Annotated in this window: 51 protein-coding genes and 1 pseudogene (2 of these 52 cut by a window edge); 29 read left to right on the forward strand and 23 right to left on the reverse strand. The window is 59.4% G+C overall.

The window, feature by feature from the left end:
• The 9 genes from JQ567_RS04710 to JQ567_RS04750 form a co-directional block, all read left to right on the forward strand.
• Positions 1 to 201 carry the 3' end of an SDR family oxidoreductase gene (locus tag JQ567_RS04710; RefSeq protein ID WP_212437712.1) on the forward strand. 600 nt of this gene lie to the left of the window's left edge, so only the last 201 of its 801 coding nucleotides appear in the window; its start codon lies beyond the left edge, outside the window; it ends in the stop codon at positions 199 to 201.
• A 15-nt stretch (positions 202 to 216) separates the two neighbouring features.
• Positions 217 to 1,419, forward strand: a complete 1,203-nt coding sequence (locus JQ567_RS04715; protein WP_212437713.1) for a pyridoxal phosphate-dependent aminotransferase — start codon at positions 217 to 219, stop codon at positions 1,417 to 1,419.
• 238 nt (positions 1,420 to 1,657) lie between these two features.
• On the forward strand, positions 1,658 to 2,578 hold the full coding sequence (locus JQ567_RS04720) for an ABC transporter permease (RefSeq protein ID WP_212437714.1): 921 nt from the start codon (positions 1,658 to 1,660) through the stop codon (positions 2,576 to 2,578).
• Positions 2,578 to 3,381 (forward strand): ABC transporter permease, encoded by an 804-nt coding sequence (locus JQ567_RS04725; protein WP_212437715.1) that lies wholly within the window; start codon positions 2,578 to 2,580, stop codon positions 3,379 to 3,381. The genes JQ567_RS04720 and JQ567_RS04725 overlap by 1 nt, the downstream gene beginning before the upstream one ends.
• A gap of 28 nt (positions 3,382 to 3,409) precedes the next feature.
• The gene (locus JQ567_RS04730; protein ID WP_249165246.1) at positions 3,410 to 4,474 is read left to right on the forward strand and encodes an extracellular solute-binding protein; all 1,065 of its coding nucleotides are present in this window, start codon (positions 3,410 to 3,412) and stop codon (positions 4,472 to 4,474) included.
• 16 nt (positions 4,475 to 4,490) lie between these two features.
• On the forward strand, positions 4,491 to 5,585 hold the full coding sequence (locus tag JQ567_RS04735) for an ABC transporter ATP-binding protein (RefSeq protein WP_212437716.1): 1,095 nt from the start codon (positions 4,491 to 4,493) through the stop codon (positions 5,583 to 5,585).
• 141 nt (positions 5,586 to 5,726) lie between these two features.
• On the forward strand, positions 5,727 to 6,422 hold the full coding sequence (gene pxpB, locus JQ567_RS04740; RefSeq protein ID WP_212437717.1) for a 5-oxoprolinase subunit PxpB: 696 nt from the start codon (positions 5,727 to 5,729) through the stop codon (positions 6,420 to 6,422).
• Complete coding sequence (locus JQ567_RS04745; RefSeq protein ID WP_212437718.1) at positions 6,419 to 7,396, forward strand: biotin-dependent carboxyltransferase family protein; 978 nt, start codon at positions 6,419 to 6,421, stop codon at positions 7,394 to 7,396. Before pxpB (JQ567_RS04740) ends, JQ567_RS04745 begins: the two co-directional genes overlap by 4 nt.
• 34 nt (positions 7,397 to 7,430) lie before the next feature.
• Complete coding sequence (locus JQ567_RS04750; RefSeq protein ID WP_212437719.1) at positions 7,431 to 8,198, forward strand: LamB/YcsF family protein; 768 nt, start codon at positions 7,431 to 7,433, stop codon at positions 8,196 to 8,198.
• A 71-nt stretch (positions 8,199 to 8,269) separates the two neighbouring features.
• Here JQ567_RS04750 and JQ567_RS04755 read toward each other — a convergent pair whose 3' ends face one another.
• Genes JQ567_RS04755 through JQ567_RS04780 form a run of 6 tightly spaced genes read right to left on the reverse strand, consistent with a single transcriptional unit; the run spans position 8,270 to position 12,960 of the window.
• Positions 8,270 to 8,686: an acetyl-CoA carboxylase biotin carboxyl carrier protein subunit gene (locus JQ567_RS04755; protein WP_212437720.1), complete on the reverse strand. Its 417-nt coding sequence runs from the start codon at positions 8,684 to 8,686 to the stop codon at positions 8,270 to 8,272.
• A complete protein-coding gene (locus JQ567_RS04760) occupies positions 8,677 to 9,660 on the reverse strand; it encodes a biotin-dependent carboxyltransferase family protein (RefSeq protein ID WP_212437721.1) in 984 nt (327 codons plus the stop codon). Before JQ567_RS04760 ends, JQ567_RS04755 begins: the two co-directional genes overlap by 10 nt.
• Positions 9,657 to 10,319, reverse strand: a complete 663-nt coding sequence (pxpB, locus tag JQ567_RS04765; RefSeq protein ID WP_212437722.1) for a 5-oxoprolinase subunit PxpB — start codon at positions 10,317 to 10,319, stop codon at positions 9,657 to 9,659. Before pxpB (JQ567_RS04765) ends, JQ567_RS04760 begins: the two co-directional genes overlap by 4 nt.
• Entirely contained in the window at positions 10,316 to 11,671 is a 1,356-nt protein-coding gene (gene accC / locus JQ567_RS04770) for an acetyl-CoA carboxylase biotin carboxylase subunit (RefSeq protein ID WP_212437723.1), read from the reverse strand. The genes pxpB (JQ567_RS04765) and accC overlap by 4 nt, the downstream gene beginning before the upstream one ends.
• Positions 11,671 to 12,153, reverse strand: a complete 483-nt coding sequence (locus JQ567_RS04775; protein WP_212437724.1) for an acetyl-CoA carboxylase biotin carboxyl carrier protein subunit — start codon at positions 12,151 to 12,153, stop codon at positions 11,671 to 11,673. The genes accC and JQ567_RS04775 overlap by 1 nt, the downstream gene beginning before the upstream one ends.
• Positions 12,154 to 12,201: 48 nt before the next feature.
• Positions 12,202 to 12,960 carry an SDR family oxidoreductase gene (locus JQ567_RS04780; protein ID WP_212437914.1) on the reverse strand — a complete coding sequence of 253 codons (759 nt, stop codon included), beginning with the start codon at positions 12,958 to 12,960 and terminating at the stop codon, positions 12,202 to 12,204.
• 184 nt (positions 12,961 to 13,144) lie between these two features.
• Here JQ567_RS04780 and JQ567_RS04785 point away from each other — a divergent pair, with 184 nt between their 5' ends.
• Both JQ567_RS04785 and JQ567_RS04790 read left to right on the forward strand, forming a co-directional pair.
• Positions 13,145 to 14,098, forward strand: a complete 954-nt coding sequence (locus tag JQ567_RS04785) for a LysR substrate-binding domain-containing protein (RefSeq protein ID WP_212437725.1) — start codon at positions 13,145 to 13,147, stop codon at positions 14,096 to 14,098.
• Positions 14,099 to 14,232: 134 nt separating this feature from the next.
• Positions 14,233 to 14,904, forward strand: coding sequence for a 4-carboxy-4-hydroxy-2-oxoadipate aldolase/oxaloacetate decarboxylase (locus tag JQ567_RS04790; RefSeq protein ID WP_212437726.1), 672 nt, complete (start codon positions 14,233 to 14,235; stop codon positions 14,902 to 14,904).
• 89 nt (positions 14,905 to 14,993) lie between these two features.
• Here JQ567_RS04790 and hydA read toward each other — a convergent pair whose 3' ends face one another.
• The 7 genes from hydA to JQ567_RS04825 form a co-directional block, all read right to left on the reverse strand.
• A complete protein-coding gene (gene hydA, locus JQ567_RS04795) occupies positions 14,994 to 16,403 on the reverse strand; it encodes a dihydropyrimidinase (protein ID WP_212437727.1) in 1,410 nt (469 codons plus the stop codon).
• A 74-nt stretch (positions 16,404 to 16,477) separates the two neighbouring features.
• Entirely contained in the window at positions 16,478 to 17,314 is an 837-nt protein-coding gene (locus JQ567_RS04800; RefSeq protein WP_212437728.1) for a transporter substrate-binding domain-containing protein, read from the reverse strand.
• 72 nt (positions 17,315 to 17,386) lie between these two features.
• The gene (locus JQ567_RS04805; RefSeq protein ID WP_212437729.1) at positions 17,387 to 17,887 is read right to left on the reverse strand and encodes a MaoC/PaaZ C-terminal domain-containing protein; all 501 of its coding nucleotides are present in this window, start codon (positions 17,885 to 17,887) and stop codon (positions 17,387 to 17,389) included.
• A 9-nt stretch (positions 17,888 to 17,896) separates the two neighbouring features.
• Positions 17,897 to 19,480 (reverse strand): CoA-transferase, encoded by a 1,584-nt coding sequence (locus JQ567_RS04810; RefSeq protein WP_212437730.1) that lies wholly within the window; start codon positions 19,478 to 19,480, stop codon positions 17,897 to 17,899.
• A gap of 16 nt (positions 19,481 to 19,496) precedes the next feature.
• Positions 19,497 to 20,639, reverse strand: coding sequence for an acyl-CoA dehydrogenase family protein (locus JQ567_RS04815; RefSeq protein WP_212437731.1), 1,143 nt, complete (start codon positions 20,637 to 20,639; stop codon positions 19,497 to 19,499).
• A gap of 15 nt (positions 20,640 to 20,654) precedes the next feature.
• Positions 20,655 to 21,023 (reverse strand): tautomerase family protein, encoded by a 369-nt coding sequence (locus JQ567_RS04820; protein WP_212437732.1) that lies wholly within the window; start codon positions 21,021 to 21,023, stop codon positions 20,655 to 20,657.
• A 3-nt stretch (positions 21,024 to 21,026) separates the two neighbouring features.
• Entirely contained in the window at positions 21,027 to 22,244 is a 1,218-nt protein-coding gene (locus JQ567_RS04825) for a LacI family DNA-binding transcriptional regulator (RefSeq protein WP_312017353.1), read from the reverse strand.
• 22 nt (positions 22,245 to 22,266) lie between these two features.
• On the opposite strand from JQ567_RS04825, the gene dapA reads away from it, so the two are divergent.
• The 7 genes and pseudogenes from dapA to JQ567_RS38045 all read left to right on the forward strand — a co-directional run.
• Positions 22,267 to 23,184, forward strand: a complete 918-nt coding sequence (dapA, locus tag JQ567_RS04830) for a 4-hydroxy-tetrahydrodipicolinate synthase (protein WP_212437733.1) — start codon at positions 22,267 to 22,269, stop codon at positions 23,182 to 23,184.
• An 80-nt stretch (positions 23,185 to 23,264) separates the two neighbouring features.
• A complete protein-coding gene (locus tag JQ567_RS04835) occupies positions 23,265 to 24,206 on the forward strand; it encodes a dihydrodipicolinate synthase family protein (RefSeq protein ID WP_249165248.1) in 942 nt (313 codons plus the stop codon).
• Positions 24,207 to 24,216: 10 nt separating this feature from the next.
• Positions 24,217 to 24,390 carry a hypothetical protein gene (locus tag JQ567_RS04840; RefSeq protein WP_212437735.1) on the forward strand — a complete coding sequence of 58 codons (174 nt, stop codon included), beginning with the start codon at positions 24,217 to 24,219 and terminating at the stop codon, positions 24,388 to 24,390.
• Positions 24,391 to 24,407: 17 nt separating this feature from the next.
• Positions 24,408 to 25,139, forward strand: a complete 732-nt coding sequence (locus JQ567_RS04845) for an amino acid ABC transporter permease (RefSeq protein ID WP_212437736.1) — start codon at positions 24,408 to 24,410, stop codon at positions 25,137 to 25,139.
• 90 nt (positions 25,140 to 25,229) lie between these two features.
• Complete coding sequence (locus tag JQ567_RS04850) at positions 25,230 to 26,009, forward strand: amino acid ABC transporter ATP-binding protein (protein WP_212437737.1); 780 nt, start codon at positions 25,230 to 25,232, stop codon at positions 26,007 to 26,009.
• Positions 26,010 to 26,587: 578 nt separating this feature from the next.
• A complete protein-coding gene (locus JQ567_RS04855; RefSeq protein WP_212437738.1) occupies positions 26,588 to 26,854 on the forward strand; it encodes a hypothetical protein in 267 nt (88 codons plus the stop codon).
• Positions 26,855 to 27,122: 268 nt separating this feature from the next.
• A pseudogene (locus tag JQ567_RS38045) lies at positions 27,123 to 27,452 on the forward strand (hypothetical protein); the annotation flags it as partial.
• An 18-nt stretch (positions 27,453 to 27,470) separates the two neighbouring features.
• On the opposite strand, the gene JQ567_RS04860 reads toward JQ567_RS38045, so the two are convergent.
• The 3 genes from JQ567_RS04860 to JQ567_RS04870 form a co-directional block, all read right to left on the reverse strand.
• Positions 27,471 to 27,932 (reverse strand): hypothetical protein, encoded by a 462-nt coding sequence (locus JQ567_RS04860; RefSeq protein ID WP_212437739.1) that lies wholly within the window; start codon positions 27,930 to 27,932, stop codon positions 27,471 to 27,473.
• A 166-nt stretch (positions 27,933 to 28,098) separates the two neighbouring features.
• Positions 28,099 to 30,039, reverse strand: coding sequence for an Ig-like domain-containing protein (locus JQ567_RS04865; protein WP_212437740.1), 1,941 nt, complete (start codon positions 30,037 to 30,039; stop codon positions 28,099 to 28,101).
• A 1,586-nt stretch (positions 30,040 to 31,625) separates the two neighbouring features.
• The gene (locus JQ567_RS04870; protein ID WP_212437741.1) at positions 31,626 to 32,561 is read right to left on the reverse strand and encodes a hypothetical protein; all 936 of its coding nucleotides are present in this window, start codon (positions 32,559 to 32,561) and stop codon (positions 31,626 to 31,628) included.
• A 396-nt stretch (positions 32,562 to 32,957) separates the two neighbouring features.
• On the opposite strand from JQ567_RS04870, the gene JQ567_RS04875 reads away from it, so the two are divergent.
• The gene (locus tag JQ567_RS04875; protein ID WP_212437742.1) at positions 32,958 to 33,608 is read left to right on the forward strand and encodes a class I SAM-dependent methyltransferase; all 651 of its coding nucleotides are present in this window, start codon (positions 32,958 to 32,960) and stop codon (positions 33,606 to 33,608) included.
• 33 nt (positions 33,609 to 33,641) lie between these two features.
• Positions 33,642 to 34,694, forward strand: coding sequence for a glycosyltransferase family A protein (locus JQ567_RS04880; RefSeq protein WP_212437743.1), 1,053 nt, complete (start codon positions 33,642 to 33,644; stop codon positions 34,692 to 34,694).
• A 115-nt stretch (positions 34,695 to 34,809) separates the two neighbouring features.
• On the opposite strand, the gene JQ567_RS04885 is transcribed toward JQ567_RS04880, so the two are convergent.
• Positions 34,810 to 36,042, reverse strand: a complete 1,233-nt coding sequence (locus tag JQ567_RS04885; protein WP_212437744.1) for an O-antigen ligase family protein — start codon at positions 36,040 to 36,042, stop codon at positions 34,810 to 34,812.
• Positions 36,043 to 36,078: 36 nt separating this feature from the next.
• Positions 36,079 to 37,524 carry a hypothetical protein gene (locus JQ567_RS04890; protein WP_212437745.1) on the reverse strand — a complete coding sequence of 482 codons (1,446 nt, stop codon included), beginning with the start codon at positions 37,522 to 37,524 and terminating at the stop codon, positions 36,079 to 36,081.
• A 536-nt stretch (positions 37,525 to 38,060) separates the two neighbouring features.
• Here JQ567_RS04890 and rfbF point away from each other — a divergent pair.
• From rfbF to JQ567_RS38825, 3 genes are all read left to right on the forward strand, one after another.
• Complete coding sequence (rfbF, locus tag JQ567_RS04895) at positions 38,061 to 38,909, forward strand: glucose-1-phosphate cytidylyltransferase (RefSeq protein ID WP_212437746.1); 849 nt, start codon at positions 38,061 to 38,063, stop codon at positions 38,907 to 38,909.
• Between the two features lie 9 nt (positions 38,910 to 38,918).
• Positions 38,919 to 39,995 carry an NAD(P)-dependent oxidoreductase gene (locus JQ567_RS04900; protein ID WP_212437747.1) on the forward strand — a complete coding sequence of 359 codons (1,077 nt, stop codon included), beginning with the start codon at positions 38,919 to 38,921 and terminating at the stop codon, positions 39,993 to 39,995.
• Positions 39,996 to 40,569: 574 nt separating this feature from the next.
• Positions 40,570 to 41,289, forward strand: a complete 720-nt coding sequence (locus JQ567_RS38825; protein ID WP_212437748.1) for a response regulator transcription factor — start codon at positions 40,570 to 40,572, stop codon at positions 41,287 to 41,289.
• Between the two features lie 30 nt (positions 41,290 to 41,319).
• Here the strand turns inward: JQ567_RS38825 and JQ567_RS04910 are convergent, their stop codons facing one another.
• The gene (locus JQ567_RS04910) at positions 41,320 to 42,525 is read right to left on the reverse strand and encodes a lipopolysaccharide biosynthesis protein (protein ID WP_212437749.1); all 1,206 of its coding nucleotides are present in this window, start codon (positions 42,523 to 42,525) and stop codon (positions 41,320 to 41,322) included.
• A gap of 550 nt (positions 42,526 to 43,075) precedes the next feature.
• On the opposite strand from JQ567_RS04910, the gene JQ567_RS04915 reads away from it, so the two are divergent.
• The 5 genes from JQ567_RS04915 to JQ567_RS04935 all read left to right on the forward strand — a co-directional run bounded on the left by JQ567_RS04915 (position 43,076) and on the right by JQ567_RS04935 (position 50,207).
• A complete protein-coding gene (locus JQ567_RS04915) occupies positions 43,076 to 43,732 on the forward strand; it encodes a Crp/Fnr family transcriptional regulator (RefSeq protein WP_212038002.1) in 657 nt (218 codons plus the stop codon).
• A gap of 45 nt (positions 43,733 to 43,777) precedes the next feature.
• Entirely contained in the window at positions 43,778 to 45,244 is a 1,467-nt protein-coding gene (locus JQ567_RS04920; RefSeq protein ID WP_212437750.1) for an undecaprenyl-phosphate glucose phosphotransferase, read from the forward strand.
• A 1,486-nt stretch (positions 45,245 to 46,730) separates the two neighbouring features.
• Entirely contained in the window at positions 46,731 to 47,306 is a 576-nt protein-coding gene (locus JQ567_RS04925) for a dTDP-4-dehydrorhamnose 3,5-epimerase family protein (protein WP_212437751.1), read from the forward strand.
• Positions 47,307 to 47,502: 196 nt separating this feature from the next.
• A complete protein-coding gene (locus JQ567_RS04930; RefSeq protein ID WP_212437752.1) occupies positions 47,503 to 48,795 on the forward strand; it encodes a class I SAM-dependent methyltransferase in 1,293 nt (430 codons plus the stop codon).
• Positions 48,796 to 48,932: 137 nt separating this feature from the next.
• Positions 48,933 to 50,207, forward strand: a complete 1,275-nt coding sequence (locus JQ567_RS04935) for a DUF4910 domain-containing protein (RefSeq protein WP_249165249.1) — start codon at positions 48,933 to 48,935, stop codon at positions 50,205 to 50,207.
• A 25-nt stretch (positions 50,208 to 50,232) separates the two neighbouring features.
• Here the strand turns inward: JQ567_RS04935 and JQ567_RS04940 are convergent, their stop codons facing one another.
• The 4 genes from JQ567_RS04940 to JQ567_RS04955 form a co-directional block, all read right to left on the reverse strand.
• Positions 50,233 to 52,233 carry an HlyD family type I secretion periplasmic adaptor subunit gene (locus JQ567_RS04940; protein ID WP_212437754.1) on the reverse strand — a complete coding sequence of 667 codons (2,001 nt, stop codon included), beginning with the start codon at positions 52,231 to 52,233 and terminating at the stop codon, positions 50,233 to 50,235.
• 54 nt (positions 52,234 to 52,287) lie between these two features.
• Positions 52,288 to 54,474 (reverse strand): type I secretion system permease/ATPase, encoded by a 2,187-nt coding sequence (locus JQ567_RS04945; protein WP_212437755.1) that lies wholly within the window; start codon positions 54,472 to 54,474, stop codon positions 52,288 to 52,290.
• A gap of 279 nt (positions 54,475 to 54,753) precedes the next feature.
• The gene (locus tag JQ567_RS04950) at positions 54,754 to 55,887 is read right to left on the reverse strand and encodes a radical SAM protein (RefSeq protein ID WP_212437756.1); all 1,134 of its coding nucleotides are present in this window, start codon (positions 55,885 to 55,887) and stop codon (positions 54,754 to 54,756) included.
• Position 55,888: 1 nt separating this feature from the next.
• Entirely contained in the window at positions 55,889 to 57,262 is a 1,374-nt protein-coding gene (locus JQ567_RS04955) for a glycosyltransferase family 4 protein (protein WP_212437757.1), read from the reverse strand.
• A gap of 309 nt (positions 57,263 to 57,571) precedes the next feature.
• Here JQ567_RS04955 and JQ567_RS04960 point away from each other — a divergent pair, with 309 nt between their 5' ends.
• Positions 57,572 to 57,671: the 5' end (the start) of a glycosyltransferase family 4 protein gene (locus JQ567_RS04960; RefSeq protein ID WP_212437758.1), read on the forward strand. 1,160 nt of this gene lie beyond the right edge of the window; 100 of the gene's 1,260 nt are visible here — the first part of the coding sequence; it begins with the start codon at positions 57,572 to 57,574; the stop codon falls past the right edge of the window.

Consider the following 57,671-nt stretch of genomic DNA (forward strand, 5'->3'; position numbering starts at 1 on the left):
GCGCGTTTCGTCGGACAATTCGAGACGCTCCAATCGGAAGACATCGTCGACGCCATCACCTTCGTGATCGGATCGCCGCTGCGCATGAACGTGGCGATGCTTGAGGTTGTGCCGACCTTTCAGGTCGTGGGCGAATTGAGATTTGCAAGCCGATCGGGAACTAGGCCGGGCCGAGGCGCCCACGACGGGCGGCACAGATGAGGAATGGAGCGAACGATGCTTGAACTTGCAACCCGTCTCAAGAACGTCAAGGTTTCCGCTTCGGCGGCGATGACGGACAAGGCGCGCGAGCTTCGTGCCGAGGGCGTCAAGATCGTCAGCCTGTCGTCTGGCGAGCCCGACTTCCCCACACCGGCACATGCGATCGAGGCCGCGCATCAGGCGGCGCTGGCGGGAGACACCAAATATCCGTTGCAGCCGGGGACGGTCGCCTTGAGGTCCGCCGTCCAGCGCAAGTTCAAGCGCGAGAACAATCTGGATTACGGGCTCGACGAGATCCTGGTCGCCAATGGCGGCAAGCAGATCATCTTCAACGCGCTGTTCGCCACCTGCAATCCGGGTGACGAGGTCGTCATTCCCGCGCCGGGCTGGATCACCTACGCCGACATCGTCGTTCTCGCCGAGGCGACCCCCGTTGCCGTGGCCTGTCCGGAGAATAATCAGTTCAAGCTTCGGCCGACGGACCTGGACGCGGCGATCACGCCCAGGACCAAGTGGTTGATCCTGAATTTCCCGAACAATCCGACCGGTGCGGCGTGTACGCGCGCCGAGATGCGGGCGATCGCCGACGTCCTGCTGAAGCACCCGGATGTCTGGATCCTCACCGACGACATCTATGAACACCTTACCTATGATGGTTTTGAGTTCTGTACCATCGCCGAGGTTGAACCGGCGCTGAAATCCCGCGTGCTGACCGTCAACGGCGCGTCCAAGGCTTACGCGATGACCGGCTGGCGCGTAGGCTATTGCGGTGGCCCGAAGAAATTGATCGCGGCGATGAACAACGTCCACGGTCAGGCAACGGGTCCGATCTGCACCCTGAGCCAGGCAGCGGCGACCGCGGTTCTCGACGGCCCGCAGGACCTTCTAAAGGAGCGCGCGGACGTCTATCGCGACAGGCGCGACCTGGTGGTCAAGCTCCTGAACCGGATTCCCGGCATCACGTGCCATAAACCCGAGGGCGCGTTCTACGTCTTTCCGAACATCGCCGGCTGTATCGGCAAGACCACCGAAGGAGGGCGGCGGCTGGAAACCGACGCCGATTTCATCGCGGCTCTGCTGGAAGAACAACATGTCGCCGCCGTTCATGGGGGGGCCTACGGCATGAGCCCGTATTTCCGGATTTCCTACGCGACCGATACCGAAACCCTGAAGGAGGGTTTGCGGCGGATCGCGAGCTTCTGCGAAGGTCTGAGTTGATCGGGACTGCAAAGGCAATGGGCAATTCTCCGTCATAGACGCTGTCGTTTTAATCGCCGATGGCGCCCGAAGGGCAGGGCTCGGGCTCGCGCTCCAAATCCAGACGCAGGTCTCGTGAAACCATAAGGGTTCGCGATGGCCCTAAACGAAGACGGTCTTGGTCCTGTAAGATGTCGCCACCTAGTCTTGGCAGATGGAGGGGTAGGCTTTGGGATCGCACAGTCGAGGACGGCCAGCGATGACCACCAGCGATGCTGCGGTGGCTCTTTCAGATTCAGCTACCCGGCAGGGATCGCGGTGGCGTCCGCAGCTGTCTGCCGGATATCTGGCAATCCCGATGCTGGTCTTCCTGACGTATTTCTTCTTCTATCCGGCGATAGGATTGCTGTTTTCGAGCATCCAGACCCAAAACAGCAAGGGGATCATTGGCCCCCCGTTCACGCTGGCGCATTACGCGCGGCTGATCGACGTCGATCTGTATGCCCGGGTGTTCTGGAATACGCTGCGGATCAGCGTGATCACCTCGCTGCTTGCCACCGTGCTGGCCTATCCGGTCGCGCTGGTGATGGTCAAGAGCCGCCCGCTCATCACGCGGATCATTACACTCATTGTCATCGCGCCCTTGATCGTCAGTGTCGTCGTGCGCGGTTACGGATGGCAGCTGATTCTTCAAAACGGCCCCAAGGGGATGTTGAACTGGATTCTGATGACGCTGCACATCACCGATGCGCCGCTGTCGATCCTTTATACCGAAACAGCCGTCATCATCGGATCGTTGCACGTCTTCTTCCCGATGATGGTGCTGCCGCTGGCGTCGGCACTGGGCAAGATCGATCCGAATCTGGAAGACGCCGCCCGCATGCTCGGCGCTCCCTGGTGGAAGGTGTTCCTTCGGGTGACGTTGCCGCTGAGCATGCCGGGGTTCGTCGCGGGGTTCACGCTGGTGTTTTCGCTGACGGCGGGATCTTTCGTCATTCCGGCGATCCTGGGCGGCGCCTCCGCGATCATGCTCGGAAACCTGATCGAGCAACAGATCTTCGTCGTCTATGATTGGCCATTCGGCGCTGCGATCGCGCTCGTTCTGGTCGGCGTCGTGTTTGCGGTGAATGGCTTTTCGATGTGGCTTCTCGAGGGCCGCCGGCTTCGGAGGGCCACCTGATGGACGAGCGCTTCTCAGGGGTCGGTGCCTGGATCCTCTATGCGATCACCGCCGCCATGATGGTCTTCATCATGGCACCGCTGCTCCTCGTCATGGCGGTGTCGGTCTCCGACTCCTATTTTGTGACCTTCCCGCCGCAGGGCTTCACCCTCAAATGGTATGCCAAGGTGCTGCAGGACCGCGACTTCATTGACGCGATGCGACTGAGCATCCTGCTGGCGCTCGCCACGACGGCGGGCTCGCTCCTGTTCGGTGTCCCGGCCGCCTTCGCCCTGGTGCGAGGGAACTTCCCCGGCATCGCGGCGATCAAGGGCTTCCTGCTTTCTCCGCTCATCTTTCCTGCGCTGGTGACCGGCTTGGCCCTGCTCCAGGTTCTGTCGAAACTTGGATCCCAGGATGCAAGGCTGAATCTCCTGATCGGCCATATTGTGGTGACGTCGCCGTACGTCATCCGCACGGTCGTCACCAGCCTCCAGCTGGTCGACGAGAACCTGGAGGACGCCGCGCGAACGCTCGGCGCCGGCCGGCTGCGGACCTTCTGGCGCGTGACGCTGCCGCAGATCGCGTCCGGGGTCGCGGCAGGCGGGCTGTTCGCTTTCATGGTGTCCTTCGACAATTATCCGGTCACGATGTGGCTGGCGAATTCCGAACACTCGCCCGTGCCGCTGGTTCTGATGCGGCAACTCGTCAACGTCTTTGATCCCTCTGTTCCCGCGATGTCGACGATCATCATTCTGATGGCGCTGGTGGGCGTTCTGCTGCTCGAGAAGTTGGTGGGCCTTCGCCGTGCGCTGGCTACCTAGTGTGTCTTGCAAACTGGAGATTGGAACCATGAAACTGACGCGTAGGACTCTCATCAAGGCCGGCGCAGCCGCGGTTGCCTTCCCGACGATCATCAGCCGGGCGTCGGCGCAGGACGTCAAGCAACTGCATGTCGGCGTGTACAATTCGGCCCTGGGAAGGCTGGTTCAAAAGGAAGTCATTCCCAAGTTCGAGGCCGAGTTCAAATGCCGCGTCTTCACCATCGAAGGGGCGACGCTCTCGAACATCGCCGCCCTGCGCGCGACGCGTGATGCGCCGCGATTCAGCGTCATGATGATGGACGATGTCGGCATACCGCAGGCCAAGCAGGAAGGCTTGATCGACAAGCTCGACCCCAACAAGATTCCCAACCTGGAGAAGGTGTACAAGCGCTATGTCTTCGAGGACGGCTACGGCGTTGGTTTTTCGATCTCAAGCGCGGCGCTGTTCATAAATCCGCAGGTAACGAAGCCGATCGAGAGCTATCAGCAGATTTTCGATGCGAAGTATCGCAAGCAGATTCTGTTGAACACGCCGAAGAACACGCAGAGCGTCCTGATGCTTATCGTGGCGACGGCGCTCGTGACGGGAAAGCCGCTCAAGGAAGCCCAATACCTGGTCGACGCCGGTTGGGACAAACTCACGCTGCTCAAGCCCAATGTTCTCACCATCTACGACAGCGAGGCGCAGGTCCTGCAGGTTGCGCAGGGCCAGGCGACGATCGGCGGCATCGAGTATTCGAAGGCGATATATCCTCACACTGCCAAGGGCTTGCCGCTCGACATGACCTTCCCCAAGGAAGGCGCATTCACGGGCATCAACAGTATGACGCTGGCAAAGAATGCGCCGGAGCCGGAATTGGGGGCAGCGTTCATCAATCGCATATTGGAGCCGTCGGTCGCCAAGATGTTGTCCGAGCAGACCCTCAGCGCGCCTTCGGTCGCCGGCATCGACTTCAAGCCGGAGACCGCGAAGTTCCTCGCGTATCCCGATACCAAGGCGACGGATCTCGGGCTCTTCACCCCGGACTGGAATTTCATCGTTCCGCGCCGCGGTCCTTGGCTTGAGCGTTACAATCAGGTGTTCACGAGCTGAGCAGAGCAGGGTGCCCATGAAGTCGACCGAAGTCAGGCTTGAACGCCTCAGCAAGGAGTACAACCGCGCGGTTGCGGTCGACAACGTGTCACTGACGATCGAGCCGGGCAATATGATCGCTCTGCTCGGTCCGAGCGGATGCGGCAAGACGACCTGCCTTCGCATGATCGCGGGCTTGATCCGCCCGACATCCGGCGACGTCTTCGTGAACAACGCGAGGATGACCGACGTTCCGGTGCATCGCCGCAACATCGGGATGCTGTTTCAGAACTACGCGCTGTTCCCGCATCTCACCGTCGAAGAAAATATCGCGTTCGGCCTTGAAATGCGCGGGATCGCCAGGGCCGATGCCGCCAAGAAAGTGGCCGAGGCACTCAACCTCGTCCAACTCTCAAGCTTCGGAAAACGTTATCCCGCCCAGCTCTCCGGCGGTCAGCAGCAGCGCGTCGCGCTGGGGCGCGCGCTGGTGATCGAACCGGCGATGCTGCTGCTCGACGAGCCGCTGGGCGCCCTCGACAAGGGGCTCCGCGAAAGCATGCAGGTCGAATTGCGAGCCCTGCAGCGCAGGCTCGGCCTGACCACCGTTATGGTCACCCACGATCAGGACGAGGCGCTGACGATGGCCGACAAGATCGTCGTGATGCGAGACGGCAAGCTCGAACAGGTCGGTTCGGCGACCGAGATCTACCAGCGGCCGGTGTCGAAGTTCGTCGCGAACTTCATCGGCGCCTCGAATATGTTCGAGGGCCGTGTCGAACAGCGGCAGGAGGGCGGAGCGGTCATTTCCGTGTCGCCGGGATTGAGGCTTCTGGTCGATGAGCTTCCAGCGTTGGCTACCGACGTACTTGTTTCGATCCGGCCGGAGGCAATCATCGTTGAGAAGGCCGGCCAGGATACCGCAGCCGAACGTCCCAATGGTGTCACCGCGCGAGTCGATCAGGCGATCTATCGCGGCTTTGTCAGTCACTATTACCTGAAGACGAGGAGCGGTGAGCAGATCGTTGCTTTCGAACAAAACCAGTCGCGGCAGGCCGGCCTGCGCTACGCGGTGGGCGAGGAGGTCGTCGCGCGATGGGATTCGTCGAGCAACCACGTTATCCCGCGTCCCTGAGTTTGAGATACTGGTGGTTTCACCGGCAATCGACATCCGTTATGCCCGCAGACCGACAACGTCTTGGATCGGGCTGCGTCGCCTAGCTAAGATTTAGGTGCGGCTTCAGTCGCGGTTGGCGCGCCAGGTTGCGAGGTTTCCTTGTCGATCAATCATCATACCGCCCCCTTCGTGGGCACGGTCGAGAAGGATCCGAATATCAGCCTGATCGGCACGCTGGCGATGCTGGTCGAGGCGCCGGGTGACTTCGATATGGGGCAGCAACGCCGCATCTGGGCTGTCGCCGATGCGCTCTCTTCGTGGCCAAACGTCCAGGAGGCCGTCATAGGCGTCACCAACGTGATGCTCGTGTTTGAGCAGCCGCCGGAGGATATCGGCGCGCTCAGCGCGTCGATAACCGAGCTGTGGCACCGACTGCCCGGGCGCGGCGCGGACGGCAAGCTCATTGAGATTCCGGTCGTCTACGGCGGAGAACACGGCTTCGATCTGCCGGCGGTGGCCGCCCGTGCGGGCTTGTCCGGGGGTGAGGTCGTGAAAATCCACAGCGAAGGCGATTATACGGTCTGCGCGGTCGGAAGTTCTCCAGGCTTCGGCTACCTCCATGGCCTCGACCCACGCATCTTCATGCCGCGCAAGTCCGTGCCGTCGCTCAACATGCGCGCCGGCTCGGTAACGATCGGCGGGATGCAGACCGGCGTCGCTGTCTTATCCAGTCCGAACGGCTGGAACGCGATCGGCTGGGCCGCGGTACCGATGTTCGATCCGAAAAGCGACCGGCCTTCGCTGATGGCTCCTGGCGACCGGGTCAAGTTCAGGATCGATCGGATCGAATTGTGATCGAGATACTGACCAGCCACGCGCTCAACACCATTCAGGATCTGGGGCGCATCGGCGCGCGCCGCTTCGGCGTAAGTACATCGGGGGTCATGGATCCGGTCGCGCTTGCTGCCGGAAACGCGCTTCTGGGCAACGACGCCGATGCAGCGAGCATTGAGGTCCAGACATTTCCGTTTCGTGTTCGCTTTCACGCCGACATCGCGTTCGCCCTCACTGGCGCCGATTTTGACGCGACGCTGGCGGGCTCGACCGTTCCGCCGTGGTGGTGCACGCGGGCCAGGGCGGGAGATATCCTCACGCTCGGTTTTCCCAGGCACGGTGCACGGGCCTATCTGACGTTCGAAGGAGGCATCGATCTTCCGCCCGTGCTGGGGTCGCGGAGCACGCATATTCGGGCGGGCTTCGGCGGTCTCGACGGGCGCGCGTTGCGTGAGGGCGATATCGTGCCGGTCAGTGGCATGCAGCGCGAAGCCGCCGGCCGCTTCGACTTCGGCGCCGAACCGCCCGATGTGGCAATCGCAGGCATGAATTCGTCCGAGGACGGTGTGCTTCGCGTGCGCGTCATGCGGGCAGGCGAGTACGATCTGTTTTCCGATGCGATGCAGGCCGCGTTCTGGTCCACAACATGGAAAATCAGCGTTCAGAGCGATCGGGGAGGATATCGTTTGACAGGAGCCGAGTTGACATTGCCTGCACCGGTCGAGATGCGCTCGCATGGCGTGGTGGCGGGTGTAGTGCAGGTGCCTCCGGCCGGCGAACCGATCATCCAGATGAGCGACGCCAACACCGCTGGCGGCTATCCCAAGATTGCCGCCGTGATCCAGGCTGATCTCTGGCGTCTCGGTCAGGCACGGCCGGGATCGCTCATTGTCTTCAGCGAGGTTGATTACCGGGAAGCAGTCGCGGCCATGACGCCCATCAACGACTACATCGCAGGCCTGCGTGCGAGCGCCGAGCTTTATCGGGCGCTTTGAATTTGTGAAAGCAACGAGCGAAGGATGGTTCATCATGAAAATCGACATCAATTCGGACATGGGCGAGGGCTTCGGCGCCTATCGCATCGGTGACGATGAGGCGCTGATGGGGATCGTCTCATCGGCCAATGTGGCGTGCGGCTTCCATGCCGGCGACCCCATCATCATGGATCGCACCGTGCGGATGGCGAAGGCAAAGGGCGTCGGTATCGGCGCTCATCCGGGCCTGCCGGACCTGCTCGGGTTCGGCCGCCGCGTCATTCAGATGGACGCCAGCGAGGTCGAGAAGCACATGCTCTATCAGATCGGCGCCCTGCAGGCGATCGCGGCCAATGCCGGCCATCGCGTGACCCACGTCAGTTTCCACGCGGCGATGGGCAACATGGTGAACGCGGATCCGGATATGGCTGACGTCGTCGTGCGTGCGATTGCGGCGGTCGATCGCGACCTCATCATGTTTTCGATGCCCGACGAGGAAATCGTGCGAGCGGCGCGCAAGGTGGGCCTGCGGGTCCTGACGCTGTTTCTAGCCGATCGCGCCTATGACGAGAATGCAAACCTCGTTTCGCGCAAGCTCCCCAATTCGGTCATCACTTCGCCCGAGGCCGTGGCGAAGCGGGTGCAGCGGTTTCTGGACAGTGGGACAGTGGAAACGATCGAGGGCAAGTCGATCAAGGTAGAGGCGCGCTCGATCCTCGTTCACAGCGACACGCCGGGATCTGTCAACCTCGCCGCTACGGTGCGCCGGGTGGTCGAGCAGGGGGGCGGCGAAGTCGTCCCAGCGACGGTGTTGCTCAGCTGAAGGCTGCGAGCCCGGGCCCATTTCTACTTTGCATGGGGTTGTTTTCGAAATTTTGTGTCCAGCCCCCCGGTTCAAGCGACGGCTCGAAAGCTGACGATCGGCGTTCCGTAACCGACGGTCGCGCCTGGTTCCGCGACGATTGAATCGACGGTGGCTGCGGCCGGCGATAGTACAGGCACGTAAAGCTGCCCGATCTTGACGAGGCCGACGATCGCGCCGGCTTTGACCGCCTGGCCGGGTTCGACGAATGGCTTCTCCCGCCATGGATGGACGGCGATGAAGATTCCCGCGACATCCGCTTTCGCGACGACGGCGGTCTGATGAGAGCGCCCGGCAGGCGCGACGAGCATGGACGAAGACGCCGTCGGCTTCTCCGTCTCCATGACGAGCTTCAACGAAAGTCCGCTTTCCTCGATCTCGATCGATGCGAGACCGGATCGCTCCAGGATCTGCGCCAGGCGTTCGATGTCTGTCGTGTCTATCGGCATTTTCGAAGCTCCCCGAGGCGACGAACGTTTACTCTGAGTTTGTCCAGATAGCCGGACACCTCGCCCTGCGCTGCGAGCGCATCCGCGTAGGAGGTTTGCACGAAGCGCAGCTTGCCGCCGAGGCCGGTCTGCGCGACACGCCAGAGATCGGCCTCGATGACGGTCGCGATTTTCGGATAGCCGCCGGAAGTCTGGGCATCGCGCATCTGGATGATGGGTTGGCCGTTGGGCGGAATCTGGATGACGCCCGGCACGATGCCGTGAGATCGTTTCTCGATCGGCGAGATCGGCATCACGGGCGGTCCCTGGAGGCGATAGCCGTAACGGTTGCGCTGGGGCGTGACCTTCCAGTCGGAGCGCCAGAACAGATCCTGTGCGGCATTGTCATACATGTCGTGCTCGCCGGCGATCACCACCCTGACGACCGTGACGCCCGCCGGCGTGTTCGGCCGGGCAAGGGCGATATCGGCCGGCTCGGTGCCAAGTTCACCGATGCAGGCGGAGGGGTCGGGCGCGCCGCAGGGCAGAACGTCGCCGGGCTGCAGCGACCGTCCGTGAAGGCCGCCGAGTTCGCCGCGCAATTGCGTGCTGCGCGATCCCAGGACCACGGGAACGTCGATGCCGCCGGATACGGCGAGGTAGCTTTGTGCACCGCGGATCGTCGCCTTCAGGCTGAGCACGTCTCCGGCGCGAGCCTGTGATCTCCACCATGGCGGGATCGCGCGTCCGCCGATGTCGGCGCCGACGTCGGCACCCGTGAGTGCGAAGGCTGTATCGCGGCCGAAGCGCAGCTTGAAGGGCGTCATCGGGATTTCGATCCCGGCGGCATTCTCGTCGTTCGCCAAGAGGATGTTGCCGGCACGCAGCGCGATGTCGTCCATCGCCCCTGATGTGCCGACCCCGAACCGGTACTGGTCGAACCGCCCCAGATCCTGGACGCTGGCGGGGCCGAGGACGGACAGGATCTCGATCAACGCATCACCCGATCGACTTTGAACCTGACGGTGTCACCCGGTGCGAGCGCGGCCGGCGTCGGCCACGATGGATCGAAGAACGTCCACGTCGTATGCCCGATCGCATGCCAGCCGCTGGGCCCCGGTGATGCGGATACGCCGGTTTGTGAACCGCCGATGGAGACCGAGCCGCCTGCGGTGCGCTGCAGCGGCGTCTGGCGTCTGGGTATGGCTATTCGCGGGTCCATTCCGCCGAGATAGCAATATCCGGGATGGCTACCCAACGCGAACACGGTGTAGAGGGGAGCCGCATGGATCGATACGACGTCATCGATAGACAGGCCGGCGTGATCGGCAACGGTTTGGAGTGAGGATCCGATCTCGCCGCCATAGGTTACCGGAAGCTCGATCTCGCGGCCGTCAATCGCGAACTCCTGCGCGTCGTCCCATCCGTCGCTGAGCGCCGAGACGAGGGAGTCGACCGCTTGGGGCGGGGTTTTGAAGGTCAGCATCAGGTTTGTGATTCCTGGGATCGCCTCGCGGATTCCCGGCCACTTCGAGGCCGCTGCGGCCAAGGCCCAGATGCGCCGCTGATGCGGCAGGTCGAAAGTCCCAGGCGCCTCGAACAGGATCGCGGTAGTTCCGAGCAGGCTGATCCGCGGACGGTCAGGCGCCGTCATATCCTTGTCGCCCGCGCGGTGATCCAACGCTCAAGGTAGTGGATGTCATAGCCGCCCTGACGGAACGTCGGATCATTCAGAATTTCCTGATGCAACGGCACATTGGTCAGGACGCCATCGACGCGCAACTCGGAGAGCGCGATCCGAGCGCGGGCCAATGCCTCCTCGCGGGTTTTGCCGTGGGCGATCAGCTTGCCGATCAGCGAATCGTAATGACGTGGAACGATGGCGCCGGCGGCCATGTGCGAATCGACGCGGATGCCGATGCCGCCGGGAACGTCCCAGCGGCTCACCGTGCCTGATGAAGGCGCTAAGGTCGCCGGGTCCTCGGCGTTGATACGGAATTCGACCGCGTGGCCGCTGCATGCGATGTCCGCCTGAGAGATCAATAACGGCTCACCGCGCGCGACGCGGATCTGCTCTTTCACGATATCCAATCCCGTGGTCATTTCCGTGACCGGGTGCTCCACCTGGACGCGCGTGTTCATCTCGATGAAGAAGAATGCGCCGTCCTGGTAGAGGAATTCGAACGTACCGGCGCCGCGGTAACCGATCCGCCGGCAGGCTTCGACGCAGCGCTGCCCGACACGCTCGACCAGAGCGCGATCGAGGCCGGGGGCGGAGGCCTCCTCGACGACCTTTTGGTTCCTGCGCTGAAGAGAGCAGTCGCGCTCGCCGAGCCAGAGGTGGTTTCCGTGTTGGTCGCACAGAACCTGGATCTCGATATGGCGCGGTTTTTCGAGGAATTTCTCGATGTAGACGGCTGCGTTCGTGAAGGCCTGAGCAGCTTCCGAGCGCGTCAGCGTGAGGGCATCATCCAGTTCATGCTCGCCGCGTACGACGCGCATGCCGCGTCCGCCGCCGCCGCCTGCCGCCTTGATGATGACCGGGTACCCGATCTGCCGAGCTGTCGCGCGCACCTCTACCGGATCGTCTGGCAGGGCGCTGTCCGGCCCGGGCACGCAAGGGACGCCAGCCTCCCGCATGGCGCGCTTGGCCGCGACCTTGTCGCCCATGGTACGGATGCAATCCGCGGGAGGGCCAATGAAGGTGAGGCCGGCCTGCGCCACCTGGTCGGCGAACTCTGCGCTCTCCGACAGGAATCCATAGCCGGGGTGAATCGCCTGAGCGCCACTGACCTCGGCGGCGAGCAGGATTGCCGCCGCATTCAGGTAGGTTCTGCTCGCCGAGGCCGGTCCGATACAGAGTGCCTGGTCCGCGAGCGCAACATAGCGGGCGTCGCGGTCGATCTCCGAGTGAATGACGATGGTCTGAAGCCCCATCGCGCGACAGGCGCGCTGGATGCGCAGGGCGATCTCGCCGCGATTGGCGATCAAGACCTTGTCGAACATCACGAGGTGCCCGCAGGACGGATCCGAAACAGGGGCTGCCCTGCTTCGATCTCGTCGCCGTTCTCCGCAAGAATTGCGACGACGGTGCCCGGGGTCTCGGCGACGACACCGATGAAAGTCTTCATGGCCTCGATGACGCAGATGTTCTGGCCGGCTTCGATGCTGGCACCGACTTCGACGAGCGGCGGCGCGCCCGGCGCCGCAGCCTGGTGGAATACGCCGTGCATCGGTGCGGGCACGATGACGTCGGCGACGTCAGAAGCTTCCGGCTGCGGTTTCGTTTCGAGCGTAGCGGCGTGTGCCTCCTGATACTCCCGATCCGCGGTGCCGGGTGAGGCGGGGGCCGTCAGGTCCCCGGCGAGCGGACCTGGCGCGGGGTTCTTCAGGATCCGAATCCTCGTTCCGTCCTGCGTGAGGTCCAACTCCGCGATGCGGGATCGCGAGACAAGATCGGCCAATTGCTCGATTTTGGCGAGGTCCATGATCGCCGCTCTACGGCCGCAGCGTTTCGGGTTCGAGGCTATTCTGCGTCACGTTGCTGTTTCCCGATTTCTCTGTGCGAAGTTGAGACCGCCGACGACCTGCTGGGTAGGCAGTACTTCCATGAATGCGACGTTCATGCGTGCCGGCGATCCCACGGCGAACGCGATGGAATTGGCAATGTCCTCCGGCTGGAGCGCATCATAGTCGTCGAAGAAGCGACGCTTGGCTTCTGCGAGATCGCCGAGCAGCCGTCCGAAGACCTCCGTCTCCACACGCGCCGGCGATACCTCGGTGACGCGCACCCTGGTTCCGTAGAGATCGACACGCAATTGCTGCGACAGCGAATGGATGCCCGCCTTGGTCGCGTGGTACACGGTATTGCCACCGCCGAAGGCGTAATGGCCGGCGATGGAGGAGATGTTGACCACGTGGCCGCGGTCTCGGCTCGCCATGCCAGGCACGATCAGCCGCGTCAGATGCAGCACGGCCCGCAAATTGACGTCGATCAGCGCATCGACGTCATCGGGTGTCGTATCCAGAATGTTGCCACGCCGGGACTGGCCGGCATTGTTGACCAGCACGTCGAACTCGGCCGACTTGGCCAGCGCTGTCAGGGCGTCCAGGTCGCCGACGTCCACCGCGTGCACCCGGCATCCGGTCTCGGCCGACAACGCCTTCAGCCGGCCCGCATCGCGCGCCACTGCGTGAACTTCGAGGCCCTCCGCGCTCAGGCGGCGGACCGTCGCGGCCCCGATCCCCGAGGATGCGCCCGTCACCACCGCCGTTCGGTAGTCTGAAAATGCCATCCGCACGGCTCCTTGCGGCCATCCAGCCTGCATTGGCGTCGGTTGCAACGCGAATGGACGGCTGTGCAGGGTTACCTATATGCCCGGCCAGTTCCAAATGGTAAGAACGTTTCGCTCTAGTCCCATAGCGCCAGCGTATTACTGCCGCCACGATCTGTTGCTCGATTTACTTGGGGACCCTGTATTGGATACGCGACGCCTCGAAGCCTTCATTAAAGTCGTGGACCTTGGTAGCGTGACGCGCGCCGCGAAGTTGCTCAGTGTCGCGCAGCCCGCATTGAGCCAGCATATCGCAAGCCTGGAATTGGAATTTAAGCGGAAACTGCTGATCCGGAGTGCCCGCGGGGTCAAACCTACCGAGGCCGGACAGATCCTCTATCGATACGCCAAGTCCGTTCAGCGGCAGATCGAAGAGGCGCGCCGCAGCATTCTCGACAACAAGCCGGAGTTAACCGGGAACGTGACCATCGGGCTGGCGCCTTTGAGCTCTGCGGCTTTGCTTGCGACACCGCTTCTGACACGGGTGCACGAGCGCTTTCCCGGTATCGTCCTGCGCATTTTCGACAGCTTCGGCGTAACGCTCAGTGAGCTGATGCTCAAGGGCAGTATGGATATCGCTGTTCTTTACGGCGATCGTCCCGTAACCGGCCTCGATTACAAGCCACTGTTGCAGGAGCATTTCCATCTCGTTGCGCCGCGCGCCATGTTCCCGGAGCAGGCGCACTCGGCGGACATCTCGGCGTTGGAACTGGCCGAAATCGACCTGCTGCTTCCCCCGCCCGAATCCTTCCTGCGGCAGGCGGTCGAGCGGATCTGCGCCGAGGCTGGAGCGCGCCCGCGGATCGTCGCCGAGATTCAGTCGCGATCGACCCTGTCGTCGGCGATCGCAGCCGGCATGGGTGCGACAGTCCTGCCCGAGACGATTGCCGCGGTCCTGCCGAACGCCGAAGATCTCTGCGTCCGGCGGATCGACGCGTCGGCGGCCTCGCTTCAGATGTCCCTGTGCATCTCGGATAATGTCGGCCTGTCCGATGCCGCGTTTGCCGTTTACAAGATCCTGCTGGAGATCATTGCAGGGACCTGGGTCAATCCGGCCGCGCCGTCCTTTCAAAAGACGCACTCACCGGAGTCGTCTTAGCAGGGCGCCGCGCGACCTCGCCGAAGACGCATAACGAAATACGATGCGGCAATCCCGAAATATGAATTTGTCCAATGGGACCCGGTTGACTAAGGGAGTCTCAGCGCAGGCATTGCGCGCGCCTGGGAGGTACCATGGTTCACGTTATCAGAACATTCGAGCGGCCCGCCGTCGAACTCGTGGAACGTATCAAGCCGTTTGCTCCATCCACCCTTCACGAAGCGCAGGGGCGGTCCGGTGCGCTGACGTCCCGGATCAAGCCGATCTATCCCGGCATGCGCGCCTGCGGGCCGGCATTCACCGTCAGCTGTCACCCTGGCGACAACATGATGCTCATCACCGCGATCTCGCTGGCCAAGCCGGGCGACGTCCTCGTGGTAAGCGCGGGCGACCATCCCGAGCAGGGCGGCTTCGGCGAGGTCTTGTCGACCGCGTGCGTCGCCAAGGGAATTGTCGGACTGGTGACGGATGCCGGCGTGCGCGACGGACCGGCGGTGCGCGCCACCGGCTTCAATGTGTTCTGCTACGGCCTGTGCATGAAGGGGACCGTCAAGGAAACCCTCGGTTATATCAACCAGCCGATCGTCATCGGCGGCATCGCCGTCCGGCCCGGCGACATCGTCAGTGCTGACGACGACGGCGTGGTCGTGGTGCCGAGGGAGAATATTGCGGACGTTTGCGCCAAGTCGGCCGCGCGCGAGGAGAAGGAAGCGGGCGTGATGAAGGCGCTCAAGGCGGGCGGCGATATTCTCGAACTGTCCGGCATCGGCAAGGTCCTCGAATCCAAGAATTGCACATTTGGCTGAATGCCGACGGCCGGGCAATGGGTGGCCGAAGTTGAGCCCGGTGTACTTGGCGGCCATGAGTCGATTGTTTCGAGGTCAGGCGGGTCGCGTTAGTCGCGGGCGGAGGCGAACTGCGAAGGGTCGCGTGCCAGATGCTGGCCGGCCCCCTTGCGGCCGACCAGGGTGCCATCCGCGACCACGACCTCACCACGCACCAGTGTGGTCACGGGCCAACCGGTGACGCGGAGGCCCTCATAGGGCGTGTAATCGGGTCCGTGATGCAGGATGTCCTGGCTGATCGTCACCTCGCGCGCCGGATCCCAGATCGCAATATCTGCATCGGAGCCGATCGCGATCGTGCCCTTTCGCGGATAGAGGCCGTAGGTCTTGGCATGGTTGGTCGCCGAGAGCGCAACGAACCGGTTCAGATCGATGCGCCCCTTGACCACGCCTTCCGAAAACAGGATCGGCAGCCGCGTCTCGACGCCGGGAATCCCGTTCGGCACCCAGCGAAAGCTGGTGCGGCCTTTCGGGGCGAGTTTTCCGGTCGTATCGTAACGGAATGCGCAATGGTCGGAGGAGAAAACGCTGAAGGTGCCTTGCTGCAATCCTTCCCAGCACGCGATCTGGCTTGGGACATCGCGTGGCGGTGGGCTGCAGACGTATTTGGTGCCCTCCATGTTGAGCCCCTCCATGTCCTTCTCGGTCAAGACGAGATATTGCGGACAGGTTTCACCAAACACCTTGAGGCCGCGCTGCTGGGCGCGACGGACTTCTTCCATCGCTTCGCGGTTGGAGACGTGGACGATCATCACCGGAACGTCGATCAGCTCGGCGAGGGCGATGGCGCGATGGGTGGCTTCACGTTCGACGACAATCGGCCGGGATGCGCCGTGGAAATGAGGCGCGGTACGGCCGCCTCGCTCCAGACGATCGGTGAGGAAACGGATAGCATCGAAATTTTCGGCGTGGACCATGACCAGCGCGCCGGTCTCGCGGGCAACCGACATCACCTCGAGGATCTGGCGATCGCTGAGCGCCAGATCCTCATAGGTCATGAATACCTTGAACGAGGTGTAGCCATCCTTGATCAGGGCCGGGAGCTCCTGGCCGAGGAGCTGTTCGGTCGGGTCCGAAATGATAAGGTGGAAACTGACGTCGATGTAGCAATTGCCGTCAGCCTTGGCGTGATAGTCCCGCACCGCCTGCCGCAGGCTCTGTCCGCGTTCCTGCAGACAGAACGGCAGCACCGTGGTGTTGCCTCCGAAGGCGGCGGCACGGGTCCCGCTTTCGAAATCGTCGGCCATGACGATGCCCGGCCCGCTCGGCTGGGAGAAGTGGACATGGCTGTCGATGCCGCCGGGCAGGACCAGCCGGCCGGTAGCATCGATAGTCTGTCCCGCATCGCCGAGGTCGTGGCCGAGTGCTGCAATCCGTCCGTCCGATATCCCGACATCGCAGGCGAACGTGTCGGACGCCGTCGCCACTGTGCCGCCGCGGATGATGGTGTCGAATGTCATGTCGCGCTCCCGTCGGGTCGGTTTGCGGATTGCTCGCCGGGCAGCGCTGCCGCGGCTTGCGACAGCGCTTGCCGTCAGTTGGTGGGACCGTCGCCACGGATGACGAAAGTGGTGGCTTTCAGCTTGGTCATGCCGAACTTGTCGAACAGCTTGTCATAGGTGCCGTCGGTGCGGATGGCCGTCAGCGCATCTGCCGCCGCCTGCGCCAGCAGCTTGTCGCGGAAGGCGAAGGTAATGTCGGTGCCGGCAATGTCCCTGACCCAGATCTTGGCGATGCCGCGCTGCTCGAGCGAGTTGGCGGTCTCGTTGATGTTGAGCGCTGCCTCGAGCTGTCCGGCGCGCAAGGCTGCCGAGGTCGCGGTGACGGTCGTGAACGTGCGCAACTCGATTTCCTTGAGCCCTTTGGCCACCATCGCGGCGCTGAACTCGCGCGCCTTGCGCTCGGTGTAGGTCGCCGACTCGACGCCGACGACGCGGCCGGCGAGATCTTCGAACCTCTCCAGCTTCAGGCTGGATGCAGGATCGGTATAGATGCTGATCGCCTGCTGCGCGTAGGGCACGAGGTACAGCATCTTCGAGCGCTCCTCGGTCCAGAACAAACCGGTGTTGATGGCGTCGAAGCGGCCGGAGCGCAGACCCGGAATCATTGGCGGGAAATCCATCCGCAGGAACACCGGCTCGATGCAGATGCGTTTGGCGATTTCGCGCGCCAGTTCGACATTGAGCCCCTGCAGTTCGCCCTTGTCGTCGATGAACTGCTGCGGTGGCAGGGTCGGATTGATCGACATCTGCCATTTGCCGGCTTCGATCAGGCTCGATGCCGGCACTTTTGGCGTGCAGTTCTGGGCGTGGGCTGTTGGGACGAGGCCGATCAGCACGGCCAGAGCGGAGAAGATATTGAGAAGTCGCATGACGTGAACCCCTGTGTAAAAGTGAATAGGTGAGGCGGCGTTCCCGGGTCTGGTCGTCTTTTCGTTGTCTCGTTATGACGCGTCCGGCGAGGCGGATGCGCAATCGGGTTGGCGGGTCAGGATCAGCGAGGTATGGCGGGCTTCCGTCACCACCTCGTCGCGCTGGTTGATCAGCTCGAGTGCTTCGATGACGACGCCGCGCGCGGGGTTGCGGGTCGGCCGCTTCTCGACGAAGCGGAATCGCACGCGCAGCCGGTCGCCAGCGACCACCGGCGCCTTGAAGCGCACGCCGTCCCAGCCGAGCGAGGCGACTGACGTCTCCTCATAGAGCTTCAGCTCCGACTTCAGCCCTTCCATCAGCGACAGGCCATAGAGTCCGTGCGCGATCACTGCCGGGAAGCCGCGGGATTTCGCGTAAGCAGCGTTGACATGCAGCGGATGATGATCGCGGGTGACGTCTGCGAAGGCCGCGATATCGGCCGGCGTCACCGTGTGTGCCGCGCTCTCGAACTGCGTGCCGGATTCGATATCTTCAAAGCGGAGATTGATCGGCGCGGTGGCTGTGGTTTCCATGGCGTGTCCTCAGGCGACCTTGCGAGGGCGGGCCGGCAGCTCAACGAAGCTCTGGCCGATTCCCATTGGCCCGGGCCGGAAGATGCGCGGGTCCATATCCCTGAGGTCAGGGCTGATGCGCGGCCGGAAACCCATATGCGCCAGCACATCCTGCTCCAGGCGTACGCCCGGGGCGATCTCGGTCAGCGTGATGCCCCCATTCTCCAGCTGAAACACCGCGCGTTCGGTGACGTAGGAGACTTCCTGGCCGCGCTGCGCGGCCAGACCGGCACTGAAGCTGATCTGCCCAACGTGCGGCACGAATTTACGGAAGGCGCCGTCGCGGCGGATTGCCAGCCGCCCGTTCTCGACGGCGATGTCGAACTTGCCGCCGGTCATGGTGCCGCTGAAGATCAGCCGCTTGGCGTTCTGGGTGATGTCGATGAAGCCGCCAGAGCCGTCGCGGCGGTCGCCGAAACGGGTGACATTGACATTGCCCATCTCGTCGACTTCCGCGAACGAGAGGAAGGCGCAGGAGAGGCCACCGCCGTCGTAGAAATCGAACTGGTAGGCCTGATCGAGAATGGCGCGGGGATTGATGGCGGTGCCGAACTCGCGCGCATGGCCCGGTACGCCGCCGACCACGCCGGATTCCACGGTCAGGGTGATCAGATCCGCGATGCCTTCCTCGGCTGCGACATTGGGGATCATCGCGGAGATTCCGACCCCGAGATTGACCACGTCGCGCGGGCGCAGCTCGAAGGCGGCGCGGCGGGCGATCACCCGCCGTTCGGTGAGCGGCTCTGGCACGATCATCGCGAACGGCACGCGGGTCTCGCCGCAGCGGGCGGGATCGTAGACTGTGCCGTAGGTCTGCATCTGTCCGGGTTCGAGCACGACGTGGTCGATCAGGAAGCCGGGGATCTTGACCATCTGCGGATGGATCGAGCCGCGCTTGACGATCCGTTTCACCTGGCAGATCACGGTGCCGCCGGCATTGTGTACGGCCTGTGCGATCGAGAGATCCTCGCGCGTCGTACCTTCGTGCTCCATGCTGACATAGCCGTCTTCGTCGGCCGAGGTGCCGCGGATGATGGCGACGTTGGGAGCCGATGGTGCGCGGTAGAGCAGCCATGATTGTCCGTGCAGCTCGAGGAGGTCGACCAGCGGCAGGGTGGTGCGTGCATTCATGCGCCCCCCGTCCTGGCGCGGGTCCATGTAGGTGTTGAGGCCGACATGGGTGAGCACGCCGGGATGCTTCGCGGCCATGGCGCGGCAGAGTTGGCTCATCACGCCCTGGGGGAAGTTGTAGGCGTCGATCAACTCGTCGCGCACCAGGCGCATGAACGGCACCTGCAGCCCGAAATTGCCGCCGACCACCCGCGCGATCAGGCCTTCATGCGCGAGATGGCATAGACCCTTCTCGGTCACCGCGCCGACGCCTGTGATGTTGATCAGCGTCAATCCGTGCGGCCCGCCGCCGCCGAGGAAACGCTGCTCCAGCGCATCGAGAACGGCTTCCGCCACGCCGGTGCCGCCATTGCCGCCGACGATCAGCGTATCGGCGTCGCGGATCAGGCTTGCGGCCTCTGTCGCGGTGATGATGCTCAGCACGGTTGCACGCTCGGCGTCATGCGGCCTCCTTCTCGACCTGGCGGGCGATGATGAGGCGCTGGATCTGGTTGGTGCCCTCGTAAATCTGCGCGAGGCGCACGTCGCGGAACAGCCGCTCAATGCGGTAATCGCGTGAATAGCCGTTGCCGCCATGGATCTGCAGCGCGTTGGAGACGTGCTTCATCGCCATGTCGGTGGTGAACAGCTTGGCTTGCGCGGCTTCCTTGGCGATCGGTTCGCGGGCGTCGTGCAGGCGCGCGGCGTGGTGGATCAGAAGGCGGGCGGCGGCGATGTCGGTCGCCATGTCGGCCAGCATGAATTGAATCGCCTGAAAACCGATGATCGGCTGGCCGAACTGCTTGCGGTCCCTGGCGTAGGCGGTGGCATCCTCGAACGCGGCCTGTGCCATGCCGAGCGCCATCGCCGCCATCATCAACCGGCTGAAATTGAAGTTGCTCATGGCCATTTTGAAGGCCTGGTTCTCCGGCCCCATCACGCTGTCGGCCGGCAGGCGCACGCCGGAGAAGGTGATCTGGCAATCCTCCAGGCCGTGCATGCCCAGAAGCTCTTCATTCTTGCCGCGCGCGATGCCCGGCAATTTGCCATCGACGAGCAGGCAGGAGATGGCGCGGTGTCCGGACTCGGCGCCGGTGCGGGCGAACACCATGATGCGGTCGGCGACGCCGCCGAGCGTCACCCAGGCCTTGGTGCCGTCGAGCAGCCAGCCGTTGCCGTCGCGCACCGCTGATGTCCTGATGCCGGCGACATCGGAACCGTGGTCGGGTTCGGAGACGGCGGTGGCGGGGATAATCTCGCCACTCAGGATCTGCGGAATCAGCGCCTTGTGCGCCTCGGTACCGTGCTGGTCGAAAAACAGCACCGCTTCGACCGGAATGGCGAAAGCGTTGGCCACCGCGCCCGAACACCGCGCCAGCTCTTCCATGGCGATGCAGGCCGCGACCGCGTCGAGCCCTGCGCCGCCGGCACCTTCGCGCAGGCAGATGCCGAACAGGCCGAGGTCGGCCATGCCCCTGTAGAGCGAGCGGTCGAAGCGGTCGTCGCGATCGATCGCCGCCGCGCGCGGCAGGATCTCGGCCTGAGCGAAGCGACGCGCGGTGTCGCGCAGCGCTTTCTGGTCCTCGGTGTAGAAACGGTCCATGGCGTGTCGCTTCCCTCAGTCGCTGGCGAGCTTGGAATCGTGGGCGACCTCGTCCTTCTCGCGGTCGAAGAAGTACGCGGCGACATCGGCCCCCGGCACGCCATAGGCGTTGCAGACGCTTCGCGTCAGCGCAGCCGCGGCGGCACGGCGCTCGGCCTCGCTGCGGCGGAACGCGTGCACCTTGAGCAGGATACGCTGGCCGGTGCCTTGTGGTCCCATCTCTCCGGCATGGGCATAGTCGTCGGGAGCGATCGGCAGGAAATAGAGCGTGATCGTCTCCGCGCCGACGCCGAAGCTCGACATCAGGCCGTCGGTGATGGATTTTGCCAACGCGGCCTTGCTTTGAGGCGGGGCAGGCGGCGCAAGGATTTCGACATAGGGCATCGGTCAGGCCTTCGCTCTGGACGATTTGGTTGCGGAGGATTTGCGTGGGGACGGATCGAACGGGCGGCAGGAATCGCGCTTCACCAGCCGGGCGCCGACGCGATATTCGCGCACGCCATCGGCGCCGTTGCCCTTGGCGTCCATGCGGTGCAGCAGGCGGTCGACGGCGAGGTTGGCAAGGTCGCTCGCGCCGTTGTCGACGATACTGATGGCCGGGCGATGCCACTCGAACCAGGGCGAATGCTCGTAACAGAGCAACGAGAGATCATCGGGAATCGACAGGCCACGTTCGGCGATCACGCGCAGGACGCCGAGCGTCGCTTCGTGGTTGGCGACGAAGATCGCACTGGGGGGCTCGGCGAGATCCAGCAGCTTGCGACAGGAGGCGGCGCCGGTTTCCGGCTCGAAATGGCCGGCATGGATCAACGTGTCGTCCACTTGGACAGACGCTTCGCGCAATGCGCGGACATATCCCGACAGTCGTTCCCGTCCTGATGTTGTATCTGGACGGCCGACAATGATCCCGATCCGTCTATGCCCGAGCTCGATGAGGTAGCGCGTGCCCACGTATGCACCTTCTGAATCGTCGGCAAGTACGGTCTCGAGGTCTGTCTCGTCGTCGCGGCGCACCAGACAGACGATCGGGATTTCATTTGCCAGCGCTGTCAGGCGGGCGCCGTTCTTGCCCGTGGGCACGACGATCAGTCCATCGACGCGATGGTCGGCAAGTGTCGTCAGCGTATCGCTTTCCAGCTGCGGATCATCGCCGGCGATGCACAGCAGCATCTGGTAGCCGAGCGCCTTCAGCCGCGCCTGCACCACCTCGGCCATCACCTGGAACGACGCATTGGCGAGGTTGTGGACCAAAAGCCCCACCAGCCGCGACTGTCCGGTTTTCAGTCCGCGTGCGATCGGGTTGGGACGGTAACCGAGCTCGCGCGCAATGCGCGTCAGGCGCTGCTGGGTGCGCTCGCTCGTCAATCCGCTGCCGCCTAGCGCGCGCGAGGCTGTGCTGATCGAAACGCGGGCCGCCAGTGCCACATCTTTGAGCGTGACGCTCATCAATCCTGCCGTTAGAATGGAAACGATTGCAAAACAGTATGGGCAGAAAATTACGTGCGCAAGCCTAAATTTGAGATGGGTCTTGCCCAAATCAACGCCAATACTGCAATCGTTTGCAGCATTGCGGTGGCCCACGATAGGGCCGCTGCTCGGGTTCACGTTGAGCAACTGGAAGTCCTGGATGAAGACATTTCGCGGCACCTACACAGTCATGATCACGCCGTTCACGCCGGCCGGCGAGGTCGATGCCGAGGCGTTGCGGGACTTCGTCGATTGGCAGATCGAGCAGGGGATCCACGGGCTGATTCCGCTCGGCTCGACTGGCGAATTCCTGTCGCTCGATGACGACGAGAAAATTCTGGTGGCCGAAACGGTCATTGCCCAGGCGGCGGGTCGTGTGCCGGTGCTGATCGGGACCGGTGCGGAGGATACGCGAGAGGTGGTGCGCCTCAGCCGTCGTGCCGAAAAATTGGGCGCCGACGGCGTGATGATCATTCCACCGTTCTATTCGACGCCGACCGACGACGAGCTCGTCCATCACTACAAGACCGTGGCCGATGCGATCTCGTTGCCCATCATGGTCTACAATAATCCCGCGACTGCCAATGTCGATCTCAAGCCGGCACTGGTGGCGCGGCTCGCCGAGATCGACAACTGTCTTTACATCAAGGAGTCGACGCTCGAGGTGACGCGCGTTCGCGACATCATCCGGCTGTGTGGTGACCGGATGACCGTATTCGGCGGCATCCTCGGCTTCGAATCTTTCGTGGAGGGCGCGCAGGGCTGGGTAGCGGTTGCCTCCAACGTGGTGCCCCAGGCCATGGCGCGCATCTTCAGCCTCGTCGCCGATGAAGGGGAGATCAATGCGGCGCGCAAGCTCTATCTCGATTATTTGCCGGTGATCGAATTCGTCGGCGGCCAGGCTTACGTCGCCGGCACCAAAGCGCTGCTTGGCCATATGGGCTTTTCTGTCGGCGTGCCCCGTCCGCCGCGTCTGCCATTGCCGGCCCCGCAGGACGCGGCCGCGCGGGCATTGGTGGCGAAGTTCGGACTGGTCTGGCCAGGGGCGATGGTTTCATCAAGGCAGGTCGCCGGCTGAGAAAGGGGCGTGCATATGATCGCAGTAGCTCGTCACAGGCACAACGCGGTTCCACGGCGCGAGCGATCATGAGTGATGGGATGAAGAAACTCGATCTGCGCGGCGTCACGGTAGCCACCGTGCTGCCATTCAACGACGACCTGACGATCGACTGGGAAGGCTATGCCCGGCTGCTGGATTATTGCGCCTGCCCGGAGGGCATCGCGGCCGTCTTTGTCAACGGGCATGCGGGCGAGGGCGCCTCGCTGTCGGACGAAGAGCGTCAGGCGGTGATCGCGCGGACCCGGGCCCATATCGGCGAGAAGCCGCTGCTTGCCGGCATCATCGCGCACTCGACCGCCGACGCCATCAGCCAGGCTCGGCTCGCCGAGGCCGCAGGTGCGGATTGCGCGGTCCTGTTCCCGCTTGCCGCGCTCGGCGGCGGTGCATCCGCCACGTCGCGCGCGCCGGTTATCTTTGTGCGGTCGGTCAGCGAGGCAATCGCAATCCCGGTGTCTATCTTCCAGTATCCGGTGGCGTCCGGATTTGGTTATTCGCCGCAGACGCTCGCCGAAATGGCGGCCATCGACCGCGTGATCGCCGTCAAGGAAGGCAGCGATACGATGCTCGCCTATGACGAGAACCGGCGGGCCGTGAAAAAAGTCGATCCGGAGGTCGCGGTCTTGCCTTCGAATTACAACTGGTTCTTGCCGCAGCTCGCTGTCGGTGGCGACGGCATCCTGTCCGGGCTCGTCAGCCTGGCGCCGCATCTGTTTATCGAACTCTGGCAGGCGTCGATCGCCGACGACCTCAAGGCGATGCGCGCCGTGAACGAGCGCCTCTATCCGATCGTCAAGGCGATTTACGGTCCGGCACCGATCGTTGACATGCATACGCGCATGAAAGTGGGCCTTAAAGAACTCGGCCTGATCCGTAACGCAGGTCCGAGGCCACCGCTGTTGCCGGTTCTGCCCGAACTTTACGACGACATCGCAACGACGCTCGGCGCCGCGCGCCGCGCCGGCGACATTCGCCCGACTTGAGGATGCCATCATGTCCGACGAAGCCTTCATCGATATCGTAGCTCCCGACGGCGGCACAAAAATTGCTGCCGAACGGTATCTGATCGGAAAGCCATCCGCCTTCGAAGCCAGCAGCTGGCAGATGAACTGGTTCAGCCAGCCGATCGATCAGGCGCTTGCAATCGTCGGCCCCGGTCCGGCCTGACACATGGAGACGACCCGATGACCCATTTCAATCTGGCGGCCAGCGTCGACTACTTTTTCAATTTCTTCCTGATGAAGGGCGTGCTCGTCACCATCGGTTTGACGGTTGCGGGCGTCGTTGGCGGGCTCATTCTGGGGATGGGCATTGCGCTGATGCGGATGTCATCCAACCCTGCGCTCAGCGGCTTCGCCCGGTTCTACATCTGGTTCTTTCGCGGCACGCCGCTATTGATCCAACTCGTGGTGATCTACAGCGGCCTGCCGCAGCTCGGCATCAAGTTCAGCGTTATCACCTGCGCCCTGGTTGGATTGATCCTCAATGAAGCCGCATATCTTGCGGAAATCGTTCGCAGCGGTTTCATGGCGGTGGCTGCCGGGCAGCGCGAAGCCGCCTGGGCCCTAAGTCTGTCGAGATGGGTGACGTTCCGGCGTATTACGCTTCCGCAAGCCTTTCGCCTGATGATCCCGCCGCTCGGCAACTCCATCAATTCGCTCCTGAAGGCGACGTCGCTCGCCTCTGTCATCTCGGTCGAGGAAATCATGCGCCGAAGCGACATGCTGATGCAGGAGCATTTTCAGATTCTCGAAGTCTATGCGGCCGCCACGGCCTATTACCTGATCCTCACCTCGGTCTGGGATGTGGCTCAGCGCCGTCTTGAAAAGCACTTTGGCCGTTCGAGCGCGACAAGATCGCGAAGAGCCAACGCAACAGTGCCGCCGACGCAAGCCGGCCTCGAGGCCAGAGCATGAACGTGTCGAGGGGAGGTTGTTGTTGCGAGGAACGGAGCTCCGGTCGCGAGGAGCAGCTCCGATTCGCGCGCCACTTAAGGAAACGCATCGATGGCAACCGATATTGACGATGTACAGGGGCAGCCCCGCAAAGGTGAGGTGGCCGCGGTTCGGATGGAGGCGGTCTACAAGTACTACGGCGAATTTACAGCCTTGAACGAGATCGATCTCAAGGTGGCCAGTGGCGAGAAGATCGTGATCTGCGGCCCGTCCGGTTCGGGGAAATCGACCCTGATCCGGTGCATCAATCATATCGAAAAGCACGACCAGGGGCTGATCTACGTCAACGGCACCGAGCTGGATGATCAGCGCAAGAACATCGACGCCATCCGGCGGGACACTGGAATGGTGTTCCAGAGCTTCAACCTGTTCCCGCACATGACGACGCTGGAAAACTGCATTCTGGCGCCGATGACGGTGAACGGCATGACGAAGGAAGAGGCGAAGGACATCGCCATGCACTTCCTGACCAAGGTTCGGATCCCGGAGCAAGCCGAAAAGTTTCCGGGGCAGTTGTCGGGCGGACAGCAGCAGCGCGTCGCCATCGCTCGCGCGCTCTGCATGCGGCCGAAGATCATGCTGTTCGACGAGCCGACGTCGGCGCTTGATCCGGAAATGGTCAAGGAAGTACTGGAAACGATGAAGAAGCTGGCGGACGAGGGCATGACCATGCTCTGCGTCACCCACGAGATGGGCTTCGCCCGTGAGGTCGCGGACCGGATCGTATTCATGAATGAGGGAAAGATCGTCGAGCAAGCGGCTCCGGAAGACTTCTTCAATCATCCGGCGTCCGAGCGGGCGAGGACATTCCTCGACCAGATCCTGCATTAGTTCGTAGCTCTCGCGCGTGAACGAGAGATACCAATCGGCACCGAGTGAAGACGAAGCCAGACGACCTGGTGAGCAAACACGAGATGCAGCTGCGCGCAAGGGCCGCGCAGCCCGGCCATCAACTGATGCGGGGCGCGCTACAGTCGGATTGCCGATCGTTTGCGATCACTGAGAACCAGTCATGTCGGCGGCTCCGGGCAAAGCTTTATCGGGCTTGGAAATAAAAACCCAGAAGGCCTTCGTCTGTAAGAGTTTCAAACCGATGTCCTGTCAGGTCGCTGGATTTGTGACGCGGTAGTTGCTCGATAGAGTAGGCCAGTTGCCGTCAGATTTGACCTTTATCAAATCGGCCAAGGTTTCGGATCAGGATCCTGGAATTTGACTATTGATAACTTCGTGCGTTGACGCCGTGTTTACGATGCCAGTTTGGGGTGTCGAAACCTTCGATTTTGTTGTTTTCGTTCCCATTTCGAGAACGAAATCAGGAGTACGTTACGAATAAGTATTGACGGCGCGAGCCGTCAATACTTATCGATGCGCCTACGTCATTGGACCTTTGCCACGGAAGGGTAGCGACCTTGAGCCAAGCCGACGGCATCTATCTCTCGCCAGAAGCGTTCATGAGTACCGCAGCTTTCCAGCGCGGCTTTGCCGAGGGCCGGTGCCATATTCGTCCGCGATTCGACGACGATGACGTAGTTGTCGATCCATATGCGTACGAAGCGGGTCGCCAGTTCGCAATCCTTGCCCCACCCGATCTAGAGATTGTCGTAAGGCAGGGGATCAACCCCGATGCCATCCAATTGCTCGGCACTCTCGTAGATGCTGGCGCCATTTGCGTCTAGCCGTCCTGAGCCCCCTTACCACACGACGTCTTCAGCCCCGCTTGCTACAATCTTGCGCATGTTCCGGCAGTGGGTGTTGCCGCACCTTCGGCTGATCCCATGGCCCTCGCATCCGGACATCGCGTTCCTCTTCGTCGTCATGATCACCGGCATCGCTATGGGTGGATTGGCTCGACGACCGCGCTCGGCGTCGTCGCCAGGAAGCCCAGGCAGGGCTTTCATGCGATAAACTTGAGGTTTCTCAACTCTGGCCTATTGCCGCAACAGGGACGGCGTACCATCCCAGGTGTTTCGCACCTTGTTCTTGCAGGAAACTATCCGCCGGGGCGTGCTCGCCCCATCGTTGGTGGTGAGCTACTCCCATTCCAACGACGACATCGACCGGACAGTTCAGGCGGTCGATGGCGCGCTTCGAGTTTATCGCCGTGCGCTTGAGGACGGGCCTGAAGCCCATCTGGTGGGGCGTCCGGTGCGGCCCGTATTCGGCAAGCGCTCAATTCCCGAACCGCGAGCCTCGGCACCGTGCAAAGCAAGACCCTATCGCAAGCGGTACCATGAGAGCGGTCATACGCAGTCGCCGATGCTCGCAACGAAATGAAGGCGCCTTGCGCACCGATTACTCCGGGCCATCCAGCCCACCTATAGCTTCTCGGTGCGGCTGTCGCGCCGACACGTCGTGAGCTGCTATCGTCTCACGGATTCGTGCTGCCACGGCTTGGGCTGCGGCCTCGCCTTGCGTCACGTCATAGGAATGTTCGGCGAACAGCCTGACGGCTTGATCCTGTTCAAGATCAAAGAAAGATTTCACTGCGTTCCAACCTTCGAACTCGCCGAACATCGGGGTAAGTCCGCCACTTCCGTCCGAGCTATAAGTCAGCCCCTCTGCTGCAAATACGCCAGAACCGCACGCGAGGCCCACAGCGCATGCCGCCGTACCGCACGTGTGCTGCCGCAACCACAGGAATCCACCTCGCTGCGTCTTGGATGCGCCCCAGCTTTGAAGGTCGAAACGAGGCATGCCGCTGTCGCGATAGGCGTCCAGGAGCATCGCTAATCGTCTGAGGCGTTCGCAGTTCATCCTGCCTTGTCCCTGCCAGGCCAGTTGGGAAATATGATTCTATGATAATCTCATTATAGGACCTGCGCGCGGACGCGGCTGCAAAAAATCTAGACATCCGGGCGTTATCTATCGGCAGCTCCTGAATACGGAAATCAGAGAGCCGCGTCGCGCCGAGGCTTATTCTCTACTGCGCCTTAGCTAGTAGCGGGGGCATGCTTAGCGTGTCGGCCGCACTCAATACTGCGCCCAATCCAGGGCCGGAATCAACAAAGCTTGCGGCCGAATATTGCGTCACGAGCCCCATCGCCTGATCGGTGGCTTGCATCATACTTGGAGCGATGCTGGCGGTTGATGTCGCGACGAGGCTGACATTGTCATAAAGGGCGCCTAGCCCGTCAGCGCCCTGGCCGGCCGCTTCTCGGAACGTGAGGCGGTCCTGTCCCCCGGTGCCGGTCACTGCGAACTGGTAGGTCTTCCAACTGCTGCCCGGCGGGACGATGGCGATAACCGAATCGTTCCACAAGACTTCAATTGTCGTGGTTGTGCTGGTGAACCCGGGCCGCGCGCGCGCGTCGAACGAAAGCTCGTAATTCTGTCCCGCAACGGTACTTACGGTTTGGTAGAACCCGTCACGAGCGCCGAGATAATCGAGTTCACCGAAGTTCACACCGTCGGTTGCCTTTACGGTGTTAAGATTGTTCCACAACTCGATTGTGCCGCCGGTCACCGCCGTCCAGCCAGAAATTGAGCTGAAGGCTGCCCATCTGCCTCCCGCAACAGCCGACATCTCGAACGATCCATTCACCAGCAGATTTTCCCCAGTATCTGGTTGCGGCGACCATGATGCGTCCACCGTTACGGTCAGCCCCAGCGATGCCGAACCGGTGTTGCCCGCCGCATCTCTGGCTCTTGCTGTAAAGTTGTGAGTGCTGTTCGACAGCTGAACAGTTGCAAAACGCCAGGCGCCGCTTGTGTTTGCCGTGGCCGCGCCGATCTCCGTGGTGCCGTCAAATATTCTGACGACACTACCCGCTTCCGCGGTGCCAGTCAGCGTCAGACGGTTCGCGTTTGTGATCCCATCTCCCGCGATGCCGGTGTCCGGCACGAACGCGGTAATCTTGGGCATAGCCGGCGCCACCGCGTCCACCGTTACGCTCAACGTCGCCGACGTCAGGCTGGTATTGTCAGTCGCCTTCGCTGTGAAGTTATGGGTGGCATTGGACAGCTTCGCGGTTGTGAAGCTCCAGGCTCCACTCGCATTTGCCGTTGTTGTGCCGATGAGGGTCGCGCCATCATACACATTGATCTTGCCGCTGGCCTTCGCCGTGCCTGTGAACGTCAGAGTATCGTCATTGGTGATTCGATCGCCCACGGTGCCGCTGTCGGACGAGAACAAAGTAATCGTCGGTTTCGTTTCCGGCTCCGGTGTGGACCCGACCAGCGGAGTAGGGAGATCTCCCAGAAACTGGGCGGTGGTTGTGGAATAGAAGCCCAGCGTGGACCAATCGGTCGAGAGTTCAACCCAATTGCTCATGCCGGCGCCAGGATTATTACTCATGTCGCTTAGGAATGGGGCGTTCGGACCGACCCACCAGTCCGCTCCAACATTGGCAATGAGGTGCAGATTTGGGTCGCTCACTCTCATGTCCATTTGGACATAGACGGCATCGACCGTTCCAGCCCCGTAGACCCCTCGTGCGCCTAGCCAGAAATGATCGTTGTATCCGCCTGGAGGGGTATCAAGCATCGCGTTGCCGTTCGGCAGCCTGCTTATCTCCATTCCGCGGGCCTGCCCGGAAAAATCATTGACGAAATGAGCTCCGGCTATCGGGTTTGTTGCCTGGTTCTGTACCAGTACCCATTCGCCTGTGGTTTTGAGATGAACATAGGTCCTCGAATTTGCAACTTCGACCGTCGCGTTTGGATTCGAATACGCGGGCGCTCCCGCTTTCTGGTAAACCTGTCCCCAGCCGGTGACGGCGGTGAAATTGGCGGGTGCCGCGCTGTAGCCGGCAGGCCTGTACAACCCGCTGTACCATCCCCAGCTGGTGGGAACGCCAACAGGACGTCCTTCGCTTTGGCCGACCGTGTTCTGCGCGACGATGTCCGAGAGTGAAATTGCCATTGGTGCTTTTGTCCCCTAATTGTCCGCGGATGCATTGATGCGGAGCTGCCCACAAACCGTGCATAATGCCCGAGCACGGCCACACGCTCACGCTGTCCCGAATCGCAAATCACGCTGGCAAGATAATTTGTCGTCAATGTGTTTTGAGCACGGCGACAAAACGCAACGACAGAATCAAGAACTGAATCTACCGGCTCGCTGGGTGATTCGACAATCCGGTGTTGTCCGGTGATGTCATGTTGAGCGCCGCCGCCGAATTCCCCCGCAAGACGCCACGGACTTCCAAAATTGGCGGCGTGAGGTTGCGCTGCGGGATTCCTTGAGGTCAAAACGCGCTCGGCGAACGCGCCCCTCACGAAAAGTCAGTTAAAAAATGATTCCCGGTCCGTCCTTGGGATGGCGAGAGGCTTATTTCAAGGGAGAATCCCAGCTTAAATAATATTGAGCAATCTGATACGGGTGACTAGCCTTGGCCGTCATGGGTGCTGCGCAAGCGGTGTTCCGAGGTCACCTTCCTGATGATGTCCTGATCTGCGAGTCTGGTGGTTTCTGATAACCGTTAGACACAGTGGCTATCACGAAGCCGGTTCATCGGCTTGAGGTGTTTGCCGGTACAGGTCGCCGGTGAACGCGGAGCGACGAGGACAAGGCACGGATCAACGCGAGCGGCAATTTGTCACCCTGCCGTTATTATCCAAGATCAAATTCGAGGCCTCGCGTCTCGTATATCGCCACAAGCCGTATCTTTGGAGACGGCACATTGGGATGGGCGGCACTTACCCACGCATGGACCCTCGGAACGGGTACGTTGATCTGGTTGACGAATTCGTTTGAGGCGGACTGGGTTCCTTCGATTCCGCCAAGCGGTATCGACTTGCCTATCCTTCTGGTTGACGGGGCGGTTGCCAACAGCAGGGTAATTAGCGCATCGCCGTCAGAAATTGTCATAGAGCTGGATGGTTACCGCAGGCGCATGACCCCCGTCTCGCCCCCTCTACCGCCCGGGACGCGCGGATTTCCTGGCTCAGGCTGGATCTTAAGTTCGCGCGTGTAATTGACGCATCGTTAGGTCTGATTGGCAATCCGGAGCCAAACCGCCCACTTCTGCTTGAATCCCGGTTCTGTTGCGGAGTTGCGTTGTGTCCTGGTCTCTGCGTTCTGCCGAACGGCGCCACCTTGCGCGGACGCGGTCCGCCGCCTTTCGCGTATACAGTCGAGGGCGACTGCTCATAATATCGTCTTGCAGGAACCGTATCGCCGCGGTTTGATCTTTGGGCAGGTCCTTGGAGCGACACCAAGTTACACCTTGCCTCGCCCCATCCATCTGATCGCCCCCGCTGTTTCCTCTTCGGTTGCCGCGGGGGTTTTAGTTTTGGGCTCGAGCTGAAATCGTTACTCATTGCGCCTTGCCAGTTCCATCGGTGCTGCAACATTGTCGGGCGGTGCTCGTTGACAAAGCAGCACCGCGCAATGCGCGATCGGACCTACGACGATCGAGGCGGCATGTGCGTGGACCGGAAGCCGGGCCGCAGCATATTATCTTGGCACTTGCGTTCGCGCGTCGATCGGTTGCCAGCCTGCTGTGGTCAAGGCGTTGACGTGCTTGCGCGCCTTCGGAGAGCGGCAGGCTTCTTTTCAAGCAGGGATTCGGCGAGCGGTGGAGGCGGGTTGGCGCGCAACTTCGAGTTGCCCCAGGAATAGAAGTGAAGTCTGGACCATTTCGTCGAGAGTTCAACCCAGTTGCTCATGCCTGCGCCTGGATTATTTTCAAACCCTTGTACATACGCGGCCGCCGCGTCGCGCCACCAATCGGCGCCAACGTTGGCAACGAGTTTCAGATTTGGATCATTCGTTTTGATGTCCATCTGCACGTACACGCCGTCGACACTGCCGGCCGAATACGTGCCTCGCTGAGCTAGCCAGAAATGATCATTATGTCCCGCCGGCGGGATACCAATGGCCACGCTACCGTCCGACAGAAAGCTCATCTTCATTGGGATGACCGCTTTCTTACCAAAATCGGCGGCAAAATGCGCCCCCGCCATCCGCTCCGTCGCCTGATTCTGCACCAGTATCCATTCGCCGGTAGCGTTGAGGTGGACGTAGGTTCTCGCGTTGGCGATGATGATGCGGCCGTTTGGATTTGAATAACTAGGTGCCCCCAACCTTGGATAAACTTGGCCCCATCCGGTGACGGCCGTGAAGAGGGGAGGCGGTGCACTGTAACCGGGTGGCTTGTACAAGCCCCTGTACCAGCCGTAGTTCCTCGGCACTCCGAGTGCGTAGCCTTCGCTCTGACCGGGAGTGTTCTGGTTTATTGCCTCGGAAATCAGTGAGCCTGTTGCGGGAATATCATCGCGTGGCGGCTTTGATGGGTCCGCTGAAACAGGAATTGCCGCGACGGCACAAAAGTGAATCGCCGCGCAGGTCAGCAAGAAAAAGATAGCGGAACCCAGAGCGACGTTTCGAGCGACGGTGAGTGGCAGGAATAAGATTCTGAAATTGCAATAGCTGAACTGCATGGCGATTACACCCACCAGCCAAGATTACCGATCGCGCCAACAGCCGAGTTGACAATACTCAATAAGCGCGTGCGCGACCGCGGGATGCGATCGGCTCCGTCGCGATCGAATCCGGGACGAGCGGCGATCGCCATGCCGGGCACCGACCAGGCGCCGGCCTCATAAGATCGAGCTGCATTCTTGTCATTGCCGAGTTCGATCGCGACGCCACCAGGGCGAATTCATTCCCAGCAATCATGGCTCAGGGCATGCGGCACTAACCCCAAGATTCGGTCGTTTGTGACTTGATGGACGTCAATTTCAGGAAAGGCTTGCTGCAATACTGTCCGGCAAGTAGCGGTCCCGGCTGCGCCGGCAGCTTACCGCGATATCCAAATGAAGCTCAGGAGGTAACCGATGTCGGGCTGGTTCAATGTCATATCGCCATTCATGACACGGTTTCGGATATCGCGCGCCCGGCGGATCAAACGAGCCTTCCCGGATATCGAAAATCGATCGATAACCGACATCGGTGGCTCGCTTCATTTCTGGAGCCTCGTAAAATCGGAAATGCAGCCAAAGCAAATCATGATTTACAATATCGCGTTGGACAGTCAATTTGATGCCGCAAATTTACGGGAGGCGGGCAACATCCAGGCAACAGTCTACGATGGAAAGCACATCCCGGTAGATGACAAGGAGATAGATATACTGGTCTGCAATTCGGTCATAGAACACGTTCCACCCGGTGATCGTGTCGGGCTGGCGCGAGAGATCAGCCGAGTTGCCAGAAATTACATCATTCAAACGCCCGCCAAGGCGTTCCCGCTTGAACTTCACTTTTTGATGCCGTTCTTGCATTGGTTGCCGAGACCTATCGGACGGGCTCTCGCAAAGTTCTCACCTTTCGGACTGGTTCAGCGCAATGCAATGCTGACTCGGCAATTCTTCGACGAAATCAACCTGCTGACCGCAAAGGAATTTCGAAGTCTTTTCCCCGAAGGGCAACTGGTCATTGAACGATTCCTGTTCATACCCAAGTCGTACTTGATCATCAACAAAGCCTGACGTGATCGATGGTTTTATGAGACAGGAGTGAGCATGCGATCCTCTGAAGTTGCACTCGAATCCGCAGGCCGTCCGCTCGTCACAATTGCCATTCCAACATTCAACAGAGCCGGTCTACTCAGGGAGTGCATTGAAGCGGCGTTATCGCAGACTTACGAGAATATTGAGGTGCTTGTTTCGAACAACGCGTCGACGGACGATACGTCTGTGGTGTTGCGGGCGTTCGATGACAAACGGTTGCGGGTGCTGAGTCAGGAAACAAACATCGGCCTCCTCCCCAACTGGAACGCATGTTTGGCAGCAGCCGCAGGCGACTACGTGGTTTTCGTTTCCGATGACGACAGGATATCTCCATCTCTGCTCGATCGCTGCGTTGATATTATCCCAATGCATTCCGAAGTCCCGATTGTGGTCGCGTTGAGTAATTTTCGCCTGTCCTCATCAGGGCGAACCAAGCCGGCACGCGTAAGTAAACGGATCGTATCAGGACTTCGGGACGGGATTGATGTCCTTTCGGAATATCTGACAGATCAGATAGACGTAACGATGTGTTGCGTTTTGCTGCGCACCCAAGCATTGCGTTCGAGGGGAGGATTTCCCCTCGACTTTCCTCACACTGCTGACGTCGCAGCATGGGCACCGTTGCTCTTTCAAGACGAGGTGGGCTTTGTCAATGAAGCCTGCGCGACCTACAACTTTCATGAAGACTCGGAGACAAGCAAGTTGGGTGTAGCGCAGATCTTGTTCGATGGCCGGAAGATTACGAATCTTATCGAACGTATGGCGGATGAACGTATTGAAGACAGATTGCGCCGTGAGGAAATCAAGTTGCAAGCGAGACGCTGCTTCTCTCGCCGGGGCCTGGTGTTCCTGACGTATCATCGAAGCAACGGCGCTAGCCTGTTTCAAATCTTAACGCTCGTATGGCGCTTCCGGACCGACTTGATGGTCGCGGACAAATTGTCGGTGCTGAGATTCGTCGCGATCATTCTGTGTCCGAGACCAATAGCGGACCGCCTTCGGCACCTGAAGCAATCGTTCGCGGAAGGCTGGCGAGATCGCCAAACGGCAGTCAAGCCCGGATAAAAACGATCCTGGCGAGGCAGTGAGCGGCCGTGCCGGGATGGATCCTGGCCGCCCCGTTTTTAGCCCACCGGCAGCGCGCCGCCGCCTCCGTTGACAAGTGCAGGCATGCGGTGGGTCATTGCACCGTTTCGGCCTTGGTTTCCGCCGGCATCGCCGAGAAGCGTCCTGCGTAGGTGAAGTACAGAGTCATCGACACAAAATGGTCGATCAGGTTCTCCGAAAAATAGTAGATCAGCAGAATCATGAAAAGTACTTTAGCGTGACCTGTCTTCAGATTTGACAATACGTGGAGCAGAAAGCCCACAAACACGATCAGGTTAAGCGGTCCATACTCTGCGAGAATGCGCAGGTAGTCGTTGTGCGGCACGAACTGCAGGACCGTCAGATAGGGTGTTTGCCCGATCCCGTATCCAAAGAGCAGGGTGGCAAGGCCACCGCTCGAATAAATATCCCATATGTTGGCCCAGTGTATGACACGGAAGAATCCGGATAGATCAGTCGTTCCCGTAAGTTCGACCAATTTCCCAAAGGACATCCTGGAAACGACCTCGGGGCCCAATTCGACGAGCAGGCTCATGCTTCCGAGAAGAGTCACAGCGCGGTCGAAGGCGCCCAACGAAAAAGCGATGGCTGAAACAGCAGCAAAGGCTGTTAACGCGATCACGGACTCCTTTCTTAATGGAATAAGGATCCATAGGCAGACGGCCACGACTGTCGCCACGGCCGCTCCGATTTTATTCATCAGCGCCGCATTCAGGAACTGCAAGAAAATCGCACGCCCCTTAAGCCGATCCGACAGGGCGAAGACGAGAGCGGAAAAGTACAGGGTGGCGATGTTAGCGTTAGCAAAGTAGGAAAATGTATTGCCGATATTGTTGGCGACAAAATCCGGAACTCTGCTGTCGCCGACTGCCACCAGGAACGCGATCGGCAAGATCGCAAGAAAACAGATGCAACGAGTTTCGATGGGACGAAGTGGGGCTGCGTAGGCGTGGCCGGCGGCATAAAAAATGTAGATCGACAGGTACTTGATTCCGTCAGTCACGGACGACTGCGACCAGTTGAAGGCAATGCTCAGGGTCGTAAATATACCGGCAGCGGCAATATACAGGATATTCATTGTGCTGGTATGCGGTGACCGCAATACGGTAATGCCGGAATATGCGATAAGCGTGATGCAGCCGGCATTGCTCAGGGAATTGAAAATTGGGGCATTCAGTAAGTGATATAGGAACGTAAGAACGCTCAGAGCTGTGATCGAAGCAAGGATTGCGACGAAGTATTGTGCGTTCGCCGATTCACCGGCGGCCCTGGAAAGCCCTGCACCACTGTCTGTCAGGTCGGTCATCGAACCTCTAAGGCGCTCTCTCGTCGGGACGTCGGGTCACTCCGCGGCCTGGATCTCGCTGTTAACGAGCCGCACGGACCGCGTACTGGACGACGCACCGGACTCGTAGTCTTGTCGGCGTGCCTTCGCGAACTCCAGCATCAGCGCCAACACTGAGCCGAGTGCGATGCCTCCGATCAACCCCAATCCGACAAGGTGGTTCATTCGGGGAAACATCGGAGCAATTGGCCGTTCTGCCGATTGAATCACCCGAACGCTGGCGAGCTGGGTCTTTTTCGCGATATCCAGATTGATCTGTTCTTCTATTACCCGGCTTCCGTAGTGGTCGGCGGCCGCCGAAGCTCTTGTGAGAACGCGCTTCAACCGGTCGTATTCGGCCTCCTTCGACGACAGAGCCGCAAGTTCGTCACTGATCTTTTGGAGTTCACCAACAAGCTGCTTCTCGAGCCTTAGTGAGCCGTTTAGATCGGTGTTGACCTTAAGAAGGTTCGCCATGGCATCCTGATACACTTTGACAAGCAGCAAGGGTGGGAGTTCCCCATCGGTGTTGGGTACCGTTCCGACGGCATTTTCGCTTTCCTTGAAATCGCGTCCGCGAAGGTTGCCTACGATTCCGGTAACCGTCTTTGATTGGTATACCGGTCGTAGTATTTGAAGTTGATCCAAAATCGCCTGCTTCTGTCCTTTGCGGTCTTCGATCGATCCGCGCGTGTTGGCGATCTGGGTGCCAAGTTCGTCAGCACGCCTGAGAAGCAGCTGGCGCTGTTCCGCGACCGAGTAGATTGAGGCTCCAACGGAGAAGTTCCGAAGATCGGCGCCTGCTTTTTCGGTCTCCTGCTCCAGCCGTTTGGTCTGCTGCTGGAAGAAGACGTCGGCTCCGGGAACCTGAACAAGATCTGCCTGTGTGGCGACCAATGCGATCGAGAGTTCGTTCAGAAAGTCCGATACGACCGACGGATCAGGGTGGCGGAATGAGATCCGCAGGAGATCCGAGCGACCTTCCGCCTTGGCGGAGACGAGATCACGCAGTGACGAAATTGCTGCCAGATGGCTGTCCTGGAGATCCGATTGTTTCTTCGTTTCTGACAAGTATTTGAGAAAATCGAGTTGTGGGGGCAGTGCAGCCAGAGAGCCGAAAAGCAGCTTCGACAATTTGCTGTCTTCCTGTTTTCTGAACAAGCGGTTGAAGCCGACCCGTGACGCTGCCAGCCCGATCACCTGGTTGGTTGTTGCAATCCGTACCAGGGAATCGATACGACCTGAAAGGTCGGCGCTCTCTCCCAGACCTCCCACAGAGTTGGCCGACCGGTCCCGAATTCCTTGCCCAACGCGCAGGAGAGTGTACCCCTCATAGCGTTCACCGGCGGCGTTGGCGTACAAGAAGGCAGCACCTGACGTCAGGATCATGCCGATAAGGATCAGATACCATCGACGCAAAAGAATTCGAGGAAAATCGATTAGTATGTGATTGGCATCTCTCACGGCGAAAACTCCGAATTTCAAAGTCGGCCAAGGCGCAAAGTAGAAATGCACGTTGAGGTGGCTTGCCCGAAAGAAGGTGCTCCCAGCGAACATTGCGTGCCCGCCGCGCCCATGAGTTGATGGCCGTCAAGTCCTCGCGGTCGCTCAACAGGGAAATGATCCGCTCGGGAGTCTGCTGGACGCACGCCGCTATCACCAGGCGCGAGGCGGATGGGTGCATTGGTCCCGAACCGTCAACGTTCGGCAGGGTGCGATTCTTGCGACGCCTGATCGGGGATTGGAAACCGGATTGGAGGAAGTCGGTTGGCGCAGTTCGCGTTCAACCCCGACCGGGTATCGCTCCAGCGGTCTCCAGCAGGTCTACGTTGTGAAAACAGGAGTGGGCGGAGGTTGAATTTGTCTCCGGGCACAAAACACCACACCGCGCCCCCGGGATTAGAGTTGACGCTTATCAACTTGCGTTTGGCGTCTTCGCCTACCTTTGTCGAGCGATGTCCTATCGATCGATGGACCAGGCAGCGAGGCAGGAGAATCGAATGAAGGTAGTCATTCTTGCTGGCGGCTACGGAACGCGGCTGAGCGAACACACCTCTGTCGTTCCCAAGCCATTGGTCGAGATCGGCGGTCGTCCGATCCTCTGGCACATCATGCGGCTCTACTCGTACCACGGTCTGAATGAATTCGTCATCTGCTGTGGTTACAAGGGTTCGGTGATCAAGGACTACTTCCTCAACTATCTGCCCCATCAAGGAGACTTCACGATCGACCTTCAGCGCAACCGGATCGAGACCCACCGGAACGAGAGTGAGCCCTGGTCGGTTACGCTTGTCGACACCGGAGAGAAGACGATGACCGGTGGCAGGCTCAAGCGGGTGAGGGAATATCTGGGGAATTCGACGTTCTGCCTCACCTACGGCGATGGCGTCAGCGACGTCAACATTCGCGAACTGGTCGCCTTTCATCATCAGCAAGGGGCGCTTGCAACGGTCACGGCCGTTCAGCAGCCGGGTCGCTTTGGCGCCATCAATTTGTCGTCCGACCGGCCACGCGTAGCCGGCTTCCGTGAAAAGGACGCTAGTGACGGGCAGGTAATCAATGGCGGCTTCTTCGTAGCGGAACCCGAAGTACTCGACCTCATCGACAACGACAGTACGAGCTGGGAGAACGAGCCACTCGCGCGTTTGATCGAACAGGATCAGCTCGCGGTCTATCGGCATCGAGGCTATTGGCAAAACATGGACACGCTCCGCGATAAAGCCGTCCTGCAGGAGCTCTGGGATAGCGGCAAACCGCCGTGGTGCGTGTGGAATAAAGAGCCTGCGACTCCGTCCAAAGACATATCCAAAAACGCCCAGCCGGCGATGGTCGCTCAGGCTCGCATCTGAAGGAACACCATGCGTATTCTCTACACAGGCGCAGACGGCTATATCGGTACCGTACTCGGCCCGAAACTGCTCGATCGAGGTCATGACGCGACCGGCATGGACACAGGGCTTTATCGTCGCGGTTGGTTGTTCGACGACGGGCGGACGCGGCCGATGGTGATCTCCAAAGACGTTCGCCAGCTGTCGCAATCGGATCTGGCCGGGTTCGACGCGGTCGTTCATCTTGGCGAGCTTTCAAACGACCCGCTGGGAGAGAACGATCCCGACATCACGATGGAAGTCAATTATCGCGGATCGGTTGGTTTTGCGAGGAAATGCAAAGCCGCCGGCGTCACACGGTTTGTGTATGCGTCGTCCTGCAGCATCTACGGAGCGGCAGGTGCCGAATACAAGTCAGAAAGGTCATTGTGCGATCCCCAGACCGCTTACGCGCGCTGCAAGGTGCTGGTCGAGCAGGAATTGAGCGCAATGGTCGACTCGCGCTTCACGCCGGTATTCATGCGCAATGCGACCGCGTTCGGAGCATCACCCCGGCAGCGATTCGATATTGTCCTCAACAATCTGGCTGGCTTTGCCTTCACGACAGGTAAGGTTCGCGTGATGAGCGATGGGACACCGTGCCGTCCGCTCGTCCATGTCGAGGATATCTGCCAGGCGATCCTCTGCGCGCTCGAAGCCCCGCGGGAGGCCGTATGCGGCGAAGCATTCAATGTCGGCACCGAAGTACAAAACTATACCGTGCGCGAGATCGCCGAAATTGTCGGTGAGACCTTTTCCGGTTGCGAAGTCACATTTGGGCCGAGCGGTCCAGACAACCGCAGTTATCGCGTATCCTTTGCGAAGATAAAGGAGCGCATGCCGGATTTCTATTGTCAGTGGAGCGCGGAGCGGGGAGCGTTGCAGTTGAAGACAGTGTTCCAGCGGATCCAGCTCGACGAGGCGATGTTCAATTCCGCACCGTTCACACGGTTGTCGGAGTTGCGCCACCTGCGGCACACGAAGCAACTCGATCCAACACTTCTATGGACGCCAATCGGTGAGATGCTTCCTGCCGGTGAAATGCTTCCCGCTGCGGCAAATTTTTGAAGGGCCGGGGTCATATCAGGGTCATATCAGGCCTGTAAGACAAACAACCTGAACGTGGCTCCAGGAGCACAAAAAAATGCTGATGCGTTACCCGGTTGGTCCGACCAGTAGCGGCAAGTAGCTGGCGCGCCAGGCAGTTCGGTGCCTGCCCTGGGTTGCCGGATTGCCGCGAACGTGCTCGCGAGAAGACCTGCATCGTCGGTGCGGTTCTCGAAATTGGAACATTGATATCGCACAATTTCTCAGCAGAGTGCGCCCAGCGTATAATCAGCGTTGCCGTCTATTTGATCGAAAAGAGAAAACTGATTTCAATCGCTCTCGGAGTAGCGACAGAAACTTTTGACAATTTAAAATGTTAGCGTTACCTTTACCGCATTGCGATATTGGTTCTTCTGGACGTTAGTGCCAGTTTGGAGGTGAAAATTCTTGCGCTTGAGCTGCGACTTTAATCGCAATATCGACTGTTTGGAGGCAGTCGGTGTTCTTGGGCAAAAGAATGAAATGAGGATGGTGGGAGAGGCTTTGGGGGCGGCGATTGGAGGTTTTTCTTCCATGATACTCAAGGGATTTCACCGTGTCAGTAATTTTAGTGATCGACCAACACAGCGTTTACCGGAGTGGTATCCGGGAATTGATTGAGACGCGGGTTCAACATTCTCGCGTGGTCGAAGCCTCGGAGTTCGAGGGTTTCGCACCCAGCCAATATGTTGATCTTATCCTGGTTGACTCCGGGTGCCTTAGTCACCGGCTGCTTGACGACTTGAAGGAAGTGCACGAACTGTGTCCGGCGACACGCTTTGCACTCATGTCGACGTCGACCACTCGGGCCGATGTGCTGAATTGCCTGTCAGCCGGTTTTCATGGCTTCGTGCACAAGCTTCAGTCGGATCAAGAGTTGATTGCAGCGATCAACGATTTGCTTTCCGGGCGAATTTACGTTCCGCAGTGGCTGGTGGATGGCGACGAAGACAGGCCTGAAATTCCACCCTCGATCAACACCGAACTGGAGAGCCTGAGGCTCACGCGTCGCCAAAATGAGATTCTGCCCCTAATAGCGCAAGGCATGTCCAACAAGGAGATTGCCCAACACTTGAGCATAGCCGAAGGGACAACCAAGATTCACACAGCGGCCCTCCTGCGTGCCCTCGGTGCCCGTAACCGCACGGAAGCGGCGTTCATGGCCGCAAAGCTTGTCGGTTCCAACAAGCGCGCGAACGATCGATTCAACAATCAAAGATTTGTTATGAAAGGGCTGGGCAGCCCAGCCGACGGGCTGCGAGTCACAAGACGATAATATTCGGTGCCGTTACGCTCGGGCATCGTTTCAACCGGATGCAGCCAATGAACGGTTGAATAAGAGCTTATAGCGCCAGAACGCCATCGCAGAAAACGTCAACAGGATAGCGGCGCCCGCGCCGTAGAGTCCCGCGGTAGGCAGCAGCAGCCCCTGGGCGAGAGTCAGCACAACGGCTGCACTTACGTTTGTGAGCGTCATGACGCGGTCGCGATGGGAGGTGAAGAGGGCCATGGACCCGAAATCGGCGATGTTGCGCAGTGCCATTCCCGCGATAATGAGCCAGAACGCGGCCAGATAGTCTGCCACGGCGGGCTGCTTCAGGTATGGCATTAGTAGGTAGAACGCACATCCTGTTGCTATGCTGAACACGACGGTGGCCAGTATTGTGGTTCGCATGAAACTGGTACTGAGTTGTCGGTGGGCCGGCGTTCCGCCATCGTGATGGGCCTTGATGAGCCGAGGACGCTGCATCTGAAAAACGACAATGCTGACGAACGTACTGACGGCATTTGCTGCCGACCAATAAAGAAAATAGACGCCCGCAAGCCGCAGGCCCAAAAACAAAGTCACCAAATAGCGGTCAAGGTATTGGCTCGCAATAAAGCTGAGATCGCTGATGTAGATGATGAAAGCGTTCTTGATCTTCGCCGAAATCCAGGCTGGCTCGAAAGGGAGCAAAAACGCCCTTTTCCACGGCCAAGATCGGGTGGCCCATACGAACAGGAGCAATGCCGCTACGCTGCCGGCAAGCCAAAACTCGAACAGGATGGTGATGGATCTAAAGGTGGGTTCCCAGATGGCGATCGGGATATAAACCAGAATCCAGGCTGCCCCACGAAGGAAGGCGTTTGTGTTTGCCAGCACCGGCCGTTCGAGATTCGAAAGAAGTTGGAAGACATCGTTTCCAATATGCTCGAACAGCATGATGACGATGACCAGCGACCACAGTTCGGGGAGACCAAAGGCGACAGTGATCAGGACTGCTGATATGAGCATTAGGGCATATGCCGCCGCCGTAAAGCACCAATAATGCCGCAGGTTATTGGTCAATTGGCCAGCGTTCAGCGTCACTGCCTCGCGCATGATGGAATGAACCATCCCCATGCTTATCGCGACGGGCACGATCGCAACGGCCCCAGCGGCCAGCCCGTAGAGCCCGAGCGACGACAGATCAAGGTAACGTCCAATGAAAATTGCCAGTCCGAACTTGGACGCAATCGTGGTGGCCCGCATAACCACAACGATAAAGGACGTAATGAAGAATTTGCCGAGTAGCGGAGGTATAAGGCCTCTTCGAAACGCCAAGCCGGACCTGCCAAAAGGTGGGGGCAGCTTCGCTTGATTGGCTCGACTTCGGTATTCGGTTCGTAAGCTGACTTCTCGAGCATTTCGTAGCATGGCCGCTCCTCATTTGAGGAACTCGACCACAAAAAATCCCTTCGGAGTTGAGCGTTGCCCTTGTTTGGCTGCGAGGCTGAACGAAATCGGCCTCACATTTGTGTGAGACCGTTTCTGAATAATTTATGTAAGGCCTCGTAGGCACGCCCGTTTGTGCGCTTGCAGTGCACAAAATATTTGCGGACAAAAGCCGCGGACGAATGCAGCCAGCGATCTTCTTGTGCAGATTTCCTCGATTGAGAACTGAACGAATAGTTTTGCCGCCTGCTAGCCTAAGTCGAAGGGTCTAGTTGGAACCAGGAAATCTAGTGCACCAAGCTGAATTTGATTAAATCTTTCCACATGCAACCCTCTACCTCGCCGGGAGTAGTGAGGGTTAGGTAAAATGGGTATTCCACAGATCGGCACTTGTGGGGCTGCGCCGCTTCCATACGGCTTGCCCCGAAAAGAATTGGTTGAAAATCGTCGATATTTGACAGCATCAATTGTTCCACGCGGCCGCGCCCTGTTCTGGGAAGGTGAACACGAAGCCCAAAAAATCGAAATCGTCGAGGGTGTGGTCCGGGCGGTTCGGCTGCTCGAGAATGGTAACCGGCAGATTCTGGCTTTCTATTGGCCGGGCGATGTCGTGATGCCCTCCCAGGCTTCTTGCCAGCATTTTACAGCCGAAGCAGTTACGAATTGCAGGGTTTTGCGTTCCACCGTTTCCGCGATCTGTCAGCAGAGTGAGCCCTGCGGTACTCACCAGGTTCTAGCCGAGACTTTGTCTTTGCTGGTCACCATGAGCCAGAAGAACAGCGTTGCCAGAATTGCACAGTTTCTCCTGCGTATTCGGCAGCACTTGCCCGAAGACCCCAAGCGTCCCCTCGCTTCCGTGCTCCTGCTTCCGCGCGCCGATATTGCGGATCACCTGGGTACGTCGCTCGAAACCGTCTGCCGCACGCTCGCGGAGTTCAAGGTGAAAAAGCTCATTGATCTGCCGAACCGCAAGACCATCCGGTTTATTAATTTGCCCGGCCTGCAGCGCGTCGCCGGTGATTGACCCCGCAACAGGAATCGTCCTTGGCAATATCGCTCAGGGGGGAGAATGGCTCTAGCACACGACACGAATATCATAGCCGATCTGGCTCGCTCAAAGTCTCGCGACCAGTTTGCAGTACCGATTTCGCTCGGTGTCGTATCTCCGCTGGTTGCGGTATTTGACCTGACGTGGATCGTTCTGTTGGGCGTCGTGGTGGGCACCGTGTACGACCTGTTATTCCTTGGGGGCAGCGGCGGAACAGAACGGCATCTTGGTCCGGCGATCGCAGTCGCGACACTTTATTCGACATTTGCCCACGCAGCCCAACTCTACCGGGCGCAGAACCTGCTTCGGATCCGATGGCAGGTTGGGAGATCCGCTCTGATCTGGCTGATGGTGTTTGTATTTCTCGCAACCCTTGTGTTTTTGCTCAAGATCGGAGCTGCATTCTCACGCGGCGGGATGCTGTTGTTTTTGGCTGCTGGTCTTCTCCTCACCGCAGCCATGCGGCTTGGCGTTGCGCGAGCTTGTGCTCTTGTCATCTCGTCGGGCGCCCTGAAGCCGAACCGGGTAGTTCTGGTCGGATTACGTCAGGAGCTTGCTGCTAACGATGCACTATCCAGCCTGAAAGAGTATGGCTACGCCGTAGTGGGCGTCTTCACGTTGCCCGTCAGCCAAGACGGAATTGCCTCGGAGGACGCATTGAAGGCGCGTATGCGGGAAGTCATCCGCCACGTCCGGGAAACGGAAGTTGACGAAGTCATCGTCGCCGTTCCGTGGAGCTTGTCCAACGTCATTTTTGCGGTCGAAAGTGAACTGCGAGTCCTGCCGATCCCGGTCAGCCTGGTACCGGATACGATTATTGGCCGTGTGCTCGATCGCCCACTGTACGAACTGGGTCCGACCACGGCAGTTCAGCTGCAGCGCGCGCCTCTTAGTGCAGCGCAACGCAATTTGAAGCAGGGTATGGATAAATTGTTGGCTGCAGTGTCCCTGGTGCTTCTGGTGCCGTTTTTTGCGGTGATCGCCCTGGCCATACGTCTGGAGTCGCATGGGCCAGCGATGTTCCTTCAGGCGCGGGTTGGTTTTAATGGCCGGCCGTTCAGGATCTACAAGTTCAGGACAATGTCGACTATGGATGACGGCCCGGTCATCGTCCAGGCCACGAGAAACGACAAACGCATAACCCAACTCGGCCGGCTCCTACGAAAACTCAGCATCGATGAAGTCCCGCAGTTGCTCAACGTCCTGCGCGGTGACATGTCATTGGTCGGCCCGCGTCCTCATGCGCTTGCGCACGACAATGAATATGATCGACTGATTGCAACTTACGCCGTTCGCCACAAGATGAAGCCTGGCATCACCGGTTGGGCGCAGGTCAACGGATTCCGCGGCGAGACGCCCGAAATAGGAATGATGAAGCAGCGTGTTGAAAGCGACCTCTGGTATATTGAGTATTGGTCGCTCTGGCTTGACATTCGTATTCTGCTTGTAACGGTTGTCCGCGTTCTGAAGTCGCGTGACGCTTATTGATGAGGCGGGCTGTCTCGCATGTGCCGCGCGGAGCGGCGAGGCAGCGTCACCGTCCTTCCTACGCCCGCGGCCGCTGTGGTTAGAGCGGCAAAAGCCCCTAGGTTGCGGCCTTGGCCAAAACGGCCACAAAACGCTGCGTCGCACAATGTCTGCGAGGCCATGACACTCGTTTCCGCGCCTGAAAAAAGCTGTACCACCCCGATCGCTAGTTGACAGAACAGCGCATGGGCGTTAGCAGCGGCACGCTTGCCTTCCGCCTTAGCGTGACGCATCGAGCCGCGCGCGGTGGAGACGAATATCCAAGTCCGGCGAACACACCATCCTGGCGGCGAAGCCGGCCAGAGATTTTGGTGTTCGAGATAGAGAGTTTCTTAACGCAAGTTGTGCTGCATTGCGTCAAGCGCTGGTTTTGAGTGACTGAATCCAACGCACGCACGAAGAGCGTACCCGGCTCGTGCGAATGTCATCGTAAGGTCGCGGATCGCTAGTCTCCACTCGGGATTGAATGCCATGCTTTGGTTGCAGCACCTATTTGCGTTATGGGTTTTGGCTCATATGCTATGGGCCGCAGTGCTGCTGGAGAGAGAGTGGCGGCGAACTCGCAGAATCGATCGCTTGACGGGCGAGGAGTGCCTAGGAAAGGTGCATTATTTCCTGGCACGCGCTGAGGGTCCTCAAGCTAACTCCGAGAAATTATAGCTCGCCGGAAGAACCAGCGCCGTTCGCAGAAAAGGACCGCGCAATTACCAGCAAGCAACGATCGTCAATCGCCCTAAGCCATTTGGACAGTCATGGCACAGTGCGCCTGACGTCCGAGTGTTCTCCTTTCGACATGCTTGCCTGCCAAAATTCGCATGTCGTAACATCGACGACTTCGGGCATTCGCCTGGCACCTCCTCGGGGGACATACCGCAGGGGAGTGGAGGTGCCCGGACGGTCAACCAGGCGGCTTGCATCCTGCGCTCGACCACCAATTTGCAAATCTATTTTTCGTTATTGACCATTCTCAGATTGGCATCGCCGCCGACAAACTAGACTGCACGCTCCCGTCAGGTCAGGAGCGGTTGAATGTCTCAGATGGAAGAGCTCGCGCCGCAGTATAGTCAGGCTACTGACGTAGCCGCTGCGAAGGTAAATGGAAGGCGAAGGGTCGACTGGGCGGTTCTTGTCGTCGCGTTCGCTCTTGGTTGCACATTGGCGTGGGTCTACCTGTTGTTCTGGGCAGCCGTGTACGCGTGTCAGTTCGTCTTCTTCTGAGAAGTTGTCCCGCGCCAGTAGTTCCGCAGTCCCACCCCGCGCCCAGTTTGCTTGGCCGTCGAAACTAACTTGATCGACCTCAAATTATGAGCTTTTCGAGTCCATAGGCTCAGGTACGCCCTTCGGTCCGCCCCGCACACCAGGCAGGGCTGAGATGGCAGGGACGGCCCATCGATCACTGAGCGGTTGCTTGATCGGGATCTTACGAAAAAGAACGGGTGCGAGAAGAATGATTTTCGTCGAAACCAGGCTTGCAGGCGCCTACACTGTCGACATTGATCGACGAGAAGACAACCGCGGTCACTTTGCCCGTGTATTTTGCGGAGACGAATTTTCTGCGTACGGACTGAATTTCTCGGTTGCGCAGGCAAGTCTCAGCTTCAATGCAAAACGTGGTACTTTACGCGGCCTTCACTTCCAGTACCCTCCGGCGGCTGAAACAAAGTACGTTCGCTGCGTGAAGGGCGCCGTCTTCGACGTCATTGTCGACCTTCGTCCTGAGTCATCCACATATTTGGAGCACCTGTCGGTTCATCTGTCAGCCGAGAACGGGCGGGGCCTTTATATACCCAAGCGCTTCGCCCATGGCTTTGTCACGCTCGAGGAAGACACCGAACTGAGCTATCTCATCGGCGCATCACACGCGCCGAATGCCGAAGGCGGACTTCGATACGACGACCCTATGCTTGGAGTGGAATGGCCACTCGCCGTGCACGTTATCTCGGAGCGTGACACAGCATGGAAGCCGATTGTCGAGATCGAACACCAGCTGAAATCGCGCATGAGCCTCAATGAGGCCGCGTAGGGTTGACGTATTTTTCGCGAGCGAGTTGCCGCCGCCCGGCAATGGCGGCCGCGGCGTGGTTGCGATTTTATCGGCATAAGTTTTGTCGCAGTCAGGCTGACTTGACGTCTGTCAAGTGGACCGTTTCGGCGAAAGATAGAGTCGATAAGTCGAATGTAATCCGTTGAAGCGCCATTATGCAGAAGAGGAGCCGCTAATGCTGAGCCATGAACCCGCCGTCCAATCACTTGGCGCTTCGGCGACGAGCGTTCAGCGTGCCCACAGCGGATGCCGGTTCTGCGGATCTGAACTCGATCAGGTCTTTCTCGACCTTGGCCTTTCGCCACTCGCGAATTCGTATCTGAAGGAGGAGGATCTCAAAGGGCACGAGCCGAAATTTCCGTTGCGAGTCTTTGTTTGCAGCGATTGTTTCCTGGTCCAACTCGAGGAATGGGAGAGCCCGGAGAATATTTTCGGCGACTATGCCTACTTCTCTTCCTATAGCGAGTCGTGGCTCCGCCACGCAAAGACCTATGTAGGTGCAATGATCGAGCGCTTCGGGATCGGGCCCCAGAGCAAGGTCGTCGAGGTCGCAAGTAACGATGGGTATCTGCTGCAGTACTTCGTTGACCGAGGGGTTCCCGTGCTGGGCATAGAGCCGGCGCGCAACGTTGCCATGGTAGCTCGTTCCAGGGGGATTCCAACACGTGCCGACTTCTTCGGCGAAGCTACTGCGCGTACGTTGCGCAGGGAGGGCCTGCGCGCCAATCTTCTCATTGGCAACAACGTGCTTGCTCACGTTCCAAACCTGAACGATTTCGTCAAAGGATTGAAGGTACTGCTGGCTGACCGGGGCGTCATTACAATGGAATTTCCCCATTTGATGAGGCTATGTGCCGAGTGTCAAATCGACACGATCTATCATGAGCACTTTTCGTATTTTTCCTTCCTCACCGTAGAGAAGATCTTTGCAGCGCATGGATTGACGTTGTTCGATGTCGAGGAAGTGCCGACGCATGGCGGTTCGCTGCGCATTTTTGCGCAGCATGACGTTAGCGGGCGTCATCCGATTTCGGAGCGCGTCAGAGAGCTTCAGGAGCGTGAGATAGCCGCCGGATTCGCCGACCTCGGTGGGTATCTTGCCTTTGAAGAGCGCGCGATGCGGACGAGGCAGAAGCTAATAGAGTTCCTGATAAGCGCCAAGCAGGCTGGGAAGCGTGTCGTCGGATATGGAGCCCCTGCCAAAGGGAATACGCTGTTGAATTATTGCGGCATCACTCCGGATCTTGTCGAGTACACCGTTGACCTCAGCCCGCACAAACAGGGACGATTTTTGCCGGGGACCCACATTCCGATCTTTGAGCCGGAGCGAATCAACGTGACCAAACCCGATTACATCCTCATTCTGCCCTGGAATCTCAAAGATGAGATTATCAACCAACTATCGTTCGCGCGTGCCTGGGGTGCTCAGTTCGTGGTGCCGATTCCGGAGCCGCAGATTATCCGGTAGTCTGATTTCATCAGGTCCCGGGGGTTGTCTAACAGCGAGGTCAGGCGATGCATGGCGGGGTCCGGAGCCCTAATTTCGGGAAGCCCGACGGGCGGCCGACCGACATACAACTATCCATCGACGACGAAGGTCGATCGATGCACCGGTTCATTTCGGAGCTCTATCCGATATGCCGGAGCATCACGGGCGACGGTGTTCGAAAAACCCTCAATTTGATTCTTGAGCATATCCCGCTCACGATCTGCGAGGTGCCGTCTGGCTTGCGGGTCTTTGACTGGACCGTTCCACTCGAATGGAACATCCGGGATGCGTATGTAAAGAACAGCGCCGGACAACGTGTCATCGACTTTCGTGCCAGCAACCTGCACGTCGTCGGGTACAGTGTTCCTGTCCGCGCGCGACTCGGTCTTTCTGAACTCAAGGAACACCTGTTTTCGGATCCCGAGCAGCCGGATTGGACTCCCTATCGCACGTCATACTACAAGCCGACTTGGGGATTCTGTCTGCCGCATAATCAGCTGCTCGCTTTGCCGGAAGACGATTACGAAGTCTGCATCGACTCGTCGCTCGAGCCGGGGCATCTGACCTATGGGGAACTCCTGCTGCGTGGCCGGTCGCCCGATGAGGTGCTGATATCCTGCCACGTGTGTCACCCGTCGCTCTGCAATGATAATCTTTCGGGTATTGCCATCGCAACCGCGCTCGCGAAGCGGCTTGAGAGTATGGATTTGCGATACTCGTATCGATTCCTGTTTATTCCGGGCACCATTGGCTCGATTACCTGGGCCGCAATTCGCCAATCCCATTTGAGCAAGATCAAGCACGGGTTCGTGCTGACATGCGTCGGGGATGGGGGGTCTCCGACCTACAAGCTAAGTCGGCGTGGTAACGCGGAAATCGACAATGCGTGGATGTACGTCCTAAAGCAAAGTGGAGCCGCTTTCGATATTCAGCCGTTTTCTCCATTTGGCTATGACGAGCGGCAATATTGCTCCCCTGGACTTAATCTTCCGGTGGGGTGTTTCATGCGTACTCCTCACGGACAGTTTCCCGAGTACCACACCTCCGCAGACGATATCGATCTCGTGTGCGCGGACTCGCTGGGTGACTCGCTGGCGAAGGCGCTCACAACAATCGACGTCATCGAGCACAACCAAAAATATCTCAATTTGAAGCCATTCTGCGAACCGAAGCTGGGCGACTACGGATTGTACAGCACGATAGGCGGATTCGCTGCCGGGGAGTTTCAGATGGCGCTGCTTTGGTTGCTCAATATGTCCGACGGCGAGAATTCGGTGCTCGACATCGCTACCCGAGCTAATCTGCCTTGGACCACGATCAAGGAAGCGTTGGGCGCCCTTTGCAAAGCCGGTCTGCTGCAGCCGGTCGATCCGGCGGCGTCGGCACAGTAAGTCACACACATCTGTCGGTAACGGCCTATCTCTCCCTCAGGCTTTCCTGTTTGTATCGAAGGAGCGGGGACAGTAGATAGCTTATGATGCTGCGCGATCCGTTCTTGATTTCGACGGTGACCGCCATTCCGGGTGAAAGATTGACACGTTTATTCTCAATTTCCATTTGGGTTCGATCGAGCGAGATCCGCGCAGCATAGACCAGCTCCTGGCCCTTGGGTTCGCTGCTGGTTGTCTCTGCGCCTCGGGGGGCATCACCTGACTTGTCCTGTGATTTGTTGCGGGTAATGGCGTCCTGGGAAATGACGAGTACCTTGCCTTGCAATAGGCCATATCGGGTGAAATTGAACGTGTCGATCTTGATCGCCGCGTCCTGACCGACCTCGACGAAGCCAATGTCTCGGTTCGATATCATGGCTTCGATCTCCAGCCGACTTTCGGTCGGGACAACCATCATCAGCATCTGCGCAGGGGTCACCACGCCGCCGATGGTGTGGACAGCGAGTTGTTGCACGGTGCCATCGATGGGAGTCCTAAGAATCTGCAGGCTCGTGCGCTGCTCGGCCTTGATCACGTCCTGAACCAGTCCCGCTGCCTTTTCCTCTGCCTTGGCCAAGCCCTCGAGCAGGGCGCGCTCATATTCCGCCACCGCTTTCGAGCGTGTCTCCGCCAGCACAGAGATCGCGGCGTCGGCCTCATTGGACCGGCTTTGCTGGATGAGGATTTCCTGTTGTTGACCGACCAGTTCCTGCAATTCGCTCAAGTAGGTGAGCTTGGAGCCCAACTCCTTCTGAAACAATTGCTGGCGAATTTCGACGCGCTGCTGCAGGGGCACGAGCGTAGCTCGCAGTTTCTCGATCGAGGCCTTGAACGTGGTGCGCTCGGCTTCCTTTTGCGCCACCTGTCCGTCAATGGCGCCGAGCTTGGCGTTTTGTTCTGCAACCTGACTGATCAGGAATCGACGATGCATCTCAACAAGGTCGGGTGGTGAATCGTTGGGCGGAATAAATGCAGCGAGCGGATCGCGTTTCCCCGAGAGGGCTGCCTTCAGCCGCGCTACGTCGAAACGGGCCGCCATCAAATCACTCTTCAGGCGCCCGAGATCCGCGGCGCTTATGGTCGTGTCGAGCGTCATGAGGACATCGCCACTTTTGACCAATTGGCCATCACGAACCTCGATTGATCGCACAACGCCGGTCTCGAAAGGTTGGATGGTCTTGGTGCGGCTGCCTGGAATGAGTTTTCCCGAGGCGACGGCGACGATATCGACGGTCCCAAGGCACGCCCAGATCAGGGCGATGCCAAAGATCGCGACGATGCTGAACGCCATTGCGCGCCCAAGTGGGGAGGGTGGACTTTCCACGATTTCGAGTGCGGCCGGCAGAAAGGCTATTTCCTGGGCGCGGTGGCCATTCTCGTCAGGTTTGAATGCTACGATCGCCCGCCCAACCTTGCGAGCATGGCCGGCCAGGACGACGATCGCAGTGCTGCCGGCGGTCGCCTGCGTCGGGTTGGCTTTATCGGTCCCCGGCGTCGCGGCTCTTCGCAGGGTCGTTTGAAGCCGCTCGACCATCGTCCGGGCGGCTCCTTCGGTCCGTCGGCTCCAGGTAGTTGCAATTCTCCGCCAGCGAATGGCGAAGCCGCTCCGCTTTTTCACTAGTATCAGGCGGCCATCCCATAACGCTTCGAAATCAGATCGCGTCATCAACACTGGCCGTGCCGCTCGAGGAACTAGCACGATGGCCATGTCGTCGGTCACCCTGCCGAGTACCAAAAAGCTTCGGTTTCGTTGAACAGCGATTCCCGGCAACGGAAGATTCGATAGCTGCGCCCAGTTCGACTTCAAGCAGCGGGCGGCAAGGCCGATGGTCCTGGCATAGTTGACCATTTCCTCGACACCGACGGGTTGGCGGCCCACGGCTTGTCGAAGCTGTTCGGGATCAGCGCCAACGCCGAGCAAGCGAAGCAATATCTCCAGGACGAAAAAACCGGGATCATCTGGTGAGTTGGTAACGCGTGTTTCCATGCCGTCACCTATGTCGCCGAACTCTAGTTGTGCAGCGATGGGTGAAAAACCGTGTCATAGATGAGGCTCATGAAGGTGTGTCTGAAGCCGGTATAGGCTTGCGTAGCGCCCGCCGGCTTTGATCAGGTCGAGGTGGGAGCCATCCTCGACTAGACGACCATGCTCAATGGTGACTACGCGGTCTGCGATTCGTAAAGCCGAGAGTCGGTGTGCGATGATGAACACCGTGCGCCCTTGGGTAATCTGGGCCATATTTTGCTGGATGATACGCTCGCTCTCGAAGTCCAGCGCGCTCGTCGCTTCGTCGAAGATAAGTATGCGGGGATTGGAGATTAACGCGCGGGCAATGGCGACACGCTGACGTTGACCTCCCGACAGGCCGGTGCCCCGCTCGCCTACGATTGTGTCGTATCCCTCGGGTAGTCCTAGAATGAAATCGTGGGCGCCGGCCAGTGTCGAGGCTGCGATGATGCTTTCGGCGGGCACGGCAGGATCGACCAGGGCAATATTGTCCCTAACCGAACAGTTGAACAACATGTTGTCCTGGAGGACGACGCCGATCTGCCGGCGCAACCGGGCCGGATCGACCTGTGCGACATCGACTCCGTCGATCAGCACACGCCCGCTTTCGGGCAAATAGAGGCGCTGCACCAGTTTGGCCAGGGTACTCTTTCCTGATCCGGAGGTGCCAACAATGCCGATGACTTGACCGGCCGGCACGTCCAGATTGATGTCGTGCAGAATTGCCGGGCCATCGATGCGATATCGGAAAGAGACATTCTCGAAGGTGATGTCGCCGCGAATGGCGGCGAGCGCCATCCTGCCCGGATTATAGGCAGGCTCCGGCGTGGTGTTGAGAATGTCACCCAAACGGGCGATGGAAAGACGTGCTTGATGAAAATCCTGCCAGGTTTGCGCAAGCCGCAGAACCGGGGAACTGACGCGGCCCGACAGTAAGCTAAAGGCGACGAGTTCACCGACCGTAAGATCGCCGTTGATGACGAGTTTTGCTCCGAAATACAGGACAGCTGCTGTCACCAGCTTGCTCACGAATTGAACCGTTTGGCTCGCTGTGTTTCCGAGACTGATCACTCGAAAGCTCGCCGCAACGTAGCCGGCGAGCTGTTCTTCCCAACGCCGCTGCATCTGCGGCTCGACGGCCATTGCCTTGAGGGTCTCTATCCCGGTCACGCTCTCGACGAGGAAGGATTGATTCTCGGCTCCTCGCCGAAATTTTTCGTCCAGCCGTTGCTGGAATAGCGGGGCCGCCACGACCGAGATCCCGATATAGAATGGAAATGACGCGAGGACGATCCAGGTCAACAGGGGCGAATAGAAGAACAGCACGGCAATGAATATGAAGGTGAAGAACAGGTCGATAACCAGGGTAAGTCCGGAGCTGGTCAGGAAATTGCGAATGTTCTCCAGTTCGCGAACGCGAGCGACCGAGTCGCCGACGCGTCTCGCCTGAAAATACGCGATCGGTAACGCGAGCAGATGTCGAAACAGCCGCGCGCCGAGTTCGACGTCGATACGGTTGGTGGTGTGAGAGAAGAGGTACGTGCGGAGCACACCAAGCACCGTTTCGAAAATGGCGATGGCGACGAGGCCGATTGCAAGCACGTCGAGTGTGCTCATGCTGCGATGCACGAGCACCTTGTCGACGACGACTTGAAAAAATAACGGCGAAACCAGCGCGAACAACTGCAGGAAAAACGAAGCGAGCAGGACCTCGCCCAGAAGCCATCGGTATTTGTGAACTGCGCCGAGAAACCACGTGATGTCGAACCGGCGCGAAAGGTCGCTGAGGGTGGCCCGCTTCGTCATCAGCACGAGGCGGCCGTCCCATAGCTGTTCCAGTTCGGTTTGCGTCATGATGGCCGGCCGTGGACTTCCCGGCTCCAGGACGATGACCTTTCCTTCACCGGCTTTCCCGAGCAGCAAAAAGCCGCCGTCGCGCAGGGCGGCTAGTGCGGGCATCGGGGTACTCGGCAGTCTGGCCCAGTTGGTCGTGGTGACACGAGCCTTCAATCCGAAAGCCCTCGCGCAACGCAGCATCTCGGGAAGGCCGATCCGTGCTCCGCCGAACTGATGACGAATCTGCTCCGGATCGACACCAAGCCCTTGAAACCGAAGCATCATGACCAGCGCGATCAGTCCTGGATCAAGTGGTGCACCGGTTGCTTTGCGGTGCTCTTGCACTGTCCTGCTCCCCAAAATGGCGGCTCGCCGCCGCCCCATTCATCCTGTATGCAAACGGCCTCAGCCATCGATCGCATCGAGGCGACCTAAAGGTGCCTCCTGCCGCTTGTTAAGAAGCATCGAGGTACGGCCCGGACTAGGGGCCGACTCGACGCTTATCCGGCATTTCGCCCGAACAAGGGCAGAACCTTGTCGATCTAAAGTCGCAATGTGCCTATCAAATCGGCAGTAAAGCCCCCGAAGTGGCGTTGACCGAACTAGAATTGGCCGGAGCGATGCGTCGTTGTCTCTCGTTGCGAGCCTCGGCGGTTTGCCGAGCTAGTTGTTGATGAAAGTTTTCAGCGGATAATGCTCATCGGGCGTTATCCGTCCTTTGACCAGCCGCGCTTTGACGGTCTTGTCTAGATAGGACACGCGTTTGACGATCGGCGATGGTCTCACGTCTGAGTAATTGATATAGCTGTCGAAGCAGATCGACTTGCCCATCGACACCTTTAGCTTGTTCTTCAGGACCCACAGGAGCGGCTCGTTCTTGGGTAACTGCGGTATGATATTGGAACGCATCGCGGTGCGGGCGGTCGTGACCATCCAGCAGTTCTGATCGCAGCCTGCGACCTTCTGACGAGTCTTCTGAGCAATCTCGCTGTTGAGGATTTCATCCCACGACTGCCGCGCGAGGTTGCCCATCGGGAGATCGGATCGGACGTTGCAAGCCCATACGTCCGACCAGGGATCGATGAAGGCAAAATCCTTTCCAGCGCTGCAAGGAATGAGCCGATCATGGCCGAGGATCTTTTCGATTAGGCCAAGATTGAGATAAGCGCGAAACCAATTCTTCGGCTTGTTACTCCGTAGCATCGCCTCGATTAGTCCTTCGACCTTTCGAGCAACAGCCTTGCGTTCGTAGAAATAATTGTCGTTCTTGTAGAACTGCCAGGCATTATGAAGTGCGGATGTTGCAAGCTCGTAACCTTCGCTTCGCGCGAACTCGTAGACACTGACAAGCTGGTCGACGTTCTCGTCCTGAATGACCATGGCGAAGCCGAGGTCGGTGCCGCCGGCCTCCCTCAGCATGCGTAGCCCCGCGACCTTGGTCGCGAAACCGTCCTTCTCGCCCCGGATCGTGTCGCTTGTTACCTGGTTTCCCTCCAGTGAAAAGCGCACTTTGATATTGGGATACTTCTTGATGATCGGAACGAGCCGGTCAGGGTGTAGTCCGTTGGAAGAAATCTCCATGACCCGGGCTTTCGGGTGGAGAATATCGGCGATCTCAGCGAGATCCTTGCGAAGTGTCGGCTCGCCACCGGACACGTTGAGGTTATCGAAACCTGGCGGCAGTTTCGATAACGTCTCAAGAGAAACCTCCTCCCTGGGATCTGTCGGATTCTTCCAAATATAACACATCTGGCACTTTGAATTGCACCTGAACGTCGAGATGACTGTGAGGTCCATTTTATGGTCCAACCTTGCTGGATGATTTGTTTGCTATGACCAAGCTCTCATAAAGTGAGAGAAGCGACGCTCCGTGTCTCGTGAGCGAATATTGCGTCTCGACAATCCGTCGAGCTTCCCGACCGAGCTTTCTTCGCAAATCGGAATTGTCCAATAGCAACCTTATGCAACTGGACAGTTCCTGCCTGCTCGTTGGATTGAACAGAAAGCCGGTCTCGCCGTCGCGAACGAGTTCTGGAATTCCGCCGATGCGCGCCGCCACGATTGGCTTGGCATGCGCCATCGCTTCGAGTATCGAAAGCGGACTATTTTCGTGCCATTCGGACGGAACGACAACGACAGACGCGTCCCGAAGCCTGGCCTTGAGAGCGTCGCCCGTGAGGTGGCCAGTAAATTCCGCAAGCGAAAAACGCGACTTCAAGTCTTGCAACAATGGCCCTGTTCCGGCGACGACCAGTCGCCACGCCGCATCATCTGCGGCGTGAGCTTGCAGCAAGGTCTCAACTCCCTTTTCCGGCGATAAACGTCCGAGGTAGAGGACGAAGCCGTCATCCTGCCGCGGCACTTCGATGAGGGAGCTGTCGATTCCATTCGGGATATGCACAACCTTGTCCTCGCCGAAGCGGCGGACCACGGCGTCGCGCATAAACCGGCTGGGAGCAATGAACTTGTCAACGCGTTGATAGCTCTTCGCGGCTGCATGATAGCGGGCCTCGGCCCAGAGCAGCGCACTTCGCCCGATCGAACCACCGGCGCAACGTTGTGAGAGCAGGGCGCCAAATCGGCCGTCAGAACATTTTGTGCAGGGTTGGCCGTTTGCGAGCTGGGTATAAACCGGGCACACGGGCTTGTAATCATGAAGTGTGAGAACGACTGGAATTTTTAGCCGTGCCGCAGCGTTGATGATGGAGGGGGTCAACTGGTGGTAGATGTTATGGCAGTGCAAAAGGTCTGGCTTCTCGTCGCGGATCAGGTGGGTAATCTGCCTAACCGCTTCCCGCGAATGAATGAATGAAAGTGCAGACTTGATCTGACCGATCGGAGAATTCGAACGGTAACCCTTCTGCGAGACGAAATAGGAATCATATTTGGACGGAAAGTTGCGCGGGTCGCGCATGGAAAACTCGATAACATCCAAGCCACGCTTCTTCATCAGTTCCATTTCATCGAACATGACGACTTCAGAGCCGCCGTTCAAAAAAAAGAACTTGTTGGCGAGCAGTATTTTCTTGATGGACCGCTCTGGTGAGCTGAACTGCCGTGTGTCCTCGATGGCGGCTAGATCGACCTGGGACGGACTCCACGTCCCAAGTGGAGCCCCAGGTGGCTTTGCGACGATTGTGTCGAGGCCATGATCCGTCGATGGTCCTCTCATGGAGCCAATCCCGCCGCCAACTCACGTTCCCAAACTCCGAACGAGCCATGAACTGCCAGCGCTCGCATCGCGTTTCCTCTGAGGTCGGTGATACGACGATTTTGGAAGACTATCCGCGCGCGGCATGCCGATATTGACGGTCGTCAAGTCAAGTCCATGACCGATGTACAAGATGATATTCCGGTATTCGACGCGTTGGTTAAGGAACGGCCAGCCAATAGGGCGTTCGAGCTTACTTAAGACGATTGATCAAGGCTTCTCGGCCCGAGTGGCGACTAAGACATGGCGTTTCTTACGGGAGGATTTGAGATGAGAAAACGTGAGATCTACATTTTTGGGTTTCGGGGCTTTCCGAATGTTCAGGGTGGTGTTGAGAGCCATGTCGAAAATCTTGCTCCGCAGCTCGTTA

Source organism: Bradyrhizobium sp. AUGA SZCCT0431, assembly GCF_018131065.1.
Lineage (GTDB): Bacteria > Pseudomonadota > Alphaproteobacteria > Rhizobiales > Xanthobacteraceae > Bradyrhizobium.

What these genes read in the sequence shown, in the direction of transcription:
- JQ567_RS04715 (WP_212437713.1), top strand. Translation starts at nt 217, where the DNA reads ATGCTTGAACTTGCAACCCGTCTCAAGAACGTCAAGGTTTCCGCTTCG.
- JQ567_RS04720 (WP_212437714.1), top strand. Translation starts at nt 1,658, where the DNA reads ATGACCACCAGCGATGCTGCGGTGGCTCTTTCAGATTCAGCTACCCGG.
- JQ567_RS04725 (WP_212437715.1), top strand. Translation starts at nt 2,578, where the DNA reads ATGGACGAGCGCTTCTCAGGGGTCGGTGCCTGGATCCTCTATGCGATC.
- JQ567_RS04730 (WP_249165246.1), top strand. Translation starts at nt 3,410, where the DNA reads ATGAAACTGACGCGTAGGACTCTCATCAAGGCCGGCGCAGCCGCGGTT.
- JQ567_RS04735 (WP_212437716.1), top strand. Translation starts at nt 4,491, where the DNA reads ATGAAGTCGACCGAAGTCAGGCTTGAACGCCTCAGCAAGGAGTACAAC.
- JQ567_RS04750 (WP_212437719.1), top strand. Translation starts at nt 7,431, where the DNA reads ATGAAAATCGACATCAATTCGGACATGGGCGAGGGCTTCGGCGCCTAT.
- JQ567_RS04755 (WP_212437720.1), bottom strand. Translation starts at nt 8,686, where the DNA reads ATGCCGATAGACACGACAGACATCGAACGCCTGGCGCAGATCCTGGAG.
- pxpB (WP_212437722.1), bottom strand. Translation starts at nt 10,319, where the DNA reads ATGACGGCGCCTGACCGTCCGCGGATCAGCCTGCTCGGAACTACCGCG.
- accC (WP_212437723.1), bottom strand. Translation starts at nt 11,671, where the DNA reads ATGTTCGACAAGGTCTTGATCGCCAATCGCGGCGAGATCGCCCTGCGC.
- JQ567_RS04775 (WP_212437724.1), bottom strand. Translation starts at nt 12,153, where the DNA reads ATGGACCTCGCCAAAATCGAGCAATTGGCCGATCTTGTCTCGCGATCC.
- JQ567_RS04780 (WP_212437914.1), bottom strand. Translation starts at nt 12,960, where the DNA reads ATGGCATTTTCAGACTACCGAACGGCGGTGGTGACGGGCGCATCCTCG.
- JQ567_RS04790 (WP_212437726.1), top strand. Translation starts at nt 14,233, where the DNA reads ATGGTTCACGTTATCAGAACATTCGAGCGGCCCGCCGTCGAACTCGTG.
- hydA (WP_212437727.1), bottom strand. Translation starts at nt 16,403, where the DNA reads ATGACATTCGACACCATCATCCGCGGCGGCACAGTGGCGACGGCGTCC.
- JQ567_RS04800 (WP_212437728.1), bottom strand. Translation starts at nt 17,314, where the DNA reads ATGCGACTTCTCAATATCTTCTCCGCTCTGGCCGTGCTGATCGGCCTC.
- JQ567_RS04805 (WP_212437729.1), bottom strand. Translation starts at nt 17,887, where the DNA reads ATGGAAACCACAGCCACCGCGCCGATCAATCTCCGCTTTGAAGATATC.
- JQ567_RS04815 (WP_212437731.1), bottom strand. Translation starts at nt 20,639, where the DNA reads ATGGACCGTTTCTACACCGAGGACCAGAAAGCGCTGCGCGACACCGCG.
- JQ567_RS04820 (WP_212437732.1), bottom strand. Translation starts at nt 21,023, where the DNA reads ATGCCCTATGTCGAAATCCTTGCGCCGCCTGCCCCGCCTCAAAGCAAG.
- dapA (WP_212437733.1), top strand. Translation starts at nt 22,267, where the DNA reads ATGAAGACATTTCGCGGCACCTACACAGTCATGATCACGCCGTTCACG.
- JQ567_RS04835 (WP_249165248.1), top strand. Translation starts at nt 23,265, where the DNA reads ATGAAGAAACTCGATCTGCGCGGCGTCACGGTAGCCACCGTGCTGCCA.
- JQ567_RS04840 (WP_212437735.1), top strand. Translation starts at nt 24,217, where the DNA reads ATGTCCGACGAAGCCTTCATCGATATCGTAGCTCCCGACGGCGGCACA.
- JQ567_RS04845 (WP_212437736.1), top strand. Translation starts at nt 24,408, where the DNA reads ATGACCCATTTCAATCTGGCGGCCAGCGTCGACTACTTTTTCAATTTC.
- JQ567_RS04850 (WP_212437737.1), top strand. Translation starts at nt 25,230, where the DNA reads ATGGCAACCGATATTGACGATGTACAGGGGCAGCCCCGCAAAGGTGAG.
- JQ567_RS04860 (WP_212437739.1), bottom strand. Translation starts at nt 27,932, where the DNA reads ATGAACTGCGAACGCCTCAGACGATTAGCGATGCTCCTGGACGCCTAT.
- JQ567_RS04865 (WP_212437740.1), bottom strand. Translation starts at nt 30,039, where the DNA reads ATGGCAATTTCACTCTCGGACATCGTCGCGCAGAACACGGTCGGCCAA.
- JQ567_RS04870 (WP_212437741.1), bottom strand. Translation starts at nt 32,561, where the DNA reads ATGCAGTTCAGCTATTGCAATTTCAGAATCTTATTCCTGCCACTCACC.
- JQ567_RS04875 (WP_212437742.1), top strand. Translation starts at nt 32,958, where the DNA reads ATGTCGGGCTGGTTCAATGTCATATCGCCATTCATGACACGGTTTCGG.
- JQ567_RS04880 (WP_212437743.1), top strand. Translation starts at nt 33,642, where the DNA reads ATGCGATCCTCTGAAGTTGCACTCGAATCCGCAGGCCGTCCGCTCGTC.
- JQ567_RS04885 (WP_212437744.1), bottom strand. Translation starts at nt 36,042, where the DNA reads ATGACCGACCTGACAGACAGTGGTGCAGGGCTTTCCAGGGCCGCCGGT.
- rfbF (WP_212437746.1), top strand. Translation starts at nt 38,061, where the DNA reads ATGAAGGTAGTCATTCTTGCTGGCGGCTACGGAACGCGGCTGAGCGAA.
- JQ567_RS04900 (WP_212437747.1), top strand. Translation starts at nt 38,919, where the DNA reads ATGCGTATTCTCTACACAGGCGCAGACGGCTATATCGGTACCGTACTC.
- JQ567_RS04910 (WP_212437749.1), bottom strand. Translation starts at nt 42,525, where the DNA reads ATGCGGGCCACCACGATTGCGTCCAAGTTCGGACTGGCAATTTTCATT.
- JQ567_RS04915 (WP_212038002.1), top strand. Translation starts at nt 43,076, where the DNA reads ATGGGTATTCCACAGATCGGCACTTGTGGGGCTGCGCCGCTTCCATAC.
- JQ567_RS04920 (WP_212437750.1), top strand. Translation starts at nt 43,778, where the DNA reads ATGGCTCTAGCACACGACACGAATATCATAGCCGATCTGGCTCGCTCA.
- JQ567_RS04925 (WP_212437751.1), top strand. Translation starts at nt 46,731, where the DNA reads ATGATTTTCGTCGAAACCAGGCTTGCAGGCGCCTACACTGTCGACATT.
- JQ567_RS04930 (WP_212437752.1), top strand. Translation starts at nt 47,503, where the DNA reads ATGCTGAGCCATGAACCCGCCGTCCAATCACTTGGCGCTTCGGCGACG.
- JQ567_RS04935 (WP_249165249.1), top strand. Translation starts at nt 48,933, where the DNA reads ATGCACCGGTTCATTTCGGAGCTCTATCCGATATGCCGGAGCATCACG.
- JQ567_RS04940 (WP_212437754.1), bottom strand. Translation starts at nt 52,233, where the DNA reads ATGGAAACACGCGTTACCAACTCACCAGATGATCCCGGTTTTTTCGTC.
- JQ567_RS04945 (WP_212437755.1), bottom strand. Translation starts at nt 54,474, where the DNA reads ATGGGGCGGCGGCGAGCCGCCATTTTGGGGAGCAGGACAGTGCAAGAG.
- JQ567_RS04950 (WP_212437756.1), bottom strand. Translation starts at nt 55,887, where the DNA reads ATGGACCTCACAGTCATCTCGACGTTCAGGTGCAATTCAAAGTGCCAG.
- JQ567_RS04955 (WP_212437757.1), bottom strand. Translation starts at nt 57,262, where the DNA reads ATGAGAGGACCATCGACGGATCATGGCCTCGACACAATCGTCGCAAAG.